Source organism: Pseudomonas sp. B6001, from assembly GCF_013386015.1.
In the GTDB taxonomy this organism is placed as follows: Bacteria; Pseudomonadota; Gammaproteobacteria; order Pseudomonadales; family Pseudomonadaceae; genus Aquipseudomonas.
Window position 1 is genome coordinate 390,976 of record NZ_JACAOX010000017.1, and the last position, 57,671, is coordinate 448,646.

The window sequence follows — 57,671 nt, forward strand, 5'->3', positions numbered from 1 at the left end:
AAGGATATCGCCGCCGTTCCCGGCGCAGAGATCACGACCCAGCGAACCTTTACCATAAGAGAGACCAATGAAATTGGGGAGGACAACAATCCCTACATTATCGACAAACATGCCCCGACCACCCTTCGATTTTCAGTTTTAGCCGATCTTCAAAACCCACAGGAACCGGTTGCAGGTTAACAGGCACCGCACCTGACTCCCTGCCCTGCCTGATCCCCCTGAACGGCGGTAACTCCGGTGACCGCCGTTTTCGCTCGCGCAACGTTCACCTGCCATTTCAAGGAGCAGGACTGCAATGCCGCTGCCTTCGGGCAGCATTTTTTTTGCCTGGCACTTAATTCAAGAAGTTTCAGCGGTAATAACCGGTTACCAGCTTCAGAAAATGCTTAATCGCCGGGCGTGTGCTGGTCCGGACACATTGAAGTGCGTTGGTGATAAATCTTTTCAACTTATAACCCGTGCAATGGACAACTACATCCTCACCCTCAACGAGCGGAACACGCCTGGACGCTGCACCACTCATGGCGTAGATCACCGTACTCCTCATCCACAGTTTATGGCGGCGCAGATGCGTGCAATCAACATCCAGCCAGGTAATCTGAAATGACAAGCTCAGTTCAACTTAACATTGTCCATTACCCAAAAACACCGCTACCCGGTACGACTCAAGAACAACGTACCGAGGCGCTGGAACGGATACCGCCAACGCCATTGAAGAGTACCGATGTTTATGAAACGGACAACGTTGGCACTGCCGACAGGAACGAGTCTGATATCTACAAGGCAACCATTTACGGACCCGACTTTGTTCACGCGCCAGGCGATGGGTATATCTACAATGAGCGAGAGGCTCATATCGATGCCTATGCCAATCGTGTAAAGACGCAGATCGAAAATATAGAAAGTGGCACTGAAGGCGAACGAAACGTCAAGTTCCAGAACGTGCGCCTGTTCATGGACCCCGCAGGATACTTCAGTGGGGGTTTATTGGCAGCCGGGTTCGACCCGCATGAAAAGTTCACGGTAACGTTCAATACCTATGTCGGTATGGGCACAGCACAAAATCTCTCTGATACCCAGACACACACTTATTTCGCATGGGAAATTGCAGCGGGTGCTCTAGCGCACGACAGACCCGCACGTGGTGGGATTTTAAATTTTCCTGAAATGGAAATAGAAAAAAAAGACCGGACAAAAATCAATGATTTGGAAGCGTTCGGCCGACAACTTCAAGCTCGCTGGGAGAAAGACATAGCCGCGCCGATGCGCGAGGGCTCCGGAACAATAGCAGAGCGATCGGGAAAAGCAGACGCCTATGTAACACGGGGCACGTTGCTGAGCCTTCGTAGTGACACGGAAAATTTCGCAAGGTTAAGCCCTGCCGGCCAGGAAGCGGTGAATCGCACGCTGGACAAGAATGGGCAAGTGATTATCCCCAATATTTATGGCTACCCCATGAGCGGGTATGCCTTCATCCCCTACACGCCTTACGATGGCAATCCCGCCAATCGCCCCAATCAGGGAGTCATGATCGACTTGAAGAACGGCGCTGTCCGCGAGATAAAAGGCGATGAAGAATTTGCGAACTGGGCCAAAGACAATCGTGATGAATTGATGCGCCGTTTCAATACCGGTGATATGCAAGGGGGACACAATGCCCACTGGCCACCGGCCGGGGCGGTGCTCGACAGCCTCATCCAGGATAATCGGTCGCGATATCCGGGGTACGAACACTGGTACAAAGATAAATCCGTGCCGGTACGAGAGCTATTCAACTACACCGAATCGCGAAAAGCAGGTTATGGGCTGCAATTTGGCGATCTGAACAAAGGTATCGCCCCCCACTATCAGGAGCAGAACGCCAACAATGCGGTGTGGGCCGACCAGACGGATGTGTTTGGTGCCTCGCAGCAAGCCTGGAAGTCGGTGAAAGACACCTGGGGCAAAACCTTTGGTAATCTGCCCATTGTTGGCAATATAGGCAATATCGTGTTTGGCGTGCATGACAGCCTCTATGGCAAGACCGCAGGCGAGCGCACAGGGGGAACTGCTGCGGCCGTCATCTCAAGCCTGATGCTGGCACACGAAGTTGCACCCGGTTTGGTCGAGGCGAGCCTGGGTGAAACTCCGATTACGTTCAACTCCACCGTTACTGAAGACTACCGCTGGAACTATAATTCGCAGAAGAGCGAATTTGAGCTGACACGCGTTTCGAAAGTATCCGGCGATAGTCATCCGGACCCGTCTTTAAATGAAATTGAGTCGAGTGGACCAGAGGCCCCCCCGGCATCTATCAACGTAGACGGCGTCGAACTGCCGCCCCTGAAAACGGTTAAAAATCTGCCGGTCGGCGAAGCCCTTTTTTCTACTGCTGAAAAAACCAGTATTCTCAGTGGAGAAATAGATAGCCTGAACACTATCAACGATAAACTTTACACGTTCGTGGATGTGAACAAACAAGGTTCGGCCCAGCGATTGAACATACTGGTACACGGTAAAGTCGATGAGACTACCGGGGTCGCAAAAGTTTCTTATGATGGAAAGCTCAATAGTCCGGAAGAATTGCTGGATACGCTTCACAGCAAAGGGATCCATCCGGAAGAGTTCGACAACGTGCGCCTGCTGTCATGTGACTCCGCAACCGGTGGGGATGCTTCGTTTGCCGCTCAATTCCAAAAGTTGATTGGCCGCCCTGTCAAAGGTTATAGCGGTACCTTGACCGCCAACCTGTCCCCGGAACAAGTAAAAGCAGCCATTGATAAAGTAGAACACCTCTACCTGGAGAACTTATCCGCACAAAAAATCCCGATCACCGACAACGTCCGTACCGCAGTAAGAGCTCAGGCTGAACAGTATGTCAGCGAAGAAATGGCGCGAATCAAGAAATTCAAGCCGTCAAAGAACAACCCGTACTGGAATCCGTTCAAGTGGTGGGCGTTCACTTATAAACCCGAACACTTTCCGGCCAAATCGTAGCGACCTGGAATAGCCGAATCCCGGAGACACTGGGGCCTCGCATGCTTATCTCTACCTGAGTGACAAGAACGGCGGTAACCTCGGTGACTGCCGTTTTCGTTCGGGCACTATTTGCCTGCCACTTCAGGGGTCTCCATGGAAAGAATCACCTTAAAACCGCTGCTCCTTGCTGCCGGCCTGCTGGCATTCATGCCCATGGCCCAGGCAGCCGGCACCCTGGTCTACTGCTCCGAAGCCAGCCCCGCCGGCTTCGACCCCAGCCAGTACACCAGCGGCACCGATTTCGATGCCTCCGCCGAAACCGTGTTCAACCGCCTGACCCAGTTCAAGCGTGGCGGCACTGAAGTCGAACCCGGCCTGGCAACCCATTGGGACGTGTCCAAAGACGGCCTGATGTATACCTTCCACCTGCGCGATGGCGTCAAGTTCCACACCACCGACTATTTCACCCCGACCCGTGATTTCAACGCCGACGACGTGCTCTTCACCTTCCAGCGCCTGCTGGATCCCGAGACCCCGTTCCGCAAGGCCTATCCATCGGAGTCGCCCTACTTCACCGACATGGGCTTGAACACCACGATCAAGAGCGTCGAAAAACTCGACGAGCACACCGTGCGCTTCAACCTGAACAACGTTGACGCCTCCTTCGTGCAGAACCTGGCCATGAGCTTCGCCTCGGTGCAGTCCGCCGAATATGCCGCGCAGTTGCTCAAGGAAGGCAAGGCCGCGGACATCAATCAGAAGCCGGTGGGCACCGGGCCATTTGTGTTCAAGCGTTACCAGAAGGATTCGCAGATTCGCTACAGCGCCAATAAACAGTATTGGAAGCCCGAAGATGTGAAGCTCGACAACCTGGTGTTCTCGATCACCCCGGACGCCGCCGTGCGCCTGCAAAAGCTCAAGGCCGGCGAGTGCCAGGTCAGCGGTTACCCGCGCCCTTCCGACATCGAAGTGATGAAGCAAGACCCCAACCTGCGGGTTCTTCAGCAAGCCGGCTTCAACCTGGGCTTTCTCGCCTACAACGTGACCCACCCGCCCCTGGACCAGCTCAAGGTGCGCCAGGCGCTGGACATGGCCATCGACAAGCCGGCAATTATCAAGGCGGTGTACCAGAGCGCCGGACAATTGGCGCAGAACGCCCTGCCTCCGGCCCAGTGGTCTTATGACCCGACAATCAAGGACGCGCCCTACGATCCGGCCAAGGCGCGGGCGCTACTAAAAGAAGCAGGGGTTGCACCAGGTACCACCCTCAACCTGTGGGCGATGACCGTACAACGCGCGTCGAATCCCAATGCCCGGATGTCGGCGCAGATGATCCAGCAGGATTGGGAAAAGATTGGCATCAAGGCCAATATCGTCAGCTATGAGTGGGGCGAGTACATCAAACGCGCCAAAGCCGGCGAGCACGACGTGATGATCTACGGCTGGACCGGCGACAACGGCGACCCGGATAACTGGCTGGGCGTGCTCTACAGTTGTGCCGCGGTGAAGGGCAGCAATTATGCAAAATGGTGTAACCCGGCCTACGACAAACTGGTGCAGCAGGCCAAGGTCAGCAGCGACCGCGAGCAGCGCATCAAGTGGTATCAACAGGCACAAAAAATCCTTAAGGAACAAGTACCTATAACGCCTATCGCAAACTCGACGGTTTTCCAGCCCCTGCGAAAGGAAGTGCAGGACTTCAAGATCAGTCCTTTTGGACTCACTCCCTTCTACGGCGTCAGTCTGAATAAGTAACAGCCGCGCCCCAACCGAGTGCGCCAGACGCCTCGGTTGGGCATTCCTGGTGCAGCCCTCGCACCGAAAAAAACCCTCAAAAGTGCGTAAATGTGTCTGAACTTACACATATGCGACATTCGTGTACGTTCGTACCACTGTTTAGCCGTTGTAGGCTCTCAACATCTTGCATTGGGTATGGGCCCTGCATAAGTATCCGCAGGTCGACTCACGAGGTCGCCCTCACTACCAAAAATGACAACAAATCATGAGGCCAACATGCTTAAACACGCAGTCATTCCGTTATTAGTCAGCGCCGGTTTAATGGCTGCTGCACCTTTCGCCCAAGCGGCGAGCAACCTGGTGTTCTGCTCCGAAGGGAGCCCGGCCGGTTTTGATCCAGGCCAGTACACCACCGGAACAGACTTCGATGCTTCGGCCGAAACCATGTTCAACCGTCTGACCCAGTTCGAGCGCGGCGGCACCGCTGTTGTTCCTGGGCTCGCCACGACCTGGGACGTTTCCCCGGATGGCCTGACGTACACCTTCCACCTGCGTGAAGGCGTCAAGTTCCACACCACCCCGTACTTCAAGCCAACTCGTGAATTCACGGCTGACGACGTACTGTTCACCTTCAACCGGATGATCAATAAAGACGATCCGTTCCGTAAAGCCTACCCGACCGAGTTCCCGTACTTCACGGACATGGGTATGGACACCAACATCAAGAACATCGAGAAAGTCGATGACCACACCGTCAAGTTCACCCTTGGCACCGTGGACGCCGCCTTCATCCAGAACCTGGCAATGAGCTTCGCCTCCATCCAGTCGGCTGAATACGCCGCCCAGCTGTTGAAGGAAGGCAAGGCACAGGACATCAACCAGAAGCCAATCGGCACTGGTCCGTTCGTGTTCAAGAGCTACCAGAAAGACTCCAACATCCGTTACACCGGCAACAAGGATTACTGGAAACCTGAAGACGTGAAGATCGACAACCTGATCTTCGCCATCACTACCGACCCGTCGGTGCGTATCCAGAAGCTGAAGAAAAACGAATGCCAGGTGACCCTGTTCCCACGTCCGGCCGACCTCAAGGCGCTGGGTGAAGACAAGGACCTGAAACTGCCGCACCAAGCCGGTTTCAACCTGGGCTACATCGCCTACAACGTAATGCCGGTCCTCAAGGGCCAGACCGCGCCTAACCCGCTGTCCGACCTGCGCGTGCGTGAGGCCCTGGACATGTCGGTGAACAAGCAGCAGATCATCGACTCGGTGTACCAGGGCGCAGGCCAACTGGCTGTCAACGCCATGCCGCCAACCCAGTGGTCCTATGACACCACCATCAAGGATGCGCCGTTTGATGTGACCAAAGCCAAGGCTTTGCTCAAGGAAGCCGGCGTCAAGGAAGGCACCGAGATCACCCTGTGGGCGATGCCGGTCCAGCGTCCGTACAACCCGAACGCCAAGCTGATGGCCGAGATGCTGCAGAACGACTGGAAACAGATCGGCCTGAAAGTGAACATCGTCAGCTATGAGTGGGGCGAGTACATCAAGCGTTCCAAAGGCGGCGAGAACCAGGCCATGATCATTGGCTGGAGCGGCGACAATGGTGACCCGGACAACTGGCTGAACGTGCTGTTCGGCTGCGATTCCCTGGCCGGCAACAACTTCTCCAAGTGGTGCGACAAGAAATTCGACGGCATCGTGAAAGAAGCCAAGGCGACTTCCGACGTAGCCAAACGCACCGAGCTGTACAAGCAGGCGCAACATATCCTCAAAGATGCAGTCCCGATGACACCTATCGCGCACTCGACGGTGTATCAACCCATGCGCAACAACGTGCAGGACTTCAAGATCAGCCCATTTGGCTTGAACTCCTTCTACGGCGTGAGCGTAAGCGGCAAGTAAGGATCTCTGGCGGCGACGTTTCATAACGTCGCCGTTATTGCATCCGCCAAGACCGTAGGAAACAGACCACCTCCGCACACGCTGCCGTCCTACGGCAGCTAACTGCGAATCGCGGCTCCGTTACCTACAAGGTCTGTCAGATTCGTTGCATTTACTGCCCGGCTCCCGCCCCATAACGTCGTGGTACGGCAGACGCATCGTCTCTGTAGGGCAACTGCCGTTGTGGGATCAGTGTTGTCGCAAGGTCGTGAATGACCTTGCGATTGCTCACTGACGAAAACAACAAACAAGGATCGGGATTGTTATGCGCCATACCACCGTTCTATCCGCGATATTTGGCACCAGCCTGCTGGCTGTGGCCTCGATGGGCCAGGCTGCCGAGAAAAAGAGCCTGGTGTTTTGCTCCGAAGGCAGCCCGGCGGGCTTCGACACCGCGCAATACACGACGGCCACCGATAACGACGCCGCCGAGCCTATCTACAACCGCTTGGCCGAGTTTGAAAAAGGCGCGACCAATGTCGTACCGGGCCTGGCAACCCGTTGGGATATTTCCGAAGACGGCCTGACCTATACCTTCCACCTGCGTGAAGGGGTGAAATTCCACGGCAACAAGGACTTCAAGCCGACGCGCGACTTCAACGCCGACGACGTGCTGTTCACCTTCAATCGCATGCTTGACCCCGAACACCCGTTCCGCAAGGCCTACCCCACCGAGTTTCCGTACTTCAACGGGATGAGCCTGAACAAGAATATCGCCAAGGTCGAGAAAACCGACCCGCACACCGTGGTGATGACCCTGAACACGGTCGACGCCGCGTTTATCCAGAACATCGCCATGAGCTTCGCCTCGATCCTGTCGGCTGAATACGCCGACCACTTGCTCAAGGTCGGCAAGCCCAGCGACATCAACCAGAAGCCGATCGGCACCGGGCCGTTCGTGTTCCAGCGCTACCAGAAAGACTCGCAGATTCGCTACACCGGCAACAAACAGTACTGGGACCCGAGCCGCGTGAAGCTCGACCAGCTGATTTTTGCGATCAACACCGACGCCTCGGTACGGGTGCAAAAGCTCAAGGCCGGCGAATGCCAGATCACCTTGCACCCGCGCCCGGCCGACGTCGAAGCCCTGAAGGCCGATCCGAATCTGCAACTGCTGACCAAGCCGGGTTTCAACCTGGGCTACATCGCCTATAACGTGCGGCACAAGCCCTTCGACCAGCTCGAAGTGCGCCAGGCCCTGGACATGGCGGTGAACAAGCAGAGCATCCTCAACGCCGTGTACCAGGGCGCGGGGCAACTGGCGGTCAACGCCATGCCGCCGACCCAGTGGTCTTACGACGACACCATCAAGGACGTCGCCTACAACCCGGAAAAAGCCAAGGAATTGCTCAAGGCTGCCGGCGTGAAGGAAGGCACCGAGATCACCCTGTGGGCGATGCCGGTACAACGGCCGTACAACCCCAACGCCAAGCTGATGGCCGAAATGCTGCAAAGCGATTGGGCGAAGATTGGTCTCAAGGTCAAGATCGTCAGCTATGAATGGGGCGAGTACATCAAGCGCACCAAGAATGGCGAGCATGACATCAGCCTGATCGGCTGGACCGGCGACAACGGTGACCCGGACAACTGGCTGGGCACCCTCTACAGCTGCGACGCCATCGGCGGGAACAACTACTCCATGTGGTGTGACCCGGCGTACGACAAGCTGATCAAGCAAGCCAAGGTCGTCACCGACCGCGAACAAAGGACTGTTCTATACAAACAGGCGCAGCAACTGCTCAAGCAGCAGGTGCCGATCACGCCAGTCGCCCACTCGACGGTCAACCAGCCGTTAAGCGCCAAAGTCGAAGGTTTCAAAGTGAGCCCCTTCGGCCGCAACGTGTTCTCGGGCGTCAGCATCAACCCATAAAAAGATAACCGGATTGCGCAGGGCGAGCATTCGCCTTGCTGCAAACGTGCAGCCTTATTTCGGGTTTTACCCATGGGCAAACGTTTGCAAAGGCTTGAATGAGTTACACACCCAATAGCCGGTTCACCTAAAAAGACCGGCATTAAAAAGAGAACCAAAGGAGCTTCACCCATGAAACTGAGCAGCACCGCGCTACTGGCCCTGGCCATCAGCAGCATCACGGCTAACGCCTACGCTGATCCTGCAAGCCAGGACTTCGTTCCAACCACACTGGCCGGCACCAGCGCCCAAAGCGAGGCCAAAGGCTTTATCGATGGCGCAAGCCTGGGCGGTACAACCCGCAACTGGTTCTCCAACGAACAACGCTTCCGTGGCAGCAAGTTCACTTACCAGAAGCACGGCGAAGCCCGTACTGACAACTACCGTACCAACTGGGTGCAAGGCACCATCCTCAACGCTACCTCGGGTTTCACCCAAGGCACCGTTGGCGTGAGCACTGAAGTGGCGGTCTACAACGCTCTGGTCCTGGACCGCAGCAAGCGCGACATCAAGGGCGGCTCCAACCGTACCCTGGCCGACTCCGACGGCGACGCTGTAGACCAGTGGAGCAAACTGGGCCTGGCCAACGTCAAGTTCCGTGTCTCGAACACCACCTTGACCGCCGGTCGCCAGAACTTCAGCAGCGGCATCATCGACACCATCGGTAACCGTGCGCTGCCTTCGAGCTTCGAAGGTGTGAGCTTCAACAGCGAAGAGTTCAGCAACCTGTCCTTCCAGGGCGGCGTGTTCGACCGCGTTTCGCCACGGACCGAGCAGAGCCTGTCGAAATTCCGTACTGAATACGGCAATGGTCGCCAGGAAACCGACAAGGTCAACACCCTGGGCGTCAACTACCAGCCGTTCAAGAGCCTGAAGACCAGCCTGTTCGCCGCTAACGTGGAAGACTTCTGGAACCAGTACTACTTCGGTGCTACCCACGAGCTGGGTGACAGCCAGACCCTGTCCCTGACCACGGGCCTGAACTACTACAAGACCGTCGACGAAGGCAAAAAGTTGATGGGCAAGATCGACAACGATACCTACTCGCTGTCGTTCGGCCTGACCCACCAGGCTCACAGCCTGACCTTCTCCTACCAGGCCGTGAACGGCGACGAGTACTTCGACTACCTGCACGAAACCAACGGCATCTACCTGGCCAACTCCCTGACGTCCGACTTCAACGGTCCGAACGAGAAGTCCTTCCAGATCGCCTACGGCATCAACATGGCCGAATACGGCGTGCCGGGCCTGAAGTTCAACGTCTACTCGGCACGTGGCTGGGGTATCGACGGTACTCACTACACCGGCGACGGCGGCCGCGCTGGCTTTGCCTACAACGGCATTCAGGCCCAGGACGGCGAGAAGCACCAGGAATACGGTGTAGGCGCGGCTTACGCGATCCAGAGCGGCGCACTCAAGGCCACCACCATTCGTGGTACCTACGTGACTCACCGTGCCAGCGCCAACCAGGCTGACGGCAACCTGCGTGAGTTCCGCCTGGTGACCACCATCCCGTTCAACATTCTTTAATCAGCGCCAGGTCGGCGGCGGGCTCAGGACGGGCCCGCCGCCTACGCTTGTCTGGTCCAATCGATTGCAGAGGGCTCTTAGATGAAAATGCTCCCGTTACAAGCCGCCATTGCCGCTGCGCTGTTGAGCGTTGCTGTGGGCATCTCGGCCAAACCGTTGGTCGTCTGCACCGAAGCCAGCCCGGAAGGCTTCGATCCGGTCCTGTACACCACGGCTGTCACCGCCGACGCCGCGGCCGAAACCATCTTCAACCGCCTGGTGGACTTCAAGCCCGGCACCACCGAAGTGATCCCGGCGCTGGCCAAAGACCTGCCCGAGATCAGCGCCGATGGCCTGACCTACACCTTTCACCTGCGTGACGACATCAAGTTCCATACCACCGACTACTTCAAACCCACGCGCAACATGAACGCCGACGACGTGCTTTGGAGCTTCCAGCGCCAGCTGGACCCGAATCACCCGTGGCACAAAAAGTCCAACGTGGGCTACCCATACTTTGAAAGCATGGGCTTCAAGGAACTGCTCAAGAGCGTAGAGAAGACCGATGACCACACCGTGGTCTTCACCCTGACCCGCCCTGAAGCACCGTTCCTGGCCGACCTGGCCATGGCGTTTTCCTCGATTCACTCCGCCGAATACGCCGACCAGTTGCTCAAGTCCGGCAAGACCGATGACCTGAACGCCAAGCCCATCGGCACCGGCCCGTTCATCTTCACCCGCTACGCCAAAGACGCCCAAGTGCGCTTCAAGGCCAACCCGGAGTACTTCCGTGGCAAGCCGCCGGCTGACCCGCTGATCCTGGCCATCACCACCGACAACAATGTGCGCCTGCAAAAGCTCAAGGCCAACGAATGCCAGATCGCGCTGTATCCGAAACCGGATGACGTGCCGAGCATGAAGGCCGACCCGAACCTGAAGGTGGCGGAACTGGCGGCGATGACCACCGCTTACACCGCCATGAACACCACCCACAAGTACATGAGCGACGCGCGGGTGCGTCACGCGATCAACATCGCGTTCGACAAGAAGGGCTACAACGAATCCCTGTACGGCAAAGGCAACGCGGTCGACGCCACCGGCCCGTACCCGCCAACCCTGCTGGGTTTCAGCGACAAGCTGAAAAACCCGCCCCGCGACCTCGACAAGGCCCGCGCCCTGCTCAAGGAAGCCGGCGTACCGGAAGGCACCGAGTTCACCCTGTTCACCCGCAACGGCGGCGGCCCGACCAACCCCAACCCGATGCTCGGCGCCCAGCGCATGCAGGCGGATCTGGCGCAGATCGGCCTGAAAGTGAACATCAAGGTCATGGAATGGGGCGAAATGCTCAAGCGCGCCAAGAATGGCGAACATGACATGGTCTCCGCCGGCTGGGCGGGGGATAACGGGGACCCGGATAACTTCCTCACCCCGAACTTGAGTTGCGATGCAGCGAAAAACGGCGAAAACTACGCCCGCTGGTGTAACAAGGAGTTTCAAGACTTGATCGACAAGGCGCGCGCCATCGCTGAACCCACCCAGCGCGCTGCACTCTATGAACAAGCAATGGACGTTTTCGACAAGGACCAACCATGGATTCCCATGGCTTACCCGAAAATGTTCACCGCCATGCGTAAAAACGTCGAGGGTTATACCCAAAGCCCTCTGACCACAAATAACTTCGCCACCACCCAGGTGAAGTAGATAAGAGACGCTCGGCACCGTCGACATTGACGGTGCCGAACCTGCCTAACCGGCTGATTGAGGTACACAACAAGATGTTTAGTTTTATTGCCCGCCGATTGGGGTTATTGATCCCCACGTTTTTCGGCATCACCTTGCTGACCTTCGCGTTGATTCGCATGATCCCTGGCGACCCCGTCGAAGTCATGATGGGCGAACGACGAGTCGACCCCGAGATGCACGCTCAGGCAATGGAACGCCTTGGTCTGAATAAACCGCTCTACGCGCAATACCTGGATTATGTCGGCAAGCTCGCCCACGGCGACCTCGGCGAATCCCTGCGCACCCGTACCAGCGTGTGGACTGAATTCACCGCCCTTTTCCCTGCGACCCTGGAACTGTCCATGGCCGCCCTGTTGTTCGCCGGCATCCTGGGGCTGTTAGCCGGGGTGATCGCGGCCTTGAAGCGAGGATCCCTGTTCGACCATGGGGTGATGGGCATCTCCCTGGCGGGATATTCGATGCCGATCTTCTGGTGGGGCCTGATCCTGATCATGTTCTTCTCCGTCAGCCTGGGCTGGACGCCAGTCTCCGGACGGATCGACCTGCTCTACGACATCGAGCCGCGCACCGGCTTCATGCTGATCGACACCCTGCTGGCCGACGAGCCGGACGCATTCTGGGACGCGTTGCACCACCTGATCCTGCCGGCCATCGTGCTCGGCACCATCCCGCTGGCCGTTATCGCGCGCATGACCCGTTCGTCGATGCTCGAAGTACTGCGCGAAGACTACATCCGCACCGCCAAGGCCAAGGGCCTGTCGCCGGCACGCGTGGTGTTCGTCCACGGCCTGCGTAACGCCTTGATCCCGGTACTCACCGTGGTCGGCCTGCAAGTCGGCACACTGCTGGCCGGCGCGGTCCTGACCGAAACCATCTTCTCGTGGCCCGGCATCGGCAAATGGCTGATCGAAGCCATTGGCGCACGGGATTATCCCGTGGTGCAAAACGGCATCCTGTTAATCGCCTGCCTGGTGATTCTGGTGAACTTCGTGGTGGATATCCTCTACGGCTTCGCCAACCCACGCATCCGTCACCAGCGCTGAGATCATGACCATGACCACACCTACTCCCGCGGTAGCAGTCGATCAAAGCCTGCTGTACCCGTCCCCGTACAAAGAATTCTGGCAAGCCTTTTCCAAGAACAAGGGCGCCGTTGCCGGCCTGCTGTTCATGTTGCTGGTGGTGTTTTGCGCGCTCTTCGCCCCTTGGGTGGCCCCGCATAACCCGAGCGAGCAATACCGTGACTTCCTGCTGACCCCTCCGGCCTGGCTGGAAGGTGGGCAGATCCAGTTCCTGCTGGGCACCGATGAACTCGGTCGTGACCTGCTGTCGCGCCTGATCCAGGGTTCGCGCCTGTCGTTGCTGATCGGCTTGTCGTCGGTGGTGATGTCGCTGATCCCGGGGATCTTGCTGGGCCTGTTCGCCGGTTTCTTCCCGCGCCTGCTCGGCCCGACCATCATGCGCCTGATGGACATCATGCTGGCCCTGCCGTCGCTGCTGCTGGCTGTGGCCATTGTCGCGATCCTCGGCCCTGGCCTGATCAACACCGTGATCGCCATCGCGATCGTGTCGCTGCCGTCCTATGTCCGCCTGACCCGCGCTGCGGTGATGGGCGAACTGAACCGTGACTACGTGACCGCCGCACGCCTTGCTGGCGCCGGCCTGCCGCGCCTGATGTTCGTCACCGTGCTGCCGAACTGCATGGCGCCGCTGATCGTTCAGGCCACCCTGAGTTTCTCCTCGGCGATTCTCGATGCTGCCGCCCTGGGCTTCCTGGGCCTTGGCGTACAACCGCCAACCCCTGAGTGGGGCACCATGCTGGCCTCGGCCCGCGACTACATCGAACGCGCATGGTGGGTCGTGAGCCTGCCTGGCTTGACCATTTTGCTCAGCGTGCTGGCAATCAACCTGATGGGCGACGGCCTGCGCGATGCGCTGGACCCGAAACTCAAGAACGCCGCCTGAGGAGATTCCCATGTCACTGCTAGAAATCAAGAATCTCAATGTCCGCTTCGGCGACAAGACCGCCGTGCCGGTGGTCGATGGCCTCGACATCTCCGTCGACAAAGGTGAAGTACTGGCGATCGTTGGCGAGTCGGGTTCGGGTAAATCCGTGACCATGATGGCGCTGATGGGCCTGATCGAGCACCCCGGTATCGTCACCGCCGACGCCCTGAACTTCGACGGCAAGGACATGCTCAAGCTGAGCAACCGCCAGCGTCGGCAGATCGTCGGCAAAGACCTGGCGATGGTGTTCCAGGACCCGATGACCGCCCTGAACCCCAGCTACACCGTGGGTTTCCAGATCGAAGAAGTGCTGCGCCTGCATTTGAAAATGTCCGGCAAGCAAGCGCGCAAGCGTGCCATCGAACTGCTCGAAAAGGTGGAAATCCCGGGCGCAGCCAGCCGTATGGATGCCTACCCGCACCAGTTGTCCGGTGGTATGAGCCAACGTGTGGCCATCGCCATGGCGATTGCCGGCGAGCCGAAACTGCTGATCGCCGATGAACCGACCACCGCCCTCGACGTGACCATCCAGGCCCAGATCATGGACCTGCTGCTGGCCTTGCAGAAAGAGCAGAACATGGGCCTGGTGCTGATCACCCACGACCTCGCGGTAGTGGCCGAAACCGCCCAACGCGTGTGCGTGATGTATGCCGGCCAGGCCGTGGAAGTCGGCCAGGTGCCGCAGTTGTTCGACATCCCGGCGCACCCGTACAGCGAAGCGTTGCTCAAGGCGATCCCCGAGCACAGCCTCGGCGCCACGCGCCTGGCCACGCTGCCGGGTATCGTTCCCGGCCGTTATGACCGCCCGCAGGGTTGCCTGCTGTCGCCGCGGTGCCCGTATGTGCAGGAGTCCTGCCGCGCCCAACGCCCGGGCCTTGACCCGAAAAGCCACAGCCTTGCCCGCTGCTTCTACCCGCTGAATCAGGAGGTGGCGTAATGGCCGTCGTACTTACCGCCCGCGACCTGACCCGTCACTACGAAGTGTCCCGTGGCCTGTTCAAGGGCCATGCCCTGGTGCGCGCACTCAACGGTGTGTCGTTCGAACTGGAAGCCGGCAAGACCCTCGCGGTCGTAGGCGAGTCCGGTTGCGGCAAATCCACCCTGGCCCGCGCCCTGACCTTGATTGAAGAGCCGTCTTCCGGCTCGCTGAAAATCGCCGGGCAAGAAGTCGCCGGTGCCGACAAGGCCCAGCGCAAGCAACTGCGCAAAGACGTGCAGATGGTGTTCCAGAGCCCTTACGCCTCGCTGAACCCGCGCCAGAAGGTCGGCGACCAACTGGGCGAGCCGCTGCTGATCAACACCAACCTGTCTGCCGCGGAGCGCCGGGAAAAGGTCCAGGCGATGATGAAGCAAGTGGGCCTGCGCCCTGAGCATTATCAGCGCTACCCGCACATGTTCTCCGGCGGCCAGCGCCAGCGAATCGCACTGGCGCGGGCGATGATGCTGCAACCCAAGGTGCTGGTGGCGGATGAACCGACCTCGGCGCTGGACGTATCGATCCAGGCCCAGGTGCTGAACCTGTTCATGGATTTGCAGCAGGAATTCAACACCGCCTACGTGTTCATCTCCCACAACCTCGCGGTGGTGCAGCACGTCGCCGACGACGTAATGGTGATGTACCTCGGCCGCCCGGTGGAAGTGGGCCCGAAGGAAGACATCTACGCACGCCCGCTGCACCCGTACACCCAGGCGTTGCTGTCGGCAACCCCCACCATTCATCCGGACCCGAACAAACCGAAGATCAAAATCGTCGGCGAGTTGCCCAACCCGTTGAACCCGCCGTCTGGCTGCGCCTTCCACAAGCGCTGCCCGTACGCGACCCAGCTGTGCAGTACCGATGAACCGGTGCTGCGACCACTCGACAACCGCCAGGTGGCTTGCCACTACGCGGAGCAATTTGTGGTCTGACGTGCAAAAAAAATGCTCTGGAGGGTGAGTCCAGAGCATTCCAGTGTTCTACAGCCCTGCTTGTCGGATAGCGCATCTGTTCGGCAAGCGGGGCTTTCTTTTGCCTGCGTTACTTACGTATCGCTGTCGCCATCGTTGTAAGTGTCGCTGTCTTCGCCATCATTGTCCGGGTTCTCGGCATCGTCATCGTCCTTGGAACCGCCCTGGTTTTCGTCACCGGGCTCGGATTCACTCTTGGCCAACTGCAAGCCACCCGCCTGCACCGTCTTCGCCGCCACAAATCCCGTGCCATGGCTTTGCACAGCCGTATTGGCCCACGCGGCAGACATGCCCAATGACATCATCACCAGCACTTTGAGCAACAGCACCACACGTTGAAAGATACTCATGGTCGAATTCCGCCCAGTCAGAAGATGAATTGCGCACGACAGCCTTTTACCGTCGCCACGATAGACGCTAGACCCAATGCGGCGTTCTCGCAACACCTGGCCTGGATGGGCGGCACAATCGCTTCAATCCCCTGCGAACGGTTTTCTACGCTTCTCGCCTGTCTTTCGAAAATCGGCTCTTGATCTTTTCATAGCCGGAATTGTCCAGCCCCTCGACTCGGCACGACCCATGGAAGTTTTCAACTTCGTGGTTAAATTCGCCGTGAAACTCAAAGCTAAGACGAAGAGAGGGCAGCGAATGATCGATATCCTCTACAGTAATTTTTCCGTCTACCGCCTCATGGATGCTGTTATCACCTTCGAACGTGTAATCAATCGCCGCCACTTCCAGGCCATCATGAACACCGACTTTGAAAACATCACCTTTTTGAATGCCTGAAAGGCCTGTTCGAAGAAAGTGAATGGATACCCCATTAACCCCGCCATGGTATCCAGCGACTGCAACTAGACGGGACAGTGCAGTAAGCAAGACATCATGGGTCAGCATCATATTTTGCTCAGGCACTAAAACAACGTGCATATCACCTGAAGAACCGTTTGCTTTAGGATCAGTCATGTCATCACCTCATCTTTTAAAGGGACTCGCTGCATCGCCTTTATAGACCGAAGGCAAGGCAGGGAAATACTGTCAAGTCTCACAGAGAAACGATTCAGCAAGCATGCAACACCCGCCCATTCACTTTTCTCGGGCATGAAAAAAGGCGAAGCCATGACAGCTTCGCCTTTTGGTGTACCGCTCAGATCTTAATGATGCTCACGGGTCGCGCGGAATTTCACATCCGGCCAGCGCTCTTCCATCAGCGCCAGGTTGACCCGAGTCGGGGCCAGGTAGGTCAGGTGACCACCGCCGTCGATCGCCAGGTTTTCCACGGCCTTGATCTTGAACTCTTCCAGCTTCTTCTTATCGCTGCAGTCGATCCAGCGCGCGGAGTACACGGTGATCGGCTCATAGGAGCATTCCACCTTGTATTCCTCTTTCAGGCGACTGGCCACTACATCGAACTGCAGCACACCGACGGCGCCGAGGATGATGTCGTTGCTGCGTTCCGGGAAGAACACCTGGGTGGCACCCTCTTCCGCCAACTGCTGCAAACCTTGGCGCAGTTGCTTGGATTTCAGCGGGTCACGCAGGCGTACGCGGCGGAACAGTTCCGGGGCGAAGTGCGGGATACCGGTGAAGCCCAGCACTTCGCCTTCGGTGAAGGTGTCACCGATCTGGATGGTGCCGTGGTTGTGCAAGCCGATGATATCGCCGGCATACGCTTCTTCCAGCTGCTCACGCTCGGAGGAGAAGAAGGTCAGGGCGTCGCCGATGCGCACGTCCTTGCCGGTACGCACGTGGCGCATTTTCATGCCTTTTTCGTATTTGCCGGAGCAGATACGCATGAAGGCGATACGGTCGCGGTGCTTGGGGTCCATGTTCGCCTGGATCTTGAACACGAAGCCGGCGAATTTCTCTTCCACAGGCTCCACGGTACGCTCGTTGGCAACCCGGGCCAGCGGCTTGGGGGCCCAATTGACCACGGCATCCAGCACGTGATCGACACCGAAGTTGCCCAGGGCGGTACCGAAGAACACCGGCGTCAGCTGGCCGTCGAGGAATTCCTGCTGGTTGAACTCGTGGCAGGCGCCCTGCACCAGTTCCAGCTGGTCGACAAACCGGTCGTACTCGTCACCCAGGTGGGCGCGGGCTTCGTCGGAGTCGAGCTTCTCGATGATTTTCACATCGGTACGTTCGTGGCCGTGGCCAGCGGTGTACACAATGATGTAGTCGTCGGCCAGGTGGTACACGCCCTTGAAGTCGCGGTAGCAACCAATCGGCCAGGTGATCGGCGCAGCCTTGATCTTCAGGACGGCTTCGATTTCGTCCAGCAGTTCGATCGGGTCGCGGATGTCACGGTCGAGTTTGTTGATAAAGCTGACAATCGGCGTATCCCGCAGGCGGCACACGTCCATCAGCGCGATGGTGCGGGGCTCGACGCCTTTACCGCCGTCGAGGACCATCAGCGCCGAGTCCACCGCCGTCAGGGTGCGGTAGGTGTCTTCGGAGAAGTCTTCGTGGCCCGGGGTGTCGAGCAGGTTGATCATGTGGTCGCGATACGGGAACTGCATGACCGACGTGGTAATGGAAATACCACGCTGCTTTTCCATTTCCATCCAGTCGGAGGTGGCATGGCGGTCGGATTTACGGGATTTCACCGTGCCGGCCACCGCGATCGCCTTGCCCATCAGCAACAGCTTTTCGGTGATGGTGGTTTTACCGGCATCGGGGTGGGAAATAATGGCGAAAGTGCGGCGTTTCGCGACTTCGGCGGCCTGGTGGGTCATGGGAAATCGCCTGGCAGGTGAGTCAAAAAAGGGCGGCGAGTATAGCGCAAACCCGGGGTGACGGACCACCGTTCACCCCATTGGGGGTGGCTAATTGCTGCCAAGTATGGAACCTTTTAAAAGGTAGAGACGTCCACTCCCCTGCTATCGCACTCGTAACAGGGGCTGAAAAATCAGCAAGTTAGCCTGACGAGGCTGCGCTCATGGCTCGACCGCATACCGCGTTGCCGGTAGGGGCGAGCTGCTATTCGCGACCACATTCGCCGACAGCCAGGAATGGCATTGCCGCTCGGAAATGTGTTCGCCGACAAAAGAAAAAAGGAGTCCGCCTGTGGCTATTCGCTATGGCAAAGGGCTGATAGGAGGAGCGGTTGTCGTCGCTCTCCTGGCCCTGCTGGTCCACTGGATCGGCATCAACACGATCGAACTGTACCGCGACGATTTGTTGTTTTACCTGCAAGCTCACTTGATCCTCGTCCTTGTTTCGATGCTGGCCGCCCTGATCGTAGGGATTCCCGCCGGTATCCTGCTGAGCCGACCCAACATGGTCGGGCGCGCAGAACGCTTCATGCAGATCTTCAACATCGGCAATACCGTCCCTCCCCTGGCCGTACTGGCCATCGCCCTCGGTGTCCTTGGCATCGGCAGCGGCCCCGCGATCTTCGCGCTGTTCCTCGCCTCGTTGCTGCCCATCGTGCGCAACACCTATGAAGGCCTGAAAAACGTTCAAGGTTCCCTGAAAGAAGCCGCCGTCGGCATCGGCATGACGCCGCGCCAGGTGCTGTTTCGCGTGGAATTGCCCAACGCCGTGCCGATCATCATCGGTGGTGTACGCGTGGCCCTGGCGATCAACGTCGGTACCGCGCCCCTGGCGTTCCTGATTGGCGCCAACAGCCTGGGCAGCCTGATCTTCCCCGGCATCGCCCTGAACAATCAGCCGCAACTGCTGCTCGGCGCCGCATGCACCGCGCTGCTGGCCTTGCTGCTCGACGGTCTGGTGACCATGGCCAGCCGCCTTTGGCTGGAACGCGGGTTGCGTCCGTCTTAAGGCTTTGGCCCCGTCTTGGGCCTGAAACAGGAATTCACATGAAAAAACTGACATTGATATTGAGCTGCGTCCTGCTGTTCGCAGGGTTTGCGCAAGCCGCTGAAAAACCGGTCATCCGCATCGGTGCCCGGGTGTTCACTGAACAGACCCTGCTCGCCGAAATCACCTCCCAGTACCTGCGCACCAAGGGCTACGACACCCGTGTGACCGGCGGCCTGGGCAGCAACCTGGCACGCAGTGCCCAGGAAAGCGGGCAACTGGACCTGATCTGGGAATACACCGGCGTGTCGCTGGTGGCCTACAACCATGTCGACGAGAAGCTCGACAGCGAACAGTCCTACGCCCGAGTGAAAGAACTCGACGCGAAAAAAGGCCTGGTCTGGCTCTCCCCGTCGAAATTCAGCAACACCTACGCCCTGGCCCTGCCAGAGAACGTGGCCAAGGAATTCCCGCAGATCAACAGCATCAGCGACCTGACCGCGGCACTGGCCGAGAAAACCAAGGAAAACCGCCTGGTGGCCCTGGACACCGAGTTCGCCAACCGTTCCGACGGCATGGCCGGCATGGTCAAGCTGTACGACATGAACCTGACCCGCAAGAACACCCGGCAGATGGACGCCGGCCTGGTGTACACCGCGCTGCGTAATGGCCAGGTGTTTGCCGGCTTGGTCTACACCACCGACGGTCGCCTGAACGCCTTCAAATTGAAGCTGCTGGAAGACGACAAGCACTACTTCCCGGACTACACCGCCGCGCCGGTGGTGCGTCAGGTTTACCTCGATGCCCATCCGCAACTGGCCGCTGATCTCAAGCCACTGGCTGCGCTGTTCGACGACGAAACCATGCGCCAGCTGAATGCGCGGGTCGACGTCGACCACGAAAGCCCGTCCGCCGTGGCCGCAGATTTCCTGCGCCAGCATCCGATCAACTAAGAGGAGAAGACATGGAATTCCTGAACGCCTTTTCCCATCTTGATTGGGCCCAAGTCCTGCACCTGACCTGGCAGCACATCACCCTGGTCGGCATTGCAGTGATCCTCGCAATCGTCGTAGGCGTGCCCCTGGGTGTGCTGATGACCCGCTTCCCGACGCTCGCCGGCCCATTGCAAGCCAGTGCCACGGTGTTGCTGACCGTGCCGTCGATCGCGCTGTTCGGCCTGCTGCTGCCGTTCTACTCCAAGTTCGGCCAGGGCCTGGGGCCGATGCCGGCGATCACCGCCGTGTTCCTCTATTCCCTGTTGCCCATCATGCGTAACACCTACCTCGCCCTCACCGGCGTTGAGCCAGGCATTCGCGAGGCCGCCAAAGGCATCGGCATGACCTTCGGCCAGCGCTTGCGCATGGTCGAGCTGCCGATTGCCGTACCGGTGATCCTCGCCGGTGTGCGCACCGCCGTCGTCATGAACATTGGTGTGATGACCATCGCCGCCACCATCGGCGCCGGTGGCCTGGGTGTACTTATTCTGGCTTCCATCAGCCGCAGCGACATGTCGATGCTGATCGTTGGCGCCGTGCTGGTCAGTCTCCTGGCCATCTTCGCCGACCTGCTTCTGCAATGGCTGCAACGCACGCTGACTCCAAAAGGACTGCTCAAATGATCGAACTTCAAAACCTGACCAAGACCTTCCAAAGCAACGGCAAGACCATCACCGCCGTTGATTCCGTAAGCCTGACCGTCAACGAAGGCGAAATTTGCGTATTCCTCGGCCCCTCGGGCTGCGGCAAGAGCACCACGCTGAAGATGATCAACCGCCTGATCAAGCCGACCTCCGGCAAGATCCTGATCAACGGCGAAGACACCACCGACCTGGATGAAGTGACCCTGCGTCGCAACATCGGCTACGTGATCCAGCAGATCGGTCTGTTCCCGAACATGACCATCGAAGAGAACATCGTGGTGGTGCCCAAGCTGCTGGGCTGGGACAAGCAGAAATGCCACGACCGCGCCCGCGAGTTGATGAGCATGATCAAGCTCGAACCCAAGCAGTACCTGCATCGCTACCCGCGTGAACTGTCCGGCGGCCAGCAGCAGCGGATCGGCGTGATCCGCGCCCTGGCGGCGGATGCACCGTTGCTGCTGATGGATGAGCCGTTCGGCGCGGTCGACCCGATCAACCGCGAGATGATCCAGAACGAGTTTTTCGAGATGCAGCGCGCGCTGAACAAGACCGTGATCATGGTCAGCCACGACATCGACGAAGCCATCAAGCTGGGTGACAAGATCGCGATCTTCCGCGCCGGCAAGCTGCTGCAGATCGACCACCCGGACACCCTGCTGGCCCACCCTGCCGACGAATTCGTCAGCAACTTCGTTGGCCAGGACAGCACCCTCAAGCGCCTGCTGCTGGTGAAGGCTGAAGATGCGGCGGACAACGCGCCGTCGGTCAGCCCGGAAACCCCGGTGGCGGATGCCCTGGAGCAGATGGATGAGCTGGACCGTCGCTACGTGGTGGTCACCGATGCCGAGAACAAGGCCCTGGGTTATGTGCGACGTCGCGACCTGCATCGTCAGACCGGTACCTGCGGCCAGTACCTGCGGGAATTCAACGCCACGGCGGCGTATGACGAGCATTTGCGCATCCTGCTGTCGCGGATGTACGAGTTCAACCGCTCGTGGTTGCCGGTGATGGATGCGGAGCGGGTGTTCCTCGGGGAAGTGACCCAGGAGTCGATTGCCGAGTACCTGAGTTCCGGTAAGTCCCGTGGGGGCAAGACCAGCATTGTGTCGCCTGCCGAGACAGCACTGGCCTGACCTGACACACAGCGGTCAAAATGTGGGAGCGGGCTTGCTCGCGAAGGCGGAGTGTCAGTCACCGGATGCATTGGCTGATACACCGCCTTCGCGAGCAAGCCCGCTCCCACATTGGATCTTCACTGTACCCGCAACACCTCAAATTGCCCCTACCGGGGAACATCAATCCGTCATACCGGTCGGTTACATAAGTAGCTGCACGCGGCCGCACGACGAACGCGTGCAAAAACGCGACATTTTTAGTTGATCTATAGCCCCTCACGTCCTAAAGTTCGCGCCGAACGTCCATGCTGGAAACGATCCATCCGGCTCAAGTACTGACGACGAGACAGCAAGGCCAAGGGAAGCGGTTGATCCCATGGCCTTTTTGCTTTCGGCGACATGCCTTGGGAAGTAGGCGAACCAAAGTGGGGATACGGAGGACGTTCATTTGCACCCATTGATCAATCTAGTTTGCCAGTAGGAGTTCCCAGCATGTCGATCCAGGTCGAAGACTATTTCGCGCGCGCCACTTTTGACAAAATGAAGGCGTTCGCCGACACCCAGGAAACCCCGTTCGTGGTGATCGACACCGCGATGATCAGCCAGGCCTACGATGACCTGCGCGCCGGTTTCGAATTCGCCAAGGTGTATTACGCCGTCAAGGCCAACCCGGCCGTCGAGATCATCGACCTGCTCAAGGACAAGGGTTCGAGCTTCGACATCGCGTCGATCTACGAGCTGGACAAGGTCATGGACCGCGGCGTCAGCCCCGACCGTATCAGCTACGGCAACACCATCAAGAAATCCAAGGACATCCGTTACTTCTACGAGAAGGGCGTGCGCCTGTTCTCCACCGACTCCGAAGCCGACCTGCGCAATATCGCCAAGGCCGCCCCGGGTTCGAAAGTGTATGTACGTATCCTCACCGAAGGCTCGACCACGGCCGACTGGCCGCTGTCGCGCAAATTCGGCTGCCAGACCGACATGGCCATGGACCTGCTGATTCTCGCCCGCGACCTGGGCCTGGTGCCTTACGGCATCTCCTTCCATGTCGGCTCGCAGCAGCGTGACATCAGCGTGTGGGACGCGGCGATTGCCAAGGTCAAAGTGATCTTCGAGCGCCTGAAGGAAGAAGACGGCATCCACCTGAAGCTGATCAACATGGGCGGCGGCTTCCCGGCCAACTACATCACCCGCACCAACAGCCTGGAAACCTACGCCGAGGAAATCATCCGCTTCCTCAAGGAAGACTTCGGTGACGATCTGCCGGAAATCATCCTGGAGCCGGGCCGTTCGTTGATCGCCAACGCCGGGATCCTGGTCAGCGAAGTGGTACTGGTTGCGCGTAAATCCCGCACCGCCGTCGAGCGCTGGGTCTACACCGACGTGGGCAAATTCTCCGGCCTGATCGAAACCATGGACGAAGCCATCAAGTTCCCGATCTGGACCGAGAAGAAAGGCGAGATGGAAGAAGTGGTTATCGCCGGCCCGACCTGCGACAGCGCCGACATCATGTACGAGAACTACAAGTACGGCCTGCCGCTGAACCTGGCGATTGGTGACCGGATGTACTGGTTGTCCACCGGTGCGTACACCACCAGCTACAGCGCAGTTGAATTCAATGGCTTCCCGCCATTGAAATCGTTCTACCTGTAAACGCACGCCCTGATCGTTCCCACGCTCTGCGTGGGAACGCATCCGGTGACGCTCTGCGTCACGCCGTTAGAGCGGACGCAGAGCGTCCAGGGCGGCATTTCCACGCAGCGCGTGGGAACGATCAAGTTCAATCGCATGCTCTTGATAGATCTCGGCCATTGCCCGTATCTGCGGCTCATTGGCGGCACACAACGCCTTGTGCGCCACCCGCAAGAACTTCAAATTCCCGCCCGCCAGTGCCTTGCGCAACCATTCCAGTGCCGTTTCTATCTCGCCCCGGTCCGCCAACACCGCCGCATAACTGAACTGCCCGCGAAAATCCCCGCCTTCTGCTGACTGGCGATACCACGCCACCGCCGCCTCCAGATCCCTCGGGCAGTACTGCCCTTCTTCCAGATAACGCCCCAGCAGGTTCATCGACTTGGCATGGCCCAGTTCCGCCGCCTGTCGATAACACGCCAGCGCCTGGGCTTGATCCTCGGCAACCCCGCGCCCGGTCGCCAGCAGGTTGGCGTAGTTGTACAAGCCCCAATCCAGCCCGGCCTCGGCCGCCCGACGATATTCCCGGGCCGCCGCCACGGCATCCGCCTCGCAACCCCAGCCATGCTCCAGGCAACGCCCGAGCATATTGCGCGCCATCAAATGCCCGCCCTGGGCGGCAATGCGGAACCAGCGCATCGCCAGTGCTTCATCGCGCTCGATGCCGCGCCCTTCCAGCAGGATTTGCCCGAGCAGCGCCTGGGCATCCACCACGCCCTCTTTCGCAGCGATCAAAATCGCCTGGGCGGCGCGCACCGGGGAGTCGTCGAGCATGCTCTGCAATTGCTCAACGTTGAGTACTTCTTCACGGCGCAATAAAAAGCCCACGGTCAGACCTCAACCCAGCGGCGCAGCAGGTTGTGATAGGTGCCGGTGAGCTGGATCAGCGCGGGGTGGTCGGGCACGTCGCGGCTCAGTTGCTGGATCGCCCCGTCCATCTCGAACAGCAAGGTGCGCTGGCTGTCCTCGCGCACCAGGCTTTGGGTCCAGAAAAACGAGGCGTAGCGCGCGCCACGGGTCACGGCGTTGACCTTGTGCAGGCTGGAGCCGGGGTACAGCACCATGTCGCCCGCCGGCAACTTGACCCGCTGCAGGCCGAAGGTGTCCTGGATTTCCAGCTCGCCGCCGTCGTAGTCGTCGGGGTCGCTGAAAAATACGGTGGAGGAAAGGTCAGTGCGCACCCGCTCGTGGCTGCCCTTGGACTGACGCACGGCGTTGTCGATATGGAAGTCGAAACTGCCGCCGGCGGTGTAACAGTTGACCAATGGCGGGAAGACCTTGTGCGGTAACGCCGCTGACATGAACAGCGGATTTTTCCACAGTCGATCGAGGATCGCCGCGCCGATTTCCTTTGCCAGCGGGTGGCCTTCCGGCAGTTGCAGGTTGTGTTTGGCCTTGGCCGATTGGTGCCCGGCAGTGATTTTGCCGTCGGCCCACTCGGTGTGCGCCAGGGCTTCGCGGATGCGCAGCACTTCCTCGCGAGAGAACAGGCCGGGAATGTGCAGCAACATGGAGGCATTACCTGAAAACAGTGAGACGCCAATGGTAGTGATTCTTATTGACTGTGTACAACCCTACTCCCGCCCAAAGGACGAACGAGATCGTCAAAACCGTAAGCAAAAAGTGTAAAGAACGTAAATTCAGTGCGAATAGTAATGTATCGCAATTGATATGAAGTCTTGTTCTCCCTATATTCCGCGGCCTCACCTCCTTGGGGAAAGGACACACTCATGCCGCGCACTTCGATAAAAACACCTGCCAGTTCACCACGTTTGCTGGCCTCGGCCATCGGCGTTGCCATCAGCGCCAGCTCTGCCGCCCAAATGGCGCAAGCTGCTGAAGACACCGAGCAGAAAGGCGAGCGCAACAGCATTTCCCTGGGAGCCACCAGCATCACCGGCCAGGAACAGGACAGCACGTCCTACCAGGTCGAAAAAGCCTCCTCGCAGAAGTACACCGCGCCGCTGGTAGATACTCCTCGCTCGGTCACCGTGGTGCCGCAGCAAGTGCTCAAGGACACCGCCGCCACCTCGTTGCAGGACGCCTTGCGCACCGTGCCGGGGATTACCTTCGGCGCCGGTGAAGGCGGCAACCCGCAGGGCGACCGTCCGTTCATTCGCGGCTTCGACGCCCAGGGCGATACCTACCTCGACGGCGTGCGCGACACGGGCGGCCAGAGCCGCGAGATCTTCGACATCGAATCCATCGAAGTCAGCAAAGGCCCCAACTCGTCATTCGGCGGCCGCGGCTCGGCCGGCGGCAGTCTCAACCTGGTGAGCAAGACGCCACAGGCGCGGGACTTCACCAACGGTGGCTTCACCTACGGCTCCGACCAGACCCGCCGCTATGTGCTCGACGTCAACCGTCAGTTCCTCGACAGCGCGGCCTTCCGCCTGAACCTGATGAGCCACGAACAGAACGTCGCCGGGCGTGATGCCGTCAACTACGACCGCTGGGGCGTGGCGCCGTCGCTGACCTTCGGCCTGGGCACTCCGACCCGCGTCAACTTCAGCTACTACCACATGGAAAGCAACGACCTGCCGGATTCGGGCATTCCGTATGGCTACAGCAACAGCGGCGCAAGAGCCGCCCACGTGCATGACAAGCCAACCGACGGCGGCGACAGCAACAACTTCTACGGCCTCAAGGATCGCGACTTCCGCAAGACCCGCGCCGACATCAGCACGTTCTCCATCGAGCACGACCTGAACGACAACATGACGCTGAAAAACACCCTGCGCCACGGCAACACCGGCCAGGACTATATCGTCACCCAACCCGACGACAGCCAGCACAACGTCAACCAGTTCGGCACCGTGTGGCGCCGCGCGAACACCCGCGTGTCCACCACCGAGACCACCACCAACCAGACCGATCTGTTTGGCAGCTTCCAGGCGCTGGGCTTCAAGAACACCTACTCCACCGGGCTGGAATTCACCGGCGAAGAAACCCGCTACAGCGGCTACACCGTCAGCCCGAACAGCAACCCCGGTTGCCCGGCGCCCGGCAAAGGTGGCCAGTGCACCTCGCTGGGCAACCCGAACCCGGACGATGCCTGGACCGGCAGCATTGCGCGCAACTACAACGGCACCAACACCAAGGCCACCAGCCGTGCCGCCTATGTGTTCGACACCATCGAGCTGGACCCGAAATGGCTGCTGAACGTCGGCCTGCGCTACGACACCTTCGACACCGTGGCCAACACCAATGCGGTGCCGACCGCCACCGTCAAGGCCCGCAGCAAGATCAAGAACGACAGCCAGTTCTTCAACTGGCAGGCGGGCCTGGTCTGGAAGCCGGTTGAAAACGGCAGCATCTATGCCTCCTACGCCACCTCAGCCTCACCGGCCGGCGGCCTGGTAGGTGAAGGCGCCGACGGCAACCCGCTGTCTGCCGGCGCCGCCACCAGCGACCTGAAACCGGAAGAGACCGTCAACTACGAGCTGGGCACCAAGTGGGACATGTTCCACGACCGCCTGTCCCTGACCGCTGCGGTGTTCCGCACCGAGAAGAAAAACACGCGGATCCTGGTGGACGCGCTGACCTATGAAAACGGTGGCGAATCCCGCGTCGACGGCCTGGAGCTTTCCGCCAGCGGCAAGCTGACCGATCAATGGCAAGTGTTCGCCGGCTACAGCTACCTGAAAAGCGAACTGGTGGACCCGGGCCTGAACGGTCGTAACGGTGTCGTCAGTGCCGGCTCGAACAAAGGCAACCAGATGCCCAACACGCCGAAGAACACCTTCAGCCTGTGGACGACGTATGACGTGACACCGAAGCTCACCATCGGCGGCGGCGCGTTCTATGTCGACGAGGTCTACGGCGATGCGGGCAACACCGTCTACGTGCCGTCCTACACCCGCTACGACGCCATGGCCAGCTACAAGCTGACCAAGAACGTCGACCTGCAGTTGAACGTGCAGAACCTCACCGACAAGACCTACTACGACAAGGCCTATGCCTCGCATTTTGCCAACCAGGCAGCCGGTCGTACGGCCCTGCTGACCACCAGTTTCCATTTCTAAACCGATACAAATGACTGCACGAAACCCCACGCATCGGATGCGTGGGGTTTTTGCGTGTAAAAAAGAATGTTTCTCGACAACTCGCGGCATAATGCGCGCCGTGAAACACCTAACCTGATGACGAGGCCGTACGACGTGTTGAAGAAAACCCTGTTCCAGTTGCATTGGTTCTTCGGCATTACCGCCGGGCTGGTGTTGGCCTTGATGGGGATCACCGGCGCAACGGTGTCGTTCCAGGATGAACTCATCGAGTTGCTGAACCCGACGGTGTTGACGGTGGAAAAGCGTCCGGCCGGGGTACTGCCGCCCGCTGAACTGGTGCACCTGCTGGAAGCCCGCGAAGGCAAAGTCGTGTCGATGCTCACGGTGCAGCCCGACAGCACCAACGCGGCCAAGGTCTGGTTCACCCCACCGCCCGGTGAACGTCGCGGGCAGATGCGCTACTTCGACCCGTACACCGGCGACTACCTGGGCGATGCCGTCGGCCAGGACTTCTTCGGCTTCGTGCTGCAACTGCACCGTTTCCTCGCCATCGGCGACACCGGCCGGCAAATCACCGGCGCCTGCACGCTGATCCTGGTGTTCTTCTGCCTCTCGGGCCTGTACCTGCGCTGGCCGCGCCAAGTGGCAAGCTGGCGTGCATGGCTGGCGGTGGACTGGCGCAAGAAAGGCCGTAGTTTCAACTGGGACCTGCACTCGGTGTTCGGCACCTGGTGCCTGCTGTTCTATCTTCTGGCGGCACTCACCGGACTGTTCTGGTCCTACGAGTGGTACAGCAACGGCATGACCAGACTGCTGTCCGACGCGCCGCAGAACGAACGCGTACGCAAGCGCGGCCCGGCCCCCGAAGGGCCTGCGCCGGTGGCCAATTACGCCGCGATCTGGAGCAGCATCTACAGCAACGCCGGCCCCGGCTTGAGCGGCTACAACATCCGCATGCCCGCGGTCGCCGGCCAACCAGCCACCGTCTACTACCTGCTGAAGACCTCGCCCCACGATCGCGCGCTGAACCAGATCAACCTCGACCCGGCCACCGGCGAAGTCAAATCCCATGACACCTACGCCGGCAAAAGCTTCAAGGCGCAGATCCTGACCAGTATCTATGCGCTGCACACCGGCAGCTACTTCGGCCTGCCCGGCCGGATCATCCTGACGTTCAGCGCGCTGCTGATGCCGCTGTTCTTCATCACCGGCTGGCTGCTGTACCTGGACCGCCGCCGCAAGAAACGCCAGGTGCGCGATGCCCGCAAAGGCCTGACCGGCAACCACAGCGACGCGCCGGCCTGGCTGATCGGCTTTGCCAGCCAGAGCGGCTTTGCCGAGCAACTGGCCTGGCAGACCGCCGGGCAGTTGCAGGCCGCCGGCGTGCCAGTGAACGTGCAGTCGCTGGGCAGCGTCAGCGAAGAGGATTTGCGCCAATCGAGCCATGCGCTGTTCGTGGTCAGCACCTTCGGCGACGGCGAGGCACCGGACAGCGCCCGCGGTTTCGAGCGCAGCGTGCTCGGCCAGGACCTGTCCCTCAAGGGCCTGAACTACTCGGTGTTGGCCCTGGGTGATCGCCAGTACCAACACTTCTGCGGCTTCGCACGGCGCCTGCATTTCTGGCTGACCAACCAGGGCGGCAACCCGCTGTTCGCCCCGGTGGAAGTCGACAGCGGCGACACCGATGCGTTGCTGCACTGGCAACAACAACTGGGCCAACTGACCGGCCATGCACCCGCTGCGGCATGGGCCAGCGCGACCTATGAAAACTGGACCCTGAAGCAACGCACCCTGCTCAACCCGCACAGCAGTGGCTCCGGCGTCTATTTGCTCGGGCTCACCCCGCCAGCCCCCCGAGACTGGCTGGCCGGCGACCTGGTGGAAGTGCTGCCACGCAATTGCCCATGGGCCATCGAACACTTCCTGGAAGGCCTGGGACTGGCCGGCAGCGAAGGTGTGGTAGTCGACGGCCTTGCACACACCCTCGACCAGGCCCTGGCCGGCCGCCAACTGCCGGACAATCGCGCACACCTGGTGGGCCTGCATGCCCAGGCGCTGGTCAATGCACTGGTGCCGCTGGGCATGCGCGAATACTCCATCGCCTCGATTGCCAGCGACGGTGTGCTGGAGCTGATCGTGCGCCAGGAGCGTCACCCCGATGGCAGCGTGGGCGTGGGTTCCGGCTGGTTGACCGAACATGCACCGCTGGGTTCGACCATCAGCCTGCGAGTGCGGCGCAACAGTGGTTTCCATCTGCCGACCGAGCCGCTCCCGATGATTCTGCTGGGCAACGGCACCGGCCTTGCCGGGTTGCGCAGCCTGCTCAAGGCGCGGGTTGCCGACGGCCAGCAGCGCAACTGGCTGCTGTTTGGCGAACGCAATATCGCCCATGACTACCACTGCCAGGACGAGCTGCAAGGCTGGCTGGCCAGCGGTGACCTGGCGATGCTTGACCTGGCCTTTTCCCGGGATCAGGCAGAGAAAATCTACGTGCAGGATCGCCTGCGCGAATCAGCGGATGTGCTGCGTAAATGGGTGGCCGATGGCGCCGCGATTTACGTCTGCGGCAGTTTGCAAGGGATGGCGGCGGGTGTGGATCAGGTGCTGCACGATGTGCTGGGCAGCGAAGCCGTCGAACGCTTGATTGAGCAGGGCCGCTACCGCCGGGATGTTTACTGACCCCCTGAAGATACACCGATCAAAATGTGGGAGCGGGCTTGCTCGCGAAGGCAGTGGATCAGTCGATACATCTGTTGACTGACACACCGCCTTCGCGAGCAAGCCCGCTCCCACATTGGCTCTTCTTCAGTAGGTAGATTGCATTGCAATCACACTGGCGCCAGTTTCTGTTCAAACACTGAAACCCCATCCAGGTCCCGCAAAATCACCGTCAGCTCCGCCGTCTGCCCGTCAATCTGCACCTCGCCAAAAAACTGGAACCCGGCAAACGGCGAGCTGTTCTGCACCGTCGGCGCCTTCTCGAACACCACTTCCGGGCCAAAGGTTTTATCCAGCGGATTAGGCCCGAAACTCCCGGCATTCAACGGCCCGGCGACAAACTCCCAGAACGGCTCAAAATCCTGAAACGCCGCCCGATCCGGATGGTAATGATGGGCCGCGCAGTAATGCACATCCGCCGTCAGCCACACGTGATTACGCACCTGCTGCGCCCGCAGAAACGCGAGCAATTCGGCAATTTCCAACTCGCGCCCCTGGGCCGGGCCCGGGTCGCCGTTGGCGATCGCTTCCCAACGCGGCACGCCGGGGCTGACCTCACCGTCGGGCACGCCCAGGCCAATGGGCATGTCGGCGGCGATGACTTTCCACTGCGCCTGGGAGGCCTTCAATTCGCGCTTGAGCCAGTCCAGTTGCTCACGCCCAAGGAACGGTTTTTCACCGCCAAGATTGTCATCGTTCGGCCCGCGATAGCTGCGCATGTCCAGCACAAACACATCCAGCAACGGGCCGTAGCTGAGCTTGCGATAAATCCGCCCGCCCTGGTCGGCGCTTTGCCGGCGCATCGGTGAATATTCCAGCCAGGCCTGGCGCGCACGGCCTACCAGGGTATTGATGTCGCGAGTCTTGTAGCGCTCATCCAGTTGCTTGCTCGGCGACCAGTTGTTGATCACCTCGTGGTCGTCCCACTGCCAGATCTGCGGCACTTCGGCGTTGAAGCGACGTACGTTCTCGTCCATCAGGTTGTAGCGGTAGTTGCCCCGGTATTCATTCAGGGTTTCAGCGACTTTGCTTTTGGCTTCGGTGGTGATGTTGCGCCAGATGCGTCCGTCCTCGGTGGTCAGTTGCGCGGGCACCGGGCCGTCGGCGTAGATGGTGTCGCCGCTGTGAATGAAGAAGTCCGGCAGGCGCAGGCGCATGGCTTCGTAGATGCGCATGCCGCCGATGTCCGGGTTGATGCCGAAGCCCTGGCCGACGGTGTCGCCGCTCCACACAAAGCGGATATCCCGGCGCTGCTGCGGCACGCTGCGCAGGTGACCGAACCAGGGCTCGCTGGCCACGCCTGTCTGGGCATCTTCAAAGTGCACACGGTAGAAGATCGCCTGGTCGACGGGCAGGCCCGTGAGTTCGACACGGGCGGTGAAATCGGTGCGGCTGTCGGCCAGGGGCGAGACGAATTTGCGCGGGTTGCTGAATACGCTACGGGTGTCCCACTCCACCACCATCCGGGCCGGGCGGTCGCTGCGGCTCCAGATCATCGCGCGGTCGCCCAGCAGGTCGCCGGACTGCACGCCGTCGGTGAGTTGCGGGCGATCCTTGACCGAGGCGATCACCGCAGGCGCGAGGCCCGGCAGCAACAGGCCGGCGCCAACGGCTTGCATCACGCGGCGGCGGCCGAGATTGAAGTGGCTCATGCGGGTTCCCTCTCGAGCAGCAAAAGGGAAACTTAAGCATGACGGGATGAACGAGTTATGACACCGGCCTTATTGCTCACGGAGGTCAAATGTGGGAGCTGGCTTGCCTGCGATAGCCTCAACTCGGTTGCGTTGATACACCGAGGTGCCTGCATCGCAGGCAAGCCAGCTCCTACATGAACCGCGTCATGCCTGGGCGGGTGCGACAGAAAGCTCTACGGTCTCAGGGCGCTTGAGGAATGCATACACCACGGCCGTCAACAAACTGCCCGCCACGATCGCCAGCAGGTACAGCAGCGCATGGTTGATCGCATTCGGGATCAGCATCACAAACAATCCACCATGGGGCGCCATCAGCTTGCAGCCGAAATACATCGACAGCGCACCGGTCAGCGCACCGCCGGCGATGCTGGCCGGGATTACCCGCAACGGGTCCTTGGCAGCAAACGGAATCGCGCCTTCAGAGATAAAGCACATGCCGAGGATCAGCGCGGCCTTGCCGGCTTCACGCTCGGTCTGGGCGAACTTGCGTCGCGCCAGGAAGGTGGCGATGCCCATGCCAATCGGCGGCACCATGCCGGCAGCCATGGTCGCGGCCATGGGGGCACCGCTTTGCGCCGCCAGCAGGCCGACGGAAAACGCGTAGGCCGCCTTGTTGATCGGGCCACCGAGGTCGACGCACATCATGCCGCCCAGCAAGATGCCCAGCAGCACGGCGTTGGTGGTGCCCATGGTGCTGAGAAAATCCGTGAGGCCGGTGAGCATCTTCGCCACCGGCGGCCCTACCAGGTAAATCATCGCAAGACCCGTGAACAGGCTCGCCAGCAACGGGATGATCAGGATCGGCTTGAGGGCTTCCAGGCTCTGGGGCAAACGGATCGCGCGGCTGATGAATTTGACGCAGTAGCCGGCGAGAAAGCCGGCGAAGATCCCGCCGATAAACCCCGCGCCCAAGGTGCTGGCCAGCAGGCCACCGATCATGCCGGGGGCCAATCCAGGACGGTCGGCAATCGAGTAGGCGATGTAACCCGCCAGCAGCGGCACCATCAGCATGAACGCCTGGTCGCCGACGGTTTTCAGCGCGGCGGCCAGGGTGCCTTTTTCTTCAAAGGCATGAATGCCGAACACGAATGACAGGGCGATCAGCAGACCGCCCGCCACCACCATCGGCAGCATGAACGACACGCCGGTGAGCAAGTGTTTGTAGACACCGGTCTTCTCCGGTTTGGCAGCGGCACCACTGGCAGCGGATTCCTGCTTGCCTTCGGCCAGCGCCTTGTTGAGGGTCGCCTCGGATTGCTTGAGCGCGATCCCGGTACCGCAGCGATAGATTTTCTTGCCGGCAAAGCGCTCGGTGGCGACTTCGATGTCGGCGGCGAGCAGTACCACATCGGCGTCACGAATCGCCTCGGGACTCAGCGGCGTGCGGGCGCCCACGGAGCCCTGGGTTTCCACCTGCAAGTCATACCCGAGGCGCTTGGCGGTTTGCTGCAACGCTTCGGCAGCCATGAAGGTGTGGGCGACGCCGGTCGGGCACGCGGTGATCGCGACGATACGCGGCGTGCTTTTCGCCGGTGCCGCGTCAGCCACCTGCACCTGGGCCTCCTCGGCCCCGCGACGCAACACCGCGTCCACATCCTGCAACGCCTGGGCCGGCGTGCTGCGGAATACGCGTTTGCCGACAAAACGCTGCATGTCCACCGGCGTGCTGCTGACCAGCAATACCCACTCGGCGGCTTCAAGGGTGGCCGCCGACAATTGGCGTTCCGGATGCTGCACGTCGACCACTTCGACGCTGGTGCTCCAGCCCTGGCGTTGCGCGGCGGCATCCAGCAAGCGGGCGCACAGCACACTGGTGACCATGCCGTTCGGGCAGGCAGTAACAATGGCTAACTTCATGACCAACCCTCTTATTGTTCTGTCAGCGGGCGCACGTGGACGCCGCTCTGCAAAGTCTCAAGCTGCGCTTCGTCGGTGATGCCAAAGCCGATCTGCGTGACCGCCATCGCGGCAATGGCGGTGGCGCGGCCCAAGGTCTGCTCCGGCGTATCGCCACTGAGCAAACCGTGAAGCATCCCGGCCAGCAGCGAGTCGCCGGCGCCTACGGTACTGGCCACGGTTACCTTGGGCGGCGTGGCGTGCAGCGCGGTATCCGGGCTGTACCAGCTCACACCCGCGGCACCGTCGGAGACCACCACATGCTCCACACCTTGCCGATGCAGTTGGCGGATGGCATCTGTGGAATGACCAAGGGCATCGGCCAGTTCTTCGGTATTGGGTTTGACCAACCACGGGCCGGCGTTCAATCCAGCGCGCAGCGCTTCGCCGCTGGTGTCCAGGGCGACTTTCAAGCCGAGGTTTTTCAGTTGCTGCAGCAGGCCCTGGAACCACTGAGGGGTGATGCCGCGTGGCAGGCTGCCGGCCACGACGACGGCGTCGTAGCCCGGAGCAATCCGCGCCAGTTGCTCAAGCAGTGCGTGTTGCGCCTGCTCGCTGACCAACGGGCCCGGCGCATTGACATCCGTGACCCGCCCGTCCTGCTCGGCGATCTTGATATTGCTGCGGGTTTCGCCCGGCACGCGAATAAAGGCATCGGTAAAACCGCGACGGGCAATCAGCATCTCGAATGCCTGGGGATTGTCCTCTCCAAGAAAGCCGCCCACGGTCACCTGATGACCAAGGTCCGCCAGCACCTGGGCCACGTTCACGCCCTTGCCGGCAGCGTGGGTGATCATCGCTTCGCTGCGATTGACCTCGCCCGGTTCCAGGCGCGCCAGGCGCACCGTCAGGTCCAACGCCGGGTTCAGCGTCAGGCTTAAAATCCTTGCCATTTACACGGCCTCCACAAGCGCACGCACTTCGGCGGGAGAACCCACCGCCAGGGCTTTTTGTGCCAGGCCCTGGGCCTCGCTCAGACTGAATTCACGCACCCGTGCCTTGACCTCGGGGATGCTGCGCGCAGACACACTCAGCTCATCCACTCCCAGGCCGATCAGCACCGGAACTGCCAGCGGGTCGGCTGCCAGCTCGCCGCACACGCCGACCCATTTGCCATGGGCATGGGCGGCGCGCACGGTGATGTCGATCAGTTGCAACACCGCCGGATGCAGGCCGTCAGCCTGGGCCGACAGCGTCGGATGGCCACGGTCGATGGCCAAGGTGTATTGGGTCAGGTCGTTGGTGCCGACGCTGAAGAAGTCCACTTCCTTGGCCAGTACCGGCGCCAGCAACGCGGCCGACGGCACTTCGATCATGATCCCCAGTTGCAGGTCGGCCACCGGGATTTCCAGGCGCAGGCGCTCGGTCATGGCCCGAGCCTGTCGCCACTCGTCAACACTGCCAACCATGGGGAACATGATGCGCAGTGGACGGTTGTCTGCCGAACGCAACAGCGCGCGCAATTGCGCTTCCATGATCTGCGGGCGTTGCAGGGTCAGGCGAATGCCGCGCACGCCGAGGAAGGGGTTTTCTTCCTTGGCGATCGGCCAGTACGGCAGCGGTTTGTCGCCGCCCACATCAAGGGTGCGCACCACCAGCGGCCGGCCGCCGAGGCCGTCGAGCACGCGGCGGTATTCGGCTTCCTGGGTGGCCTCGTCGGGCGCCTGTTTGTGGGCCATGAAAATCAGTTCGGTGCGCAGCAGGCCGATGCCTTCGGCGCCCTGCTCCACCGCGCCGGCAACCCCGGCGCTTTCGCCGATATTGGCGAACACTTCGACGGCATGGCCATCGCGGGTCAGGGCCGGTTCATGGCGTTGCGCGGCGGCGGCTTGCAGACGTTGTTCGCGGGTGTCGCGTTCGACGGTGGCGCGCTGCAAGGTGGCGGCGTCGGCGTCCACATGCAGGCGACCGCGCTGGCCATCCAGCAACAACGGCGTGCCCGAAGCCAACAGCAATACAGCAGGGCCTGCCCCCACCAGCGCGGGAATGCCCAAAGCACGGGCGACGATGGCGCTGTGGGCGGTGGCGCCGCCACGGGCAGTGAGGATGCCGGCGACACGCACCGGGTCCAGGCGCGCCACGTCCGAAGGACCCACTTCGTCCATCACCAGGATGTAGGGTTCGTCCGGCTCCTGGGCGGTTTCGACGCCGCACAGTTGCGCCAGCACGCGGCGGCCAATGTCACGCAGATCGGCGGCGCGCTCGGCAAGCAAGGCGTCCTGCAACGATTCCTGCTGTTTGGCGGCGGCTTCGATCACGCTCATCCACGCGGCTTCGACGCTTTCGCCCTGCTTGAGGCGCGTCTCGACTTCGTCGGTCAGTTCCGGGTCGTCGAGCATCTCCTGGTGGGTGATGAAGATCTCGCGGATGGCCTTGGACTTGCTGCGCTCGATCAGGCCCTGGATGTCCCGGCGCACGTCGGTCAATGCCGCGTGCAGGCGCTGGCGCTCGATCACCGGCGACTCGCCGCGCAGCGGGTATTCGAAAGGTTGCAGCACCTGGATATGCGCCGGGCCAATCGCAATGCCGGGGGCGGCGGCGATGGCCTGGATCAGGCTGCCGGACACTGGCGCGCTGATCACCGGTTCGATCTCGACCACGGCTTGTTGGGCGCTGACTGCCGGCAGCGGCTCGACTTCTTCGCCGAGGCCGTCTTCCACTGCCGCCAGCAAGGCGGGCAAGGCGTCACCGGCAATGGTTGGCTCGGCGACAAACTCCAGTACCTGGCCGCGACGCGCACCGAGGCTGAGCAACTTGCTCAGGCTTTTTACCGATACCGCGCCGACGTCTCCATCGACGATGCGCACACGGATTTCACCGGCAAAACTTTTCGCCAATTGCGCGAGGATCTTCGCCGGGCGCGCATGCAGCCCGTGGGCGTTGGCCAGGGCAATGCGCACGCTTGGCCAGTCGGCTGGCAGTTCACCGCCGAGCACTTCCAGTACGGCCCGGCTGCTGGTGGCGCGGCCGAGTTCCTGGCCACGGCCTTCGATCAGCAAGGCACACAGGCGTTCGAGCAAGGTCTGGTGGGCCTCGCCGAGGCTGGCCAGGCAGAACAGGCCGCTCAAGGGCTGGCCCAGGTAACGCATCGGTTTATCCGGGGTGACAAAAGCCAGGCCCGGGCGCTTCACCGTCTGCTCGCTGTGCAACCACCACAGGCCATCGCCCAGGGGCAGCGCGTCGACTTGTTGCAGCACGGCGGCAAAGCCATTGCTCACACAATCGGCCTGGCGCAGCAGGCGTGCGCCTCTCCACACCAGTTCTTCGAAATCATCAGCCGACACGCCCAGGCCAATCATCTGTGCGTCCAGCGCCAGCTCCTGCGGCGCACCTTGCAGCAGTTTCAGCAAGGCCTCGGCAGAACTGGCGCGACGCAGGGCCTGGCCCAGGTCGGTCTCGCCGAGGGCACGGGTCAGTAGTTGCAGCAGGCGCAGGTGTTCGTCGGATTTGGCGGCAATGCCGATCGCCAGGTAGACGATCTGGCCATCGCCCCAATCCACGCCGTCGGGAAATTGCAGCAGGCGCACGCCGGTGGCGAACACTTGGTCGCGGGTTTCGGGGGTGCCGTGGGGGATGGCGATACCCTGGCCGAGAAAGGTCGAACCTTGGGCTTCACGCGCTTGCAAGCCACTGAGGTAACCCTCGGCGACCAGGCCATCGGCCACCAGTTTTTCAGCGAGCAGTTGCAAGGCAGCAGACTTATCCACAGCCGTCTGGCCCATGGATATCTGCTCGTGGGTGAGCTCAAGCATGCCGTTCTCCTAGTTAGTGCGGCGGGCGCACTAGGTATTATTTTGAATAAATCAGTGCAAAAGCGTTCGAATAAAATTGACTGAGTGGTCAGTTGGCAGGACCACACTCGTCGCGATAATCGTAAAAATACGCTTGCTGAAACGTTTAATCTAGAATTTATGGCAGATTACGCGTTAATTTCCCATGATTGAAGAGCCACTCGGCTGTTGAGTTGCGACAATGGTCGCCTGCAGTAATCGGTTACGATTGGACAAAATGTCGGGGCAAGCTCTAAAAAACAAGGAAATCCCGGTTTGAAACTCAGTGATATCGCGCGCATTGCCGGTGTGTCTGTGACCACCGCCAGCTACGTCATCAATGGCAAGGCCGAACAGCAACGGATCAGCAGCGCAACCGTCGAACGGGTGCGCGCCGTGGTTGAAGAACATGGCTTTACGCCCAACCCCCAGGCCGCCGGGCTGCGCAGCCGGCACACCCGTACCCTGGGTTTTATCCTGCCGGACCTGGAAAACCCCAGTTACGCACGCATCGCCAAGCTGCTCGAACAAGGCGCCCGTGCCCGCGGCTATCAATTGCTGATCGCCAGCTCCGACGACGACGCCAACAGTGAGCGGCAACTGCTGCAACTGTTCCGCGCCCGCCGTTGCGATGCGCTGTTTGTCGCCAGCTGCCTGCCGGCCACCGACGACAGCTACCGCGAACTGCAAGCCAAGGGTTTGCCGGTGATCGCCATCGACCGGGTGATGGAGTCTACGCAGTTTTGCTCGGTGGTCAGCGATGATCGCCAGGCCTGCCAGCAATTGACCAGCAGCCTGCTGCACCCGCTGCCCAAGCAGATCGTGTTGATCGGCGCGCGGCCAGAGCTGAGCATCAGCCAGGAACGTACCGCCGGTTTCAAGCAAGCGCTGAAAGACTTCAGCGGCGAAGTGCTGATCGAACAAGGCGAGTCGTTCAGCCGCGACTGTGGCCGACATCTGATGGAGCAGTTACTGCAAAGCCTGGGGCATTTGCCTGACGCACTGGTGACTACGTCCTACGTCCTGCTGCAAGGGGTGTTTGACGCGCTGCATGACTTCCCGCTCAAATCCCGGCCACTGCGACTGGGGACGTTTGGCGACACCCAACTGCTGGATTTCCTGCCGCTGCCGGTGAATGCCATGGCCCAGCAGCATCAGTTGATTGCCGACACCGCGCTGCGCCTGGCGCTGGCGGCCATTGAAGAACAGCACTACGAACCCGGCGTGCATGCCATCGGCCGTACGTTCAAGCAGCGGATTCACTCGGAGTAAGCGGTGTGGAGCTGATCGACAGCCACACCCATCTGGATTTTCCGGACTTCGATACGGACCGCCGCGAAGTCCTGAGCCGCAGTCGCCGCCTGGGCGTGCGCAGGATGGTGGTGCTCGGGGTCTATCAGCAGAATTGGCAACGGTTGTGGGACCTGGTGCAAACCGACGCGGATTTATTCGCCGCCTTCGGCCTGCACCCGGTGTATCTCGACGACCATCGCCCCGCCGACCTGACGGAACTGGGCGACTGGCTGACCCGCCTGAACGGCCACCGGCAACTGTGCGCGGTGGGCGAAATCGGCCTGGATTATTTCCTCGAAAAGCTGGACCGCGAACGCCAGCAAAGCCTGTTTGAAGCGCAACTGAAGCTGGCGGTGGATTTCCAACTGCCGGCGCTGCTGCATGTGCGCCGCAGCCACGCTGCCGTGATCGCCACCCTCAAGCGCATTCGGCTGCCACGGGGCGGAATCATCCACGCGTTTGCCGGCAGCCAGGAAGAGGCCCGCGAGTACATCAAGCTCGGCTTCAAACTGGGCCTGGGCGGCGCGGCCACGTGGCCGCAAGCCCTGCGCATGCACAAGGTGATCGCCCGGCTGCCGCCGGAAAGCGTGGTGCTGGAAACCGACTCACCGGACATGGCCCCCGTGATGTACCCCGGCCAGCGCAACAGCCCCGAACACCTGCCAGACATCTGCGCCGCCCTGGCGGAGCGCATGGGCATCAGCTCCTCAGCGCTGGCCGAGGCGAGCACCCGCAATGCCTGCGAGCTGTTCAACTGGTAGGGGCCCATCCCCGATGCATGCCTGGCCATGCCTCACACTCGAAAGGCCCCGATCAACTGCTTCAGCTCGATCACTTGCAAGGACAACTGCCGGCTGGCCTCTTCAGTCTGGTGCGCGCCCTGCGCTGCATGTTCACCGGCGCGATTGATCTCGACGATGTTCTGATCGATGTCATGGGCCACGGCAGTCTGCTGTTCGACGGCGGCGGCAATCTGCTGGTTCTGGTCGACGATCATGCCTACCGCGCCGAGGATGTTTTCGAGGGCCTGCTGGACTTTTTCCGACTGCCCCACCGTGCCATTGGCCATCTCGTGGCTGGTGCCCATGGCCTTCACCGCAGCGCCGACACCGCTGTGGAGCTTGGCAATCATCTGCTCGATTTCCTCGGTGGAGTGCTGGGTGCGCCGGGCCAAAGTGCGCACCTCATCGGCCACCACGGCGAAACCGCGTCCTTGCTCACCGGCGCGCGCGGCCTCGATGGCGGCATTCAACGCCAGCAGATTGGTCTGTTCAGCAATGCTCTTGATCACTTCCAGTACGCGACTGATGGATTGGCTGTCGATGGCCAATTGGTTGATGACCCGTACCGATTGATCGATCTCCGAAGCCAACGCCGCGATACTGCCTTGCTGGGACTGCACCAGGCCGCGTCCGCTGACGGTTTCATCGTTGACGCTGTGGGCGCTGCTGACCGCCGCCGCTGCACTGCGCGCCACTTCCTGGGCAGTGGAGGACATCTGGTTCATGGCGGTCGCCACTTGCTCGATCTGGCTGCGTTGGCCGGACACGGCCTGGTTGCTGCTGGCCGAGACTGACTCCACTTGTCCGGCCTGGTGTTCGACCTGGTTGACGGTGTGCCCTACCCGCTCGATCAGGTCATGGATCTTGGCCACGGTAGCGTTGAACACCTGGCCCAAATCCCCCAGTTCGTCGCGGCTGTGGGCGATGAAGGTGACGGTCATGTCACCGGCCGCCACCTTGTCCATCGTCGCCCCCAGGCGGCGCAAGGTGGTGCGGGTGGAGGCGTAGAAACCGGCATACAAATAGAAGATCAGCAAAAACACCGACGCCAGTGCCGACACCAATCCGATCATGTGCGTGCGGTTTTCCGACAGGCGTTGCTCCAGTTGCTGCTCGAGAAAGGTCAGGGTGGCTTCGTCGAGCTGATAGGTCTTGGCCATCAACGTGCTGACGTCGTCGTAGAAGCCTTGCCATGGGGCGTCGAGGGTTTCGGCCACCACGACCTGCTCTTCGAACAACTCACTGCCTTGCTTGAGGCTGGCCTTGCTCGCGTCCGCCAGGCTCGCCAATGCTGCGTGGGCGGGCTTGCTGGAGCCGAGGGCATCCTGCAGTTTCAGGCCGTATTCCGCCTGGAGCTTTTCCAGTTGCTGCAGCAGCTCGTCAAAACGAGTGCTGGACGACGAATTGAGAAAACCCTGGCCCAACGAATAAGCCCCCATGGCCCGGCCTTCCCCCAGGGTCTGGGTGACTTGCGGGGTGACGCTGGTGATCAGTTCACTGAGTTGGCGCAGGTCGCCCTGGGGGTCACGGCTCAAACCCGACTGGCTGGCGATGATCTGGCTGAGCATCTGCGCCTTGTTGAGGAGTTTGCCGATCAGCGCGCTTTTGCTGAGCAGTGAAGTTTCCTGTTGCTGGGCCTTGAAGGCGGCGATCATTTCATCGCGCTTGGCTTCGAAGGCGGCGGCCTGTTCTGGGTCGGCGGACAGGGCGTGGAAGCTTTGCAGGCGCTGCAGCAGGCTGTCTTCGAGGGCGGTGATTTTGTTTTCGATATCACCGGCCTTGCCTGATTGGCCGAGGGTTGCGTTGATCTGTACCTGGTTGTTCAGGGTTTCCAGGTCGCGGCGCAGGGCCAGGCTGCTGCCCAGCAGGTCGAGGCTTTGCAGCTCGATGCGAGTGCCCTGGAATTCTCGCCAGGAATCGCGCACCAGGTAGTAGTTGGTGGCCAGCATCGGCAACAGGAACAGCACGCTGATAAGGCTGAACTTCATGCCGAAGGTCAGGCGGTTCATGAACGCGACGGCGGGATAGAGCAAGCTCTTCACAGGTGAACTCCCTTTTCTTTTATTTTTATTGAGGGCGCAGGGCGGCGGCAGATAGCCACTATTTGGCGCTCTGTCTGTATAGCTCAATTCGAAAAGGAGGTTTGTAACTTAAGGTTAACGAGGTAGGAGCGAGATTGCCCGCTCCTACAGGGGGGGCAAATCAGGGCAGCACGGTCCAGATGGCAAAGCCGGCGTACCACAGCACGGCGGCACGCAGCAGCAACTCCCAGATACGATCAAGGCTGTTGATGCCCTCGGCGCCTACCACCGGTGGCGGGATCTCCGCGGCCACCAGGCCCACCTTCTCCACCAGTTGCGCAGCACTGATGTCCCAGCTCAGCAGCTCATGCAGCATCACCCGGCCGACCGCCACAAAGTTACCGACCAGGGCGAAACTCGCCGCCAGCAAACGTACCGGCAACCAGTCGAAGGCATGGCGCAATTGCCCGGCACGTTCGGCCACCAGCGGGTTCTTGCTGTTCTCGGTCGCCAGCGCCAGCAGACGGTAGGCCAGGGCGGCCACCGGTCCGAGGAGGAAGTACCAGAAAATCACCGCGAAGAAGCTTTGGTAGGCCTGCCACAACAGATGGCCCTGGACCCGCTCCAGCAACTGCTCACCACTGTCGGCACTGATGCTCAAGTCACGTTCGGCCACATGTTCGGCCGCTTGCAGGTCACCCCGGCGCCAGGCATCACGGAACGGGCCCAATCCGGCCAGGAGATCGCCACGGCCCAGGCTGTAGATCACCACCAGCAAGTGCACCGGCAGCGCCAACAGGCCATAGGCCACTGGCTCCAGCACCAGCAACAACAACGCAAGCAAGGCCACCGGCAGCAGCACCAGCAATGTGAGGATCAGCCACGGCTGCTTGCCCAGGCTGGCGCTCGACTCCAGCTTGGCCAGTTCCCGCAACCAACCGCCATCACGTTGTATTCGGTGACGCAGGGCCGAGAACTTCTCGATCCATACCGCCAGCACCAACACCAGAAAACTCATTGTGCGTGTCCTCCATCCTGCAAGGCGCTGCGAAAGCGCGCCCAATCAAATTCGGGTCCGGGGTCGGTCTTGCGTCCCGGGGCGATATCGCTATGGCCACAAATGCGCTGGCGGGTAATGCCCGTGTACGCCGCCAGCAACTGGCGCGTCAGGGCGATCAGGGATTGATACTGGGCATCGGTGAAGGGCAGGTCATCAGTGCCCTCCAGCTCGATCCCCAGGGAAAAGTCGTTACACGTCTCACGCCCCTCGAAGCTCGATACCCCGGCATGCCAGGCCCGGTCCCGGCACGAGACAAACTGCGTCACCGCGCCATCACGCTCAATCAGAAAATGCGCAGAAACCCGTAGGTCGGCAATACCTTCAAAGTAGGGATGTTCCGTGACATCCAGGCGATTCTGGAAAAACTCGTGCACCTTGCCGGTGGCGAATTGCGCCGGTGGCAGGCTGATGTTGTGCACCACCAACAGGGAAATCTCGCCACCGGGGCGCTCGTTGAAGTTGGGCGAGGGGCAATGGCGAATGCCCTGGCACCAACCGCTGGCGGGGTCCAACTGCATACTGGTTCCTTGAACGAGGCTGGGGTGACTCAGTATGCCGCGTTCCGCTGTCTGGTTGCGATCACTTGGCGCGATGAAGTTGGCGCAGGTTGCCAATCACCGAAGCCAGGGCGCGGTCGAACAACAGCGCATCATCCAGGGCTCGCACCGCGCCGCGCTTGAACTCCAGGGCCAGTTCAAGCGGATTTTTTTCCAATACCTTGAGGCCGGTTCGATTGACGAAAATACAGGTATTGCCCGGCGCAATAATCGCCGTCAGCTTGCAACGCAGGGTGTTTTCGGCGTCTTCCTGAAATTCCACCCAGCAACCGATCCGCAGTTGGCGAACCTTGAGCAGGTCGGGATCATCTTCCGGCAGGCTCGCCTCGATGGCCGGTGCCGCGGGACTGAGGACGAATGCCTCGCGCACCTCGACTTGCGACAGCGACGGTTGTTCCTCGGCACTGCCCCGGAACGATTGGACATGCAGGGTTTGCAAGCGGGTGAAAAATTCCCGGGTAATGAAGGGATCGAATGCCGCGCCGCTCAACCCATCGCGCAAGGCTTTCAGCAAGCCTGGCAACTGCTCCAGCAGGTGCCGGCCGGCTTCGGTGTCTTCGCTGAGGCCGACACTCCAGATCAACTCGTCCATGGTGCGCAACCCGGCCAGCCATTGTGGCGAGTGCTCGCCATGCTTCAGGCACGCCAGCAACAGCACCTGGCTCCAGGCCTGTTGCAGGAACTGCACCACGACCTCGGGCAGTACTTTGCCCAGCAACCGCAGATTGAGGGCTTCGGCTACACGCTGACGAGCGATTTCGGTACGGGCGCGCCCTTCTTCCGCATCGCGGGTACGTTGCTCCAGCAATTCGCTGCGGCGTCGCTCGTCATGGGTAAACGCGGTGAACTCGGTCAGTAACTGGGAAAAGATTGCCGGATCATCCACAAAATCGTTCAGCAACCGCTGCACCACCTGCTCGATGTGCAGGTACAGGCTGTCGCGCTGATAATCGTCGCGCTGGCTCCAGCCCATGGCCGCCGAAGCGATTTCATTGAGCAAGCGTCGCGCCGGGTGATTGGTGCGGCTGAAAAAACTCTTGTCCAGCACCGCCACTTTCAGCATCGGGATCTGCAGGCGCGCGATCAGCGCCTTGAGGGATTCGGGCACCGTACCGTCATTGAGGATGAACTCGAACAGCATGGCGATCAGGTTGATCACATCCTCGTCCGCATCCTCCACCACCCGAGACTTGCCGCTCTTGACGCTGACCCGGGTCAGCAATTGTTCAAGCTGGTTGCGCAGGTCGAAATCATCCTCGACCTCAGGCTCAGGCACATATTGCTGCAAATGGGAGAGCAGGCGCAGCAAGTCACGGGTGGAGATGGGCTGGGTCTCGGCGCTGGCTTCCAGCGTGGGTGCCACGCTGCCGCGCACTGCCGACAGCAATTCCTGCAACGCCGCGAAAACTTCCTGGCCGCTGTCGTCTGCCGGATGGCCGGCAATCGGCGGGGTGTCTTCAGGCAACTCGGCCGTGGCGACGGCGCGCCGCGATGGCACGGCCTTGAGTTCGGGCAATACGCCGGTGGCGATCAGCAACTGATTGGCTTCGCCGTACAACAGATCAGCGTCACTGAGCACGTATTTCTCAAACAGCTTGAGAATGATCAGCTTGACCCGGATTTCCACGCCAAGGCTGCGTCCTGCTTGCAGAAAAAACGCGCACAGCATTGCCGGGCCCAGGGGGTTGTCCCGATCATCCAGGCGTTTGTCGAGCAAGGCATTAAGCCGAGCTGTCAATTGCCCAAGGGCGAGCCCGTCACGGCGCAGCACCTTGCCCAGCATGGCCTCGAGCGCGACGGCTTTTTCCAGCTCATCGCCCGAGACCCCGGGCGCCGCGGTGTAGGACACCACCGGAATCAGTTGCAGCTCACCGCGCTCCACGTTGCCAAGATTGGCAAACGCTTCGTAGAGTTGCTCCATGAAGCCACGCTCGAAATTCTTGCGCTTGAGGCGCAGGTCGCGCATGGCTTCAAAGAAAATACCGTGGTCGACGTTACTGCGGGTCTTGTCGGCCATTTCGAACAGGGTGTCGTCGGCGTTATCAAACAGCTCCTGCAGTCCCTGCCTGAGTTGCTGCGCCGCCTTGTCACGGACCTGGAGCAACACCACCGGCAGGCGGGCGAGCGGCGATGGCGTCGCCCGTGCCTTATTGATCGGCACCACCTTCCCGTCATTGTGCATCCTGGCCTCCTGAAACGGCGGTATTCGATTGTGTGAAAGATCGGTGCAGCAACGGCGCGAAGCACGCCGGGGCACTGCGAAAATCGGGCTATCACCGTGACGTCAAAGCTATGACGCCAATTGCAAGGCGCGAGATTATCTTGCAAATGAGGGTTGTTGCGCCAGCGAACTCTGTGATTGCCGTGTAAATGAACATCGCGCACCGCACCCGTGGTGCCAGTTGCCTTGGGTTCAGGCCCGCCCTGCCCCTATAATCCAGGCACTTTGTTTGTGGAGCCTGTTATGCCCAATCTTCGTCTAGCCGACCTGACCGCCGAAATCGAAGCCAACGTGCGTCGCGCACTGCTGGAAGACATCGGCAGCGGGGATATCACCGCACAACTGATCCCCGCCGAACGCCTGGCCAAGGCCACGATCATCACGCGCGACGCCGCCGTCATCAGCGGCACGGCCTGGGTGGAAGCGGTGTTTCGCCAATTGGACCCACGCGTCGCGGTGCATTGGCAGGTGCGCGACGGCGAACGTGTCAGCCCCAACCAGGCGCTGTTTCACCTTGAAGGCCCGGCCCGCTCGCTGCTCAGTGGCGAGCGTTGCGCGCTGAATTTCCTGCAACTGTTGTCAGGCGTTGCCACCCGCGCCCAATACCTGGCGGACTTTGTCGCGTCCACCCAGGTCAAGCTGCTGGATACCCGCAAGACCCTGCCCGGCCTGCGCCTGGCGCAAAAATATGCAGTGACCTGCGGTGGTTGCCACAACCACCGCATCGGCCTGTATGACGCGTTCCTGATCAAGGAAAACCATATCGCAGCCTGCGGCGGCATTGCCCAGGCCATCAGCGCCGCCCACAAGATCGCCCCGGGCAAGCCGGTGGAAATCGAAGTGGAAAGCCTGGAGGAACTGCGTGAGGCACTGGCGGCGGGCGCCGACATCATCATGCTGGATGAGCTGAGCCTGGATGACATGCGCGAAGCGGTGCGCCTGAACAACGGCAAAGCCAAGCTGGAGGCCAGTGGCGGGATCAACGAAAGCACCCTGCTGCCCATCGCTGAAACCGGCGTGGACTACATCTCTATCGGGGCGATGACCAAGGATGTGAAGGCGGTGGATTTGTCGATGCGGCTTAGTCTCTGAAACGCCCTTGAATGTAAGCGCCTGCTTTTGTGGCGAGGGAGCTTGCTCCCGCTGGAGTGCGCAGCGCTTCCAAGGTTTTTGGGGCCGCTTGGCAACCCAGCGGGAGCAAGCTCCCTCGCCACATCAAACTTGTGTCAGATCGCGAGATTGTTCATCCCGCAATACTCATTCCAGTCGACACCCAGCACCTCGGCCGCTTCCTTGTGCAAAGCCAGGCGAGCCGCCTCGAACGCTTCGGGGGTGGAGGTGTACTTCAGGGTCAGTTCCCATGGCTGCAGGCCCTGGGCCTCGGCCTCATCCTCAAACGCCCATTGGATCTGGTCCCTTTGATCATCGGCGCTCAGGTCCTTGATCTCATCCAGCAGTTCCGGCGACTCCGCGACGTACTTTTTGAGGGCTGCTTCGTGCCGCGCTTCCTGGGTCATTTCTTGTGTGGTCATGTCGTTCTCTTAGATCGAGGAATGGGGATGCATCTGGGTCATCAAGGTCGCGCAGATACAAAAGAACAGGCATGAATACCGGTTCGTCTGGCCTTCAGAACCATTCTGGGATCATCTGAAAACTGTGTTGCCTTTGTGCCCGAGACAGGAATCGAACCTGCGACCTTCGCGTTACGAGTGCGCTGCTCTACCGGCTGAGCTACACGGGCGGTGGGCTAAAGCTAGCACTGCCTTGGACGTCCGGCAACTCACTGCATTTCGAGGGCAATCACGCCTTGCACCCAAAAGCGTGGCTGCAGGTGACCGTTACTCAGGCCCATGTAGTGCTCGCTGCGCTCCTTGAGTCGGGGCACATCACGAATCGCGACGAACACCAGCAAGCCGACGGCCACGACGCTCGCGGCCATCCACACCCTGTACAACGCCGGCACCGGGGCGACCGATGGAGCGCGCCACACATGCAATCCCATCAGCCAGCCAACCACCAGCGCCAGCCAGAGTTGCGACACCGGCATCACGATCACCCCATCCACCTGTGCCTGGGCCAGTGCACCGATCAGCGAGGCAAACAGACACAGGCGCAGCAGGTCCACGGGCGCCAATGACAACGCACGCTCACGCAACACGCCCAAGGTTGACCAACCCGCCCACGCAACCAACGCGATCACGCACAGCGTCGACGGTACGCCCCATTCGCTGGCCCACTGCAGAATCGCCTGGTGAGGGTGAGCGGCAATGTCATTGGCGATGTCGGCAAAATGCATCGGCCCGAAACCCAGCCAGGGCCGCTCGATAATCATGCTCCAGGCCTGCCACCATATCGGCCCACGCCCCGAGAGGCTGGTGGTCAGTCGGTCTACGGCACCATTGGAAATTACAATCCCCAAGTACCCTGCCAGCACCGTGAAGACCAACCAATACAACACTAACCCACAGGCCAGTGCCGCCAACTGCCAGCCCAGCCAACGACGCCCCTGCGGCCCCAGGAACATCAGCACGCAGCCGGCAGCGCCCATACCGAGCCAGGTGCCGCGGGTACCGCCACCGATCGCGATCAGCCACCAGACACACAGCAGGGCGAACACTGCGCCCCGCGCTGGACGAGCGACGTTTGAAACCAGCAAGGGAAGCGCCAGCAGGGGCAGGGTGAAGGTCTGGAACTGACCGTAGAAACGTTTATTGGAGAACCCGGACAACAGCAAATCGGTATTCACGATTGCTTCGCCGCTGGTGAAGGCGAGGACCCCGGCGTGCAGATATTGAATACTTTTAACCATGCACAGCAGCAATACGAACAGGACCAATACACGATCCAGGGACTCATCCCCATTGCGCCTGGCCCGGCTGAAAGCCACAGCAGTGGCGCAACAACTGATGAGCAGCGCCAGCTCGGTCAACGCCCAGAGCGGCTGGTGGGCCAACAGGGCCGAAACCAGCCCCGCGCCCCCGATCAGCGACACCCCGAGCGCTGTCGACCTGTCTACGCATCGCTCTGCCTGCGGCAAGCACAGCCCATACACCACCGCACACAGCGCCACCCATATCTGCACCGCACGTTGCCAGTCATGACTACTGAAAGGCGCGCAGATCGCCAGCATCAGCAGACACATAACCACGATGAGGAATATGTTCCCCCGCTGCTGGACAGACGACGTCATCGGCAACCTCTACTTCCTTGTGATGGGCGTAGAGCGGTTTACACACACGCTCTTCCTTGCTGCGTAAACAGTAGACGACCTGATGATCACGCGCCGCCGGAAGCACAACCTTTAGCGGCGTATTGGTCTTCTGCCGTGGTGGTGCACTTCCAGCCGGTTGTGGCGCTACGGGTCAAGGTGATGATCTTGCCCAGGACCGGCGCGGGTGCATCGAGGATTTCACAGGCAATCGTGCCAGCACCGGTGGCGATGTCGCCGGTCACGTCAATCTTGCAGTTGGCCGTTGGGCTGGTCCCGCCAATCAACGCCAGGGTCGGTGGCGTCCCCTGGTTCAGCGTGTCTTCAAAGCCCGCCTTCAACGCGGAGACTTCGGCCAGCCCTGCGGTGAACTTGGCCTTGGCCTGGTGCTTGGTGTACATGGGCAGGCCGATGGTGGCCAAAATGCCGATGATTGCCACGACGATCAACAATTCGATCAAGGTAAAACCTTTCTGACGCATCACATTCACTCTCCAGAATAAAACCTTTCGCGAGGCGCATCCTGCACCCCGTCTCGGCAACCGCGCCAGTGTACTCACCCCCGCGCAACCAATGCTGAACAAGACGCACAAACTGACATTTTTTCGCTCACGGCGAGCCTGCCCGAATCCGTCACCTGACTAAGCTATAAATCTTCCACTGTCTGTGTGCGGAACCGTGAAATGAATGATGTTTCAGCGATCTATGCCTGGGAAGGCGTCAACCGCAAAGGGCGCAAGGTATCCGGAGAAACCCGCGGTCACAATCCCGCCCTGATCAAGGCACTGCTGCGCCAGCAAGGTATCAATCCTGGGCGCGTACGCAAGAAATTCGCCGGTTGGCCGAGCCTCGCCCTGCCGGTCAAACCGGCAGAGATCGCCCTCTTCACCCGCCAACTGGCGACGCTGCTGAAGGCAGGTATCGCACTTTTACAGGCGCTGGATATCATCGCCGAGGGCTTCGACAACCGGCATATGGGGGCGCTGGTACAAGGCTTGAAGCAGGAGATCGCCGCCGGCAGCAGCCTGGCTGTCGCCTTGCAGAAATACCCACGCTACTTCGATGATCTGTACTGCAACCTGGTTGCGGCGGGTGAACAGGCGGGCGCACTCGAAGCGCTGTTGGAAAGGGTGGCCATTCACCTGGAAAAAAGCGAACAGCTGAAAGCCAGAATCAAGAAGGCCATGACCTATCCCTTGACGGTACTGGCAGTCGCCACCGCTGTCAGCGCAATCCTGCTGATTCACGTGGTGCCGCAGTTTCAGGGGTTGTTTGCCGGCGTCGATGCACAACTGCCGGGCTTTACCCTGGGCGTCATCAGCCTGTCGGAGTTCATGCAGCAAAGCTGGTGGATGCTGATCCTGGCCGCGGGTGCCGGTTTCGCAGGACTGCGCAAAGCCTATCGCTCGTCCACAGGCTTTCGCCACTGGCTCGATGCCAGTTTGTTGAAAGCTCCCGTGGCAGGCACACTGCTGAAAAAATCGGCGGTCGCCCGCTACGCTCGCACGCTCTCGACCACCTTTGCGGCGGGCGTTCCATTGGTGCAGGCATTGGATTCCGTGGCCGGCGCCACGGGTAACGGGCAGTTCAAACAGGCAATCAATCGTATGCGGCACGACGTTGCAACCGGAATCCAGCTGAATGAATCCATGGCCATAAGCGGCCTGTTTCCAGGCATGGCGATCCAGATGACGGCTATCGGCGAGGAGTCGGGCACCCTCGATAACATGCTGGAAAAAGTCGCCTGCCACTACGAGGCTGACGTCGATAACCTGGTGGACAACCTTACCAGCCTCATGGAGCCGCTGATCATGGTGGTACTCGGCGGCATCGTCGGGGCATTGGTGCTGGCCATGTACCTGCCGATCTTTCAACTCGGTACAGCCTTTTGAGCACGCCACTGACTGAGATCCTCGTTTATCAGCCGTGGGTGTTTGTGTCAGGCGCGTTGCTGCTGGGCTTGATTGTCGGCAGTTTTATCAACGTGCTGGTATGGCGCCTGCCGAAGATGCTGGAACGTGAATGGCGAGCCCAGGCCCATGAAGTACTGGGCCTTCCCGCCGAGCCTGTCGCCGCGCCCTATAACCTGATGCACCCAAACTCCTGCTGCCCGCGTTGCAACCACCCGATTCGCCCCTGGGAGAATATTCCGCTGCTCAGTTATGTACTGCTCAAGGGACGTTGCTCAAGTTGCCATCAACCTATTGGCGCGCGTTATCCCATCACAGAACTGGCGTGCGGGCTGATCTCGGCGGTTGTCGCCTGGCATTTCGGTTTTGGCTGGGCAGCCGGAGCGGTGTTGTTGTTGAGTTGGGGCTTGCTGGCGATGAGCCTGATCGATGCAGACCACCAACTGCTGCCGGATGTGCTGGTGCTGCCGTTGCTGTGGCTGGGCCTGATCCTCAACAGCTTTGGCGTTTTTGTGTCATTGCACGATGCGCTGTGGGGCGCGGTAGCCGGTTACATGAGCCTGTGGTCGGTGTTCTGGGTGTTCAAGCTGATTACCGGCAAGGACGGGATGGGGCACGGGGATTTCAAGCTGCTGGCCATGCTCGGTGCCTGGGGCGGCTGGCAGATCCTGCCGATGACGCTGTTGCTGTCTTCCCTGGTGGGTGTGATGGGAGGCCTGATTCTATTGCGCCTGCGCAAAGCCCACGCATCCACTCCAATGCCTTTTGGTCCGTATCTGGCAATTGCCGGCTGGATTGCATTGCTCTGGGGTGGTCAAATAACCGACTTCTATTTGCAGTCTGTCGGTTTCAGATGACCACTTCTGTTGCAACACCCTGGATTCTTGGCCTCACTGGCGGCATCGGCAGTGGCAAAAGCGCGGCCGCCGAACACTTCGTCCGGCTTGGCGTGGACTTGATTGACGCCGACCACGCCGCGCGCTGGGTAGTCGAACCCGGGCGCCCTGCCCTGGCGCAGATTGCCGGGCATTTCGGTGCAGATGTGCTGCAGCCTGACGGGCAACTGGACCGCGGCGCGTTGCGCAAGCTGATCTTCGAAGTGCCCGACGAGCGCCGCTGGCTGGAGGCGTTGCTGCACCCGCTGATCGCCGAGGAGATTCGCAGCCACCTGGCGCGTGCACAATCGCCTTACGCGATCCTGGTGTCACCGCTGCTGATCGAGTCCGGCCAGTACACCATGACCCAGCGGGTGCTGGTGATCGACGTGCCGCAATCGTTGCAGATACAGCGTACCCTGCAACGCGATGGCATCAGCGAAGCGCAGGTGCAGGCGATTCTCAAGGCCCAGGCCACCCGTGAAGACCGCCTGCGCCATGCCGATGACGTGCTGGTCAATGACCAGGACCTGGCCCGGCTGCACGCCGAGGTCGAGCGACTGCACCACTTTTACCTTACTTTGCGTGGAGGCCGATCATGAGCCAACCCTTGAACGTCGAATGCCCAACCTGCGGCGCACCTGTGGAATGGAAAGCAGAAAACGTCAACCGTCCCTTCTGTTCGGACCGTTGCAAACTGATCGACCTGGGCGCCTGGGCGTCCGAGGAACACAAGATCCCGGTCAGTCCGGACGCCGAGGACGACCTGTTCTCCGAAGACTTTCAGCCCAAACACTAAGGCCGCATAAAGCCATAGTCCTGCTGGTCGTCGAGATTCTCTGCAAGGTACTGCAGCTCGTCGGCCAGGTCTTCAAAACTGCGCACGCCCTTGCTCTGCTGCACCACCGCACTGAGCATGGCGCGCAGGGTCAAGCCCGGGTCAAAGCCGATTTCCTGCGCCGCGTCCTGGCTTCTGCGTAACTCCTGCCGTGCCCACTCGTACACACTCATGATTCCGTGCTCCTGGAAATTTTGCAGAGCATGCGACCACTTGCGTGTGCGGCATTTGACCTGGATCAAGGCCGCGGATCGTCATCCTTCCAGGGCGCCGAGAGGTAGCGAGTGCGGTTGAATGTCTCCAGCCACTCGGGGCAGAACACCACCAGGGCGCTGATCACCATGCCATTGATAAAGGCCTCGGGGAAAATGATCAGCCACAAGTAGCCGACAAAATCCTCGATCCATTCCGGCATCGCAAAACGGCCATCGAACCACAGCAGCCCCAGGCCTGCCAGCAGGCACAGCAAGGCCGACAGTGCGGCGGCGAAAAAGCCCGAACAGAAGATATACACAAAGGGATTGCGTGGCTTCGCCCGCTCCACCAGCAGCGCACAGCCTTCGGTGACCAGCACCGGCAACAGGATCAGCAGCATGCCGTTGATCCCCACGGCGGCCAGGTCCTGGCGGCCGAGCAACACCAGACCGATTTGCGCGGCAAAGCCTCCGACGATCGCCAGGGGCCAATCGAGCAACAAGGTCACGGCGGTCATGCCGATGAAGTGGTAGGACACCCCGGTGTCGAAATCCCGGCGCACCAACCACAACATGAACAGTGCGAATACGGTGCCGAACAGCAAGTGCTGGCGTCGGCGGTCGGCAAACAGCTCGACCCACGGCGAACGCAGGAGCGCCCACATCACCACCGGCGCATACAGCAGCCAGCCGATGCTGAGGGTTTCCGGCGCCAACACCGCTGCGCTGATCACGGCTGCACCTGCTCCAGGGCCTGGCGCAGTTCAGCGGCGGAGTCGTATTCGTGCTGCGCCACCAGCGTCCCGTGATCCAGTTGCAGCCACAGCACTTTATCCACAGGTGCGGGATAGCGCGGGCTTACACGGGCATCGCGGTCGAGCATGACGCGATAGTTGTAGGCCTGCATCGCCGGCACCGCGAACATCTTCGCGATCAGCCGGGGCATGCGCTGGATATCGGCGAGAAACACCGCATGCCGAGCCTCCAGGTAACCCTTGGGCTGGCCTTGCAGCGCCGCATCGACGATCTTGGCGGCGTCCATGCTGCGCGCTACGAGCAAGGTTTGCGCCTGGTCATCCAGGGTGTAGGCCTGGTCGAACTGATCAAGCAACGTCCAGGGTGCAACGCGCTCACCCACTTCGACGGCTTGGGCCCACACGGGCAAAAGACTCAAGAACAGCACCACAAAACCCTTCACTGCATACTCCTCATGCCACGGGAAACTGTCGAGTGGCCAGTCTACACCGACCTTTTGACGCAGGACTTCCTGCGGTCATCATTTGGACGCTAAGCTGGTGACATGGATGACTCAGATTACTTGCGCCTGCTCACCGTAGCGGCCGAACAAGCCAACGCGTTCCTGTCCAATGCCCGCAAATGGGAGCGTGAGCGTTGGGTCTGCCAGCGCCTGTTGCAAGGCTTGAACGTGCCCTACCGCGCCGAAGAATTCCACGCCGCCGGGCAAGAGCCGCCGGACGTGCTGTTTCGCGACGCCAGTTTCGAAGTGTTTTTCGTACTCGATGAAGGCCGGCGCCTGAACGATGAATGGCGCGACGAACTGCTGCGGCGGCGCAGCGCGTTTTCCCTGAGCCAACTGGTTCGGCGAGAAGCCAAGCCCCGGCGCATTCCCGCCCACGAATTTCTGTTGCGCCTGGCGCCCACCCTGCGCAAGAAGGCCCACAACTATAAAGAGCGCGGGATGGACCTGGGGGAGCTGGACCTCATCGCCTTCGCCAGCCTCAAGCGCGAAGTACTGGACCTCAACAGTCACTTCCCTCCTCCCACCGAGTACCTGCGCCAGGGCTGGCGCTCGCTGTCCCTCGTGGGGCCGACCTTCGCCCGCGTACTGTTCGCGCACCCGGACGCGCCGGACTTCTTGCGCAACAATCTGGGGCGCAGCATAGTGTTTGATGTGGGCATCAGCCTGTGATCGGGTTGGCGACTATGCTTCAGGCAATGCCGCCAATCACCCGACTGTAACGTGGCGCCCTTCAGCAACGTCTACCTGACGAGGCCTTTATGACCAGCCGCCTGAACCCCGACGACCAACAGCATGTCGAAGAGTACCTGCAACTGTCCCAGAACCAAGTCGAGCGCAAGCCTTTCCGGCCCTGGCTGCTCCTTGCCGTGGTGCTGGTTGCAGTGATCGGCCTGGGTTTGCTGAGCCGCCTTTTGAGTTACCTGACGCTATGAGCTGCCTGGCGCTCGCTCGGGTAACTGCACCGATTTCCTTTAGCCTTGCGAGATATCCCCATGACCCATCGTATTATTATCGTCGGCGGCGGCGCCGGCGGCCTGGAGTTGGCTACCCGCCTGGGTAAGACTCTGGGCAAGCGCGGCACCGCCAGCGTCACCCTGGTGGATACCAACCTCACCCACATCTGGAAACCCTTGCTCCACGAGGTGGCAGCCGGCTCGCTGAACTCTTCGGAAGACGAACTCAATTATGTTGCCCAAGCAAAATGGAACCACTTCGAGTTCCAGCTGGGGCGCATGAGCGGGCTTGATCGCGAGCAGAAAAAAATCCAGCTGGCCGCCACCCTCGACGAGGAAGGCCGGGAACTGGTGCCCGCGCGCGTACTGGGCTACGACAGCCTGGTGATCGCCGTCGGCAGCACTACCAATGACTTCGGCACCGAAGGCGCGGCGCAACACTGCCTGTTCCTCGACACCCGCAAGCAGGCTGAGCGTTTCCACCAGCAATTGCTCAATCACTATCTGCGCGCCCATGCCGGGCAGACGGACGTGGTAGAGCAGATCAGCGTCGCCATCGTCGGCGCCGGTGCCACCGGCGTCGAGCTGGCCGCCGAGCTGCATAACGCCGCACATGAACTGGCCGCCTATGGCCTGGACAAGATCAAGCCGGAAAACATGCACATCACCCTGATCGAAGCCGGCCCACGGGTGTTGCCTGCACTGCCGGAGCGTATTGGCGGGCCCGTACATAAAACCCTGGAGAAACTCGGGGTGACCGTCCTGACCAACTCCGCCGTGAGTGAAGTGACGGCCGACGCCCTGATCACCAGCAGCGGCCAGGTAATCCCGGCCAGTCTCAAGGTATGGGCTGCCGGGATTCGTGCGCCAGGCTTCCTCAAGGACATCGACGGCCTGGAAACCAACCGTATCAACCAACTGCAAGTGCTGCCGACCCTGCAAACCACCCGCGACGAGAACATCTTCGCCTTTGGTGACTGCGCGGCCTGCCCGCAACCCGGCACCGATCGCAATGTGCCGCCACGGGCCCAGGCAGCTCACCAGCAGGCATCGTTGCTGGCCAAGTCGCTGAAACTGCGAATCGAGGGCAAGGACCTGCCGTCGTACAAGTACACCGACTACGGCTCGCTGATCTCGCTGTCGCGCTTCTCGGCGGTGGGTAACTTGATGGGCAACCTGACGGGCAGCGTGATGCTGGAAGGCTGGCTGGCGCGGATGTTCTATGTGTCGCTGTATCGCATGCACCAGATGGCGCTGTATGGCTTCTTCCGCACGGCGATGCTGATGCTGGGGAGCAAGATCGGGCGAGGGACCGAGCCGCGCCTGAAACTGCACTGACAGCACGTTCCGGGATAGGACTCGGTGAGTGTGGGAGCGGGCTTGCTCGCGAAAGCGGTGGTTCAGTGCCAGATGCACTGACTGACACACCGCTTTCGCGAGCAAGCCCGCTCCCACATTTGTTTTGTGGTGCGGACAGGATTCCGCGCACAAAAAAAATCCCCGTATCTTTCGATACGAGGATTTTTAATATGGTCGGGGTAAGGGGATTCGAACTCCTGACATCCTGCTCCCAAAGCAGGCGCGCTACCGGACTGCGCTATACCCCGGTAAAAAAAAGGCGACCTCTCAGTCGCCTTCTTCGATCAGCGCTTTTGGCCTCTGATCTTAAGATTCGATTCCAGCGTTAACTGGTCTCAAAAATGGTGGGTCGTGTGGGATTCGAACCTACGACCAATTGGTTAAAAGCCAACTGCTCTACCAACTGAGCTAACGACCCAAATATGGTCGGGGTAAGGGGATTCGAACTCCTGACATCCTGCTCCCAAAGCAGGCGCGCTACCGGACTGCGCTATACCCCGGTTTTGAAATTGGCTCCGTGACCAGGACTCGAACCTGGGACCCAATGATTAACAGTCATTTGCTCTACCGACTGAGCTATCACGGAACTACATATTTCAAAGTGTTACGTTGTTGCATGTTACCTTCTCTTCGACGCTTCCGTATCGCTACGTTAGTGTCTCTGAGGCGCGCTATTCTACAATCTTAAAAACCCCTGTCAACCCTTTAAATTGCTTTTAAGACAATGATTTGCGCTTCTTTCTGATTTCTCCTTGGGGAGAAGAAACCGTTGGGCTGACGTTGCTGCGGGGCGCACTTTACAAGCCTTTGCCTTACAGTTCAACGCCCTATCGAAAAAAAAGGCCCCGCAATGCGGGGCCTCTTCTTATAGCAGTACCGCTTGGGCTTAGTGGAAGACGATTTCGTCGTTCTCCACCGTCGCCTCGACGCTGGTGCCCGGCATAAAGCTGCCCGACAGGATCAGCTGCGCCAACGGGTTCTCGATCCAGCGCTGGATCGCACGTTTCAACGGCCGTGCGCCATAAACCGGGTCGTAACCAACCGCGATCAGCTTGTCCAACGCCTCGCGGCTCAGCACCAGGGACA

General features: G+C 60.5%; 49 protein-coding genes, 5 tRNA genes and 1 pseudogene (2 of these 55 only partly in view). 29 read left to right on the forward strand and 26 right to left on the reverse strand.

All coding sequences use genetic code 11. From position 1 onward, the window contains the following. The 12 genes from HX821_RS19160 to HX821_RS19215 form a co-directional block, all read left to right on the forward strand. Positions 1-180 carry the 3' end of a dermonecrotic toxin domain-containing protein gene (locus HX821_RS19160; protein ID WP_177036226.1) on the forward strand. Its footprint begins 3,222 nt before the window's first position, so 180 of the gene's 3,402 nt are visible here — the last part of the coding sequence; its start codon lies off the left edge, out of view; its stop codon occupies positions 178-180. A gap of 115 nt (positions 181-295) precedes the next feature. Beyond that, a complete protein-coding gene (locus tag HX821_RS19165; RefSeq protein WP_177036227.1) occupies positions 296-607 on the forward strand; it encodes a hypothetical protein in 312 nt (103 codons plus the stop codon). Continuing rightward, entirely contained in the window at positions 604-2,976 is a 2,373-nt protein-coding gene (locus tag HX821_RS19170) for a hypothetical protein (RefSeq protein WP_218167973.1), read from the forward strand. The genes HX821_RS19165 and HX821_RS19170 overlap by 4 nt, the downstream gene beginning before the upstream one ends. Before the next feature lie 135 nt (positions 2,977-3,111). Then, positions 3,112-4,713 (forward strand): ABC transporter substrate-binding protein, encoded by a 1,602-nt coding sequence (locus HX821_RS19175; protein ID WP_177021843.1) that lies wholly within the window; start codon positions 3,112-3,114, stop codon positions 4,711-4,713. A gap of 258 nt (positions 4,714-4,971) precedes the next feature. Further along, positions 4,972-6,600, forward strand: coding sequence for an ABC transporter substrate-binding protein (locus HX821_RS19180; protein ID WP_003216000.1), 1,629 nt, complete (start codon positions 4,972-4,974; stop codon positions 6,598-6,600). A gap of 364 nt (positions 6,601-6,964) precedes the next feature. Next, positions 6,965-8,509 (forward strand): ABC transporter substrate-binding protein, encoded by a 1,545-nt coding sequence (locus tag HX821_RS19185; protein WP_371316154.1) that lies wholly within the window; start codon positions 6,965-6,967, stop codon positions 8,507-8,509. Positions 8,510-8,680: 171 nt separating this feature from the next. Then, positions 8,681-10,078 carry an OprD family porin gene (locus tag HX821_RS19190; protein WP_003215995.1) on the forward strand — a complete coding sequence of 466 codons (1,398 nt, stop codon included), beginning with the start codon at positions 8,681-8,683 and terminating at the stop codon, positions 10,076-10,078. Between the two features lie 81 nt (positions 10,079-10,159). Further along, a complete protein-coding gene (locus HX821_RS19195) occupies positions 10,160-11,758 on the forward strand; it encodes an ABC transporter substrate-binding protein (RefSeq protein ID WP_102369916.1) in 1,599 nt (532 codons plus the stop codon). 74 nt (positions 11,759-11,832) lie between these two features. Beyond that, complete coding sequence (locus HX821_RS19200) at positions 11,833-12,843, forward strand: ABC transporter permease subunit (RefSeq protein ID WP_003215992.1); 1,011 nt, start codon at positions 11,833-11,835, stop codon at positions 12,841-12,843. Between the two features lie 10 nt (positions 12,844-12,853). Continuing rightward, positions 12,854-13,765, forward strand: a complete 912-nt coding sequence (locus tag HX821_RS19205; protein WP_003215991.1) for an ABC transporter permease subunit — start codon at positions 12,854-12,856, stop codon at positions 13,763-13,765. A gap of 10 nt (positions 13,766-13,775) precedes the next feature. Next, a complete protein-coding gene (locus HX821_RS19210; protein WP_003215989.1) occupies positions 13,776-14,744 on the forward strand; it encodes an ABC transporter ATP-binding protein in 969 nt (322 codons plus the stop codon). Next, positions 14,744-15,715, forward strand: coding sequence for a peptide ABC transporter ATP-binding protein (locus tag HX821_RS19215; RefSeq protein ID WP_003215987.1), 972 nt, complete (start codon positions 14,744-14,746; stop codon positions 15,713-15,715). Before HX821_RS19210 ends, HX821_RS19215 begins: the two co-directional genes overlap by 1 nt. A gap of 113 nt (positions 15,716-15,828) precedes the next feature. On the opposite strand, the gene HX821_RS19220 is transcribed toward HX821_RS19215, so the two are convergent. The 3 genes from HX821_RS19220 to HX821_RS19230 all read right to left on the reverse strand — a co-directional run bounded on the left by HX821_RS19220 (position 15,829) and on the right by HX821_RS19230 (position 18,492). Further along, positions 15,829-16,104, reverse strand: coding sequence for a hypothetical protein (locus tag HX821_RS19220; protein ID WP_003215984.1), 276 nt, complete (start codon positions 16,102-16,104; stop codon positions 15,829-15,831). A 145-nt stretch (positions 16,105-16,249) separates the two neighbouring features. Further along, entirely contained in the window at positions 16,250-16,720 is a 471-nt protein-coding gene (locus tag HX821_RS19225; RefSeq protein WP_177036229.1) for a hypothetical protein, read from the reverse strand. A gap of 188 nt (positions 16,721-16,908) precedes the next feature. After that, complete coding sequence (locus tag HX821_RS19230) at positions 16,909-18,492, reverse strand: peptide chain release factor 3 (RefSeq protein ID WP_003215978.1); 1,584 nt, start codon at positions 18,490-18,492, stop codon at positions 16,909-16,911. Between the two features lie 295 nt (positions 18,493-18,787). On the opposite strand from HX821_RS19230, the gene HX821_RS19235 reads away from it, so the two are divergent. The 5 genes from HX821_RS19235 (at position 18,788) to HX821_RS19255 (ending at position 23,929) form a co-directional block, all read left to right on the forward strand. Further along, on the forward strand, positions 18,788-19,540 hold the full coding sequence (locus HX821_RS19235) for an ABC transporter permease (RefSeq protein ID WP_233092015.1): 753 nt from the start codon (positions 18,788-18,790) through the stop codon (positions 19,538-19,540). A gap of 38 nt (positions 19,541-19,578) precedes the next feature. Then, positions 19,579-20,472 carry a glycine betaine ABC transporter substrate-binding protein gene (locus HX821_RS19240; protein WP_003215975.1) on the forward strand — a complete coding sequence of 298 codons (894 nt, stop codon included), beginning with the start codon at positions 19,579-19,581 and terminating at the stop codon, positions 20,470-20,472. A gap of 11 nt (positions 20,473-20,483) precedes the next feature. Continuing rightward, entirely contained in the window at positions 20,484-21,137 is a 654-nt protein-coding gene (locus HX821_RS19245; protein WP_003215973.1) for an ABC transporter permease, read from the forward strand. Then, the gene (locus tag HX821_RS19250) at positions 21,134-22,291 is read left to right on the forward strand and encodes a betaine/proline/choline family ABC transporter ATP-binding protein (RefSeq protein WP_008437274.1); all 1,158 of its coding nucleotides are present in this window, start codon (positions 21,134-21,136) and stop codon (positions 22,289-22,291) included. Before HX821_RS19245 ends, HX821_RS19250 begins: the two co-directional genes overlap by 4 nt. 474 nt (positions 22,292-22,765) lie before the next feature. Then, positions 22,766-23,929: a type III PLP-dependent enzyme gene (locus HX821_RS19255; protein WP_003215969.1), complete on the forward strand. Its 1,164-nt coding sequence runs from the start codon at positions 22,766-22,768 to the stop codon at positions 23,927-23,929. Positions 23,930-23,995: 66 nt separating this feature from the next. Here the strand turns inward: HX821_RS19255 and HX821_RS19260 are convergent, their stop codons facing one another. Together HX821_RS19260 and HX821_RS19265 are read right to left on the reverse strand one after the other, a co-directional pair. Continuing rightward, entirely contained in the window at positions 23,996-24,796 is an 801-nt protein-coding gene (locus HX821_RS19260; RefSeq protein ID WP_177036230.1) for a tetratricopeptide repeat protein, read from the reverse strand. A gap of 2 nt (positions 24,797-24,798) precedes the next feature. Continuing rightward, positions 24,799-25,479, reverse strand: coding sequence for a Fe2+-dependent dioxygenase (locus HX821_RS19265; protein WP_003215964.1), 681 nt, complete (start codon positions 25,477-25,479; stop codon positions 24,799-24,801). Positions 25,480-25,698: 219 nt separating this feature from the next. Here HX821_RS19265 and HX821_RS19270 point away from each other — a divergent pair, with 219 nt between their 5' ends. Next, the gene (locus HX821_RS19270) at positions 25,699-27,993 is read left to right on the forward strand and encodes a TonB-dependent siderophore receptor (protein WP_177036231.1); all 2,295 of its coding nucleotides are present in this window, start codon (positions 25,699-25,701) and stop codon (positions 27,991-27,993) included. Between the two features lie 135 nt (positions 27,994-28,128). Then, the gene (locus HX821_RS19275; protein ID WP_177036250.1) at positions 28,129-30,654 is read left to right on the forward strand and encodes a sulfite reductase flavoprotein subunit alpha; all 2,526 of its coding nucleotides are present in this window, start codon (positions 28,129-28,131) and stop codon (positions 30,652-30,654) included. Positions 30,655-30,803: 149 nt separating this feature from the next. On the opposite strand, the gene HX821_RS19280 is transcribed toward HX821_RS19275, so the two are convergent. The 4 genes from HX821_RS19280 to ptsP form a co-directional block, all read right to left on the reverse strand. Beyond that, a complete protein-coding gene (locus HX821_RS19280) occupies positions 30,804-32,345 on the reverse strand; it encodes an alkaline phosphatase (RefSeq protein WP_087694616.1) in 1,542 nt (513 codons plus the stop codon). Between the two features lie 186 nt (positions 32,346-32,531). Then, a complete protein-coding gene (locus HX821_RS19285; protein WP_003215951.1) occupies positions 32,532-34,244 on the reverse strand; it encodes a PTS fructose-like transporter subunit IIB in 1,713 nt (570 codons plus the stop codon). An 11-nt stretch (positions 34,245-34,255) separates the two neighbouring features. Then, positions 34,256-35,176 carry a 1-phosphofructokinase gene (gene pfkB, locus HX821_RS19290; RefSeq protein WP_087694617.1) on the reverse strand — a complete coding sequence of 307 codons (921 nt, stop codon included), beginning with the start codon at positions 35,174-35,176 and terminating at the stop codon, positions 34,256-34,258. Next, positions 35,177-38,035, reverse strand: a complete 2,859-nt coding sequence (gene ptsP / locus HX821_RS19295) for a phosphoenolpyruvate--protein phosphotransferase (protein WP_177036232.1) — start codon at positions 38,033-38,035, stop codon at positions 35,177-35,179. Positions 38,036-38,329: 294 nt separating this feature from the next. Here ptsP and cra point away from each other — a divergent pair, with 294 nt between their 5' ends. Further along, entirely contained in the window at positions 38,330-39,325 is a 996-nt protein-coding gene (gene cra, locus HX821_RS19300) for a catabolite repressor/activator (RefSeq protein WP_177036233.1), read from the forward strand. A 5-nt stretch (positions 39,326-39,330) separates the two neighbouring features. Next, on the forward strand, positions 39,331-40,107 hold the full coding sequence (locus tag HX821_RS19305; RefSeq protein WP_177036234.1) for a TatD family hydrolase: 777 nt from the start codon (positions 39,331-39,333) through the stop codon (positions 40,105-40,107). 32 nt (positions 40,108-40,139) lie between these two features. Here HX821_RS19305 and HX821_RS32030 read toward each other — a convergent pair whose 3' ends face one another. The 5 genes and pseudogenes from HX821_RS32030 to HX821_RS19325 all read right to left on the reverse strand — a co-directional run bounded on the left by HX821_RS32030 (position 40,140) and on the right by HX821_RS19325 (position 45,948). Then, positions 40,140-41,069 carry a methyl-accepting chemotaxis protein gene (locus tag HX821_RS32030; RefSeq protein WP_371135982.1) on the reverse strand — a complete coding sequence of 310 codons (930 nt, stop codon included), beginning with the start codon at positions 41,067-41,069 and terminating at the stop codon, positions 40,140-40,142. Further along, positions 41,046-42,137 (reverse strand): annotated as a pseudogene (locus HX821_RS32035) (methyl-accepting chemotaxis protein); the annotation flags it as partial. The gene HX821_RS32030 and the pseudogene HX821_RS32035, both read right to left, overlap by 24 nt. A gap of 193 nt (positions 42,138-42,330) precedes the next feature. Further along, complete coding sequence (gene ampE / locus HX821_RS19315; protein WP_003215936.1) at positions 42,331-43,167, reverse strand: regulatory signaling modulator protein AmpE; 837 nt, start codon at positions 43,165-43,167, stop codon at positions 42,331-42,333. Beyond that, the gene (gene ampD / locus HX821_RS19320) at positions 43,164-43,727 is read right to left on the reverse strand and encodes a 1,6-anhydro-N-acetylmuramyl-L-alanine amidase AmpD (protein ID WP_003215934.1); all 564 of its coding nucleotides are present in this window, start codon (positions 43,725-43,727) and stop codon (positions 43,164-43,166) included. Before ampD ends, ampE begins: the two co-directional genes overlap by 4 nt. A gap of 61 nt (positions 43,728-43,788) precedes the next feature. Next, entirely contained in the window at positions 43,789-45,948 is a 2,160-nt protein-coding gene (locus HX821_RS19325; RefSeq protein WP_177036236.1) for a DUF1631 domain-containing protein, read from the reverse strand. A gap of 282 nt (positions 45,949-46,230) precedes the next feature. On the opposite strand from HX821_RS19325, the gene nadC reads away from it, so the two are divergent. After that, entirely contained in the window at positions 46,231-47,079 is an 849-nt protein-coding gene (gene nadC, locus HX821_RS19330; protein WP_008437288.1) for a carboxylating nicotinate-nucleotide diphosphorylase, read from the forward strand. A 134-nt stretch (positions 47,080-47,213) separates the two neighbouring features. Here nadC and HX821_RS19335 read toward each other — a convergent pair whose 3' ends face one another. The 4 genes from HX821_RS19335 to HX821_RS19350 all read right to left on the reverse strand — a co-directional run bounded on the left by HX821_RS19335 (position 47,214) and on the right by HX821_RS19350 (position 49,677). After that, the gene (locus HX821_RS19335; RefSeq protein ID WP_008437299.1) at positions 47,214-47,519 is read right to left on the reverse strand and encodes a DUF6388 family protein; all 306 of its coding nucleotides are present in this window, start codon (positions 47,517-47,519) and stop codon (positions 47,214-47,216) included. A gap of 136 nt (positions 47,520-47,655) precedes the next feature. After that, positions 47,656-47,728 (reverse strand) — tRNA-Thr (locus HX821_RS19340). 39 nt (positions 47,729-47,767) lie between these two features. After that, a complete protein-coding gene (locus tag HX821_RS19345; protein WP_177036237.1) occupies positions 47,768-49,177 on the reverse strand; it encodes an O-antigen ligase in 1,410 nt (469 codons plus the stop codon). A gap of 86 nt (positions 49,178-49,263) precedes the next feature. Next, positions 49,264-49,677 (reverse strand): pilin, encoded by a 414-nt coding sequence (locus HX821_RS19350; RefSeq protein WP_087694624.1) that lies wholly within the window; start codon positions 49,675-49,677, stop codon positions 49,264-49,266. Positions 49,678-49,878: 201 nt separating this feature from the next. Here HX821_RS19350 and HX821_RS19355 point away from each other — a divergent pair, with 201 nt between their 5' ends. The 4 genes from HX821_RS19355 to yacG are packed head-to-tail and all read left to right on the forward strand — an operon-like array spanning position 49,879 to position 52,779. Continuing rightward, a complete protein-coding gene (locus HX821_RS19355; protein WP_177036238.1) occupies positions 49,879-51,087 on the forward strand; it encodes a type II secretion system F family protein in 1,209 nt (402 codons plus the stop codon). After that, complete coding sequence (locus HX821_RS19360) at positions 51,084-51,962, forward strand: A24 family peptidase (RefSeq protein ID WP_371316153.1); 879 nt, start codon at positions 51,084-51,086, stop codon at positions 51,960-51,962. Before HX821_RS19355 ends, HX821_RS19360 begins: the two co-directional genes overlap by 4 nt. After that, positions 51,959-52,582, forward strand: a complete 624-nt coding sequence (gene coaE / locus HX821_RS19365; protein WP_003215920.1) for a dephospho-CoA kinase — start codon at positions 51,959-51,961, stop codon at positions 52,580-52,582. Before HX821_RS19360 ends, coaE begins: the two co-directional genes overlap by 4 nt. Then, positions 52,579-52,779 carry a DNA gyrase inhibitor YacG gene (gene yacG, locus HX821_RS19370; protein ID WP_003215918.1) on the forward strand — a complete coding sequence of 67 codons (201 nt, stop codon included), beginning with the start codon at positions 52,579-52,581 and terminating at the stop codon, positions 52,777-52,779. Before coaE ends, yacG begins: the two co-directional genes overlap by 4 nt. On the opposite strand, the gene HX821_RS19375 is transcribed toward yacG, so the two are convergent. The 3 genes from HX821_RS19375 to HX821_RS19385 form a co-directional block, all read right to left on the reverse strand. Beyond that, positions 52,776-52,991 (reverse strand): hypothetical protein, encoded by a 216-nt coding sequence (locus HX821_RS19375; RefSeq protein ID WP_003215917.1) that lies wholly within the window; start codon positions 52,989-52,991, stop codon positions 52,776-52,778. The two genes, yacG and HX821_RS19375, sit on opposite strands and share 4 nt — an antisense overlap. A 65-nt stretch (positions 52,992-53,056) precedes the next feature. Continuing rightward, positions 53,057-53,746, reverse strand: a complete 690-nt coding sequence (locus HX821_RS19380) for an energy-coupling factor ABC transporter permease (protein ID WP_003215915.1) — start codon at positions 53,744-53,746, stop codon at positions 53,057-53,059. Then, the gene (locus HX821_RS19385) at positions 53,743-54,210 is read right to left on the reverse strand and encodes an FAD/FMN-containing dehydrogenase (protein WP_177036239.1); all 468 of its coding nucleotides are present in this window, start codon (positions 54,208-54,210) and stop codon (positions 53,743-53,745) included. Before HX821_RS19385 ends, HX821_RS19380 begins: the two co-directional genes overlap by 4 nt. Before the next feature lie 102 nt (positions 54,211-54,312). Between HX821_RS19385 and HX821_RS19390 the strand changes: the two genes are divergently transcribed. From HX821_RS19390 to HX821_RS19400, 3 genes are all read left to right on the forward strand, one after another. After that, complete coding sequence (locus HX821_RS19390; RefSeq protein WP_008437312.1) at positions 54,313-54,942, forward strand: DUF1780 domain-containing protein; 630 nt, start codon at positions 54,313-54,315, stop codon at positions 54,940-54,942. A gap of 89 nt (positions 54,943-55,031) precedes the next feature. Next, a complete protein-coding gene (locus HX821_RS19395; RefSeq protein ID WP_010174986.1) occupies positions 55,032-55,205 on the forward strand; it encodes a DUF3094 family protein in 174 nt (57 codons plus the stop codon). Positions 55,206-55,265: 60 nt separating this feature from the next. After that, positions 55,266-56,564 carry an NAD(P)/FAD-dependent oxidoreductase gene (locus HX821_RS19400; RefSeq protein ID WP_102604576.1) on the forward strand — a complete coding sequence of 433 codons (1,299 nt, stop codon included), beginning with the start codon at positions 55,266-55,268 and terminating at the stop codon, positions 56,562-56,564. Between the two features lie 192 nt (positions 56,565-56,756). Here HX821_RS19400 and HX821_RS19405 read toward each other — a convergent pair. The 5 genes from HX821_RS19405 to clpB form a co-directional block, all read right to left on the reverse strand. Then, positions 56,757-56,833 (reverse strand) — tRNA-Pro (locus HX821_RS19405). A gap of 94 nt (positions 56,834-56,927) precedes the next feature. Further along, a tRNA-Lys gene (locus HX821_RS19410) sits at positions 56,928-57,003 on the reverse strand. 5 nt (positions 57,004-57,008) lie between these two features. Further along, positions 57,009-57,085 (reverse strand) — tRNA-Pro (locus HX821_RS19415). A gap of 10 nt (positions 57,086-57,095) precedes the next feature. Beyond that, positions 57,096-57,171: transfer RNA gene (locus HX821_RS19420), tRNA-Asn, on the reverse strand. A gap of 300 nt (positions 57,172-57,471) precedes the next feature. Beyond that, a protein-coding gene (gene clpB / locus HX821_RS19425; RefSeq protein ID WP_003215904.1) for an ATP-dependent chaperone ClpB crosses the window boundary here: on the reverse strand, positions 57,472-57,671 show its 3' end. It continues 2,365 nt past the right edge of the window; only the last 200 of its 2,565 coding nucleotides appear in the window; its start codon lies beyond the right edge, outside the window — the gene reads right to left on this strand; its stop codon occupies positions 57,472-57,474.

Excerpts from the sequence above, each read along its gene's own strand:
- HX821_RS19165 (WP_177036227.1), top strand. The coding sequence starts at position 296 with ATGCCGCTGCCTTCGGGCAGCATTTTTTTTGCCTGGCACTTAATTCAA.
- HX821_RS19170 (WP_218167973.1), top strand. The coding sequence starts at position 604 with ATGACAAGCTCAGTTCAACTTAACATTGTCCATTACCCAAAAACACCG.
- HX821_RS19175 (WP_177021843.1), top strand. The coding sequence starts at position 3,112 with ATGGAAAGAATCACCTTAAAACCGCTGCTCCTTGCTGCCGGCCTGCTG.
- HX821_RS19180 (WP_003216000.1), top strand. The coding sequence starts at position 4,972 with ATGCTTAAACACGCAGTCATTCCGTTATTAGTCAGCGCCGGTTTAATG.
- HX821_RS19185 (WP_371316154.1), top strand. The coding sequence starts at position 6,965 with ATGGGCCAGGCTGCCGAGAAAAAGAGCCTGGTGTTTTGCTCCGAAGGC.
- HX821_RS19190 (WP_003215995.1), top strand. The coding sequence starts at position 8,681 with ATGAAACTGAGCAGCACCGCGCTACTGGCCCTGGCCATCAGCAGCATC.
- HX821_RS19195 (WP_102369916.1), top strand. The coding sequence starts at position 10,160 with ATGAAAATGCTCCCGTTACAAGCCGCCATTGCCGCTGCGCTGTTGAGC.
- HX821_RS19200 (WP_003215992.1), top strand. The coding sequence starts at position 11,833 with ATGTTTAGTTTTATTGCCCGCCGATTGGGGTTATTGATCCCCACGTTT.
- HX821_RS19205 (WP_003215991.1), top strand. The coding sequence starts at position 12,854 with ATGACCACACCTACTCCCGCGGTAGCAGTCGATCAAAGCCTGCTGTAC.
- HX821_RS19210 (WP_003215989.1), top strand. The coding sequence starts at position 13,776 with ATGTCACTGCTAGAAATCAAGAATCTCAATGTCCGCTTCGGCGACAAG.
- HX821_RS19215 (WP_003215987.1), top strand. The coding sequence starts at position 14,744 with ATGGCCGTCGTACTTACCGCCCGCGACCTGACCCGTCACTACGAAGTG.
- HX821_RS19220 (WP_003215984.1), bottom strand. The coding sequence starts at position 16,104 with ATGAGTATCTTTCAACGTGTGGTGCTGTTGCTCAAAGTGCTGGTGATG.
- HX821_RS19225 (WP_177036229.1), bottom strand. The coding sequence starts at position 16,720 with ATGACTGATCCTAAAGCAAACGGTTCTTCAGGTGATATGCACGTTGTT.
- HX821_RS19230 (WP_003215978.1), bottom strand. The coding sequence starts at position 18,492 with ATGACCCACCAGGCCGCCGAAGTCGCGAAACGCCGCACTTTCGCCATT.
- HX821_RS19235 (WP_233092015.1), top strand. The coding sequence starts at position 18,788 with ATGTGTTCGCCGACAAAAGAAAAAAGGAGTCCGCCTGTGGCTATTCGC.
- HX821_RS19240 (WP_003215975.1), top strand. The coding sequence starts at position 19,579 with ATGAAAAAACTGACATTGATATTGAGCTGCGTCCTGCTGTTCGCAGGG.
- HX821_RS19245 (WP_003215973.1), top strand. The coding sequence starts at position 20,484 with ATGGAATTCCTGAACGCCTTTTCCCATCTTGATTGGGCCCAAGTCCTG.
- HX821_RS19250 (WP_008437274.1), top strand. The coding sequence starts at position 21,134 with ATGATCGAACTTCAAAACCTGACCAAGACCTTCCAAAGCAACGGCAAG.
- HX821_RS19255 (WP_003215969.1), top strand. The coding sequence starts at position 22,766 with ATGTCGATCCAGGTCGAAGACTATTTCGCGCGCGCCACTTTTGACAAA.
- HX821_RS19265 (WP_003215964.1), bottom strand. The coding sequence starts at position 25,479 with ATGTTGCTGCACATTCCCGGCCTGTTCTCTCGCGAGGAAGTGCTGCGC.
- HX821_RS19270 (WP_177036231.1), top strand. The coding sequence starts at position 25,699 with ATGCCGCGCACTTCGATAAAAACACCTGCCAGTTCACCACGTTTGCTG.
- HX821_RS19280 (WP_087694616.1), bottom strand. The coding sequence starts at position 32,345 with ATGAGCCACTTCAATCTCGGCCGCCGCCGCGTGATGCAAGCCGTTGGC.
- HX821_RS19285 (WP_003215951.1), bottom strand. The coding sequence starts at position 34,244 with ATGAAGTTAGCCATTGTTACTGCCTGCCCGAACGGCATGGTCACCAGT.
- pfkB (WP_087694617.1), bottom strand. The coding sequence starts at position 35,176 with ATGGCAAGGATTTTAAGCCTGACGCTGAACCCGGCGTTGGACCTGACG.
- ptsP (WP_177036232.1), bottom strand. The coding sequence starts at position 38,035 with ATGCTTGAGCTCACCCACGAGCAGATATCCATGGGCCAGACGGCTGTG.
- HX821_RS32030 (WP_371135982.1), bottom strand. The coding sequence starts at position 41,069 with ATGACCGTCACCTTCATCGCCCACAGCCGCGACGAACTGGGGGATTTG.
- ampE (WP_003215936.1), bottom strand. The coding sequence starts at position 43,167 with ATGAGTTTTCTGGTGTTGGTGCTGGCGGTATGGATCGAGAAGTTCTCG.
- ampD (WP_003215934.1), bottom strand. The coding sequence starts at position 43,727 with ATGCAGTTGGACCCCGCCAGCGGTTGGTGCCAGGGCATTCGCCATTGC.
- HX821_RS19325 (WP_177036236.1), bottom strand. The coding sequence starts at position 45,948 with ATGCACAATGACGGGAAGGTGGTGCCGATCAATAAGGCACGGGCGACG.
- nadC (WP_008437288.1), top strand. The coding sequence starts at position 46,231 with ATGCCCAATCTTCGTCTAGCCGACCTGACCGCCGAAATCGAAGCCAAC.
- HX821_RS19335 (WP_008437299.1), bottom strand. The coding sequence starts at position 47,519 with ATGACCACACAAGAAATGACCCAGGAAGCGCGGCACGAAGCAGCCCTC.
- HX821_RS19345 (WP_177036237.1), bottom strand. The coding sequence starts at position 49,177 with ATGACGTCGTCTGTCCAGCAGCGGGGGAACATATTCCTCATCGTGGTT.
- HX821_RS19350 (WP_087694624.1), bottom strand. The coding sequence starts at position 49,677 with ATGCGTCAGAAAGGTTTTACCTTGATCGAATTGTTGATCGTCGTGGCA.
- HX821_RS19355 (WP_177036238.1), top strand. The coding sequence starts at position 49,879 with ATGAATGATGTTTCAGCGATCTATGCCTGGGAAGGCGTCAACCGCAAA.
- coaE (WP_003215920.1), top strand. The coding sequence starts at position 51,959 with ATGACCACTTCTGTTGCAACACCCTGGATTCTTGGCCTCACTGGCGGC.
- yacG (WP_003215918.1), top strand. The coding sequence starts at position 52,579 with ATGAGCCAACCCTTGAACGTCGAATGCCCAACCTGCGGCGCACCTGTG.
- HX821_RS19375 (WP_003215917.1), bottom strand. The coding sequence starts at position 52,991 with ATGAGTGTGTACGAGTGGGCACGGCAGGAGTTACGCAGAAGCCAGGAC.
- HX821_RS19390 (WP_008437312.1), top strand. The coding sequence starts at position 54,313 with ATGGATGACTCAGATTACTTGCGCCTGCTCACCGTAGCGGCCGAACAA.
- HX821_RS19395 (WP_010174986.1), top strand. The coding sequence starts at position 55,032 with ATGACCAGCCGCCTGAACCCCGACGACCAACAGCATGTCGAAGAGTAC.
- HX821_RS19400 (WP_102604576.1), top strand. The coding sequence starts at position 55,266 with ATGACCCATCGTATTATTATCGTCGGCGGCGGCGCCGGCGGCCTGGAG.